Origin of the sequence: Frankia umida (assembly GCF_023242945.1) — a bacterium.
In the GTDB taxonomy this organism is placed as follows: Bacteria; Actinomycetota; Actinomycetes; order Frankiales; family Frankiaceae; genus Frankia; species Frankia umida.
In genome coordinates this window covers 173,014-230,684 of record NZ_JALKFT010000001.1, presented here as the reverse complement: position 1 = coordinate 230,684, position 57,671 = coordinate 173,014, and the positions used below count along the sequence as shown (strand labels likewise).

General features: G+C 72.5%; 46 protein-coding genes and 1 tRNA gene (2 of these 47 only partly in view). 14 read left to right on the top strand and 33 right to left on the bottom strand.

Going from position 1 to position 57,671, the window contains the following annotated elements:
* Both MXD59_RS00890 and MXD59_RS00885 read right to left on the bottom strand, forming a co-directional pair.
* On the bottom strand, positions 1 to 78 hold the beginning of the coding sequence (locus tag MXD59_RS00890) for a hypothetical protein (protein ID WP_248823024.1). 1,194 nt of this gene lie to the left of the window's left edge; only the first 78 of its 1,272 coding nucleotides appear in the window; it begins with the start codon at positions 76 to 78; the stop codon falls past the left edge of the window.
* Between the two features lie 6 nt (positions 79 to 84).
* A complete protein-coding gene (locus MXD59_RS00885) occupies positions 85 to 1,071 on the bottom strand; it encodes a SigE family RNA polymerase sigma factor (RefSeq protein ID WP_248823023.1) in 987 nt (328 codons plus the stop codon).
* A gap of 835 nt (positions 1,072 to 1,906) precedes the next feature.
* Here MXD59_RS00885 and MXD59_RS00880 point away from each other — a divergent pair.
* From MXD59_RS00880 to MXD59_RS00870, 3 genes are all read left to right on the top strand, one after another.
* Positions 1,907 to 2,548, top strand: a complete 642-nt coding sequence (locus MXD59_RS00880) for a nitroreductase family protein (RefSeq protein ID WP_248823022.1) — start codon at positions 1,907 to 1,909, stop codon at positions 2,546 to 2,548.
* 85 nt (positions 2,549 to 2,633) lie between these two features.
* A complete protein-coding gene (locus tag MXD59_RS00875) occupies positions 2,634 to 3,629 on the top strand; it encodes an NAD(P)H-quinone oxidoreductase (protein WP_248823021.1) in 996 nt (331 codons plus the stop codon).
* Positions 3,630 to 3,731: 102 nt separating this feature from the next.
* A complete protein-coding gene (locus MXD59_RS00870) occupies positions 3,732 to 4,319 on the top strand; it encodes a bacterial proteasome activator family protein (protein WP_248823020.1) in 588 nt (195 codons plus the stop codon).
* Between the two features lie 36 nt (positions 4,320 to 4,355).
* On the opposite strand, the gene MXD59_RS00865 is transcribed toward MXD59_RS00870, so the two are convergent.
* From MXD59_RS00865 to MXD59_RS00855, 3 genes are all read right to left on the bottom strand, one after another.
* Entirely contained in the window at positions 4,356 to 5,768 is a 1,413-nt protein-coding gene (locus tag MXD59_RS00865; RefSeq protein ID WP_248823019.1) for a metallopeptidase TldD-related protein, read from the bottom strand.
* Positions 5,765 to 7,339 (bottom strand): TldD/PmbA family protein, encoded by a 1,575-nt coding sequence (locus tag MXD59_RS00860; RefSeq protein WP_248823018.1) that lies wholly within the window; start codon positions 7,337 to 7,339, stop codon positions 5,765 to 5,767. Before MXD59_RS00860 ends, MXD59_RS00865 begins: the two co-directional genes overlap by 4 nt.
* Before the next feature lie 333 nt (positions 7,340 to 7,672).
* Positions 7,673 to 8,479 carry a Cof-type HAD-IIB family hydrolase gene (locus MXD59_RS00855; protein ID WP_248811296.1) on the bottom strand — a complete coding sequence of 269 codons (807 nt, stop codon included), beginning with the start codon at positions 8,477 to 8,479 and terminating at the stop codon, positions 7,673 to 7,675.
* A 77-nt stretch (positions 8,480 to 8,556) separates the two neighbouring features.
* Between MXD59_RS00855 and MXD59_RS00850 the strand changes: the two genes are divergently transcribed.
* Both MXD59_RS00850 and hisG read left to right on the top strand, forming a co-directional pair.
* A complete protein-coding gene (locus tag MXD59_RS00850) occupies positions 8,557 to 8,931 on the top strand; it encodes a phosphoribosyl-ATP diphosphatase (RefSeq protein WP_163549418.1) in 375 nt (124 codons plus the stop codon).
* Positions 8,932 to 8,971: 40 nt separating this feature from the next.
* Positions 8,972 to 9,820, top strand: a complete 849-nt coding sequence (gene hisG / locus MXD59_RS00845) for an ATP phosphoribosyltransferase (protein ID WP_248811298.1) — start codon at positions 8,972 to 8,974, stop codon at positions 9,818 to 9,820.
* A gap of 105 nt (positions 9,821 to 9,925) precedes the next feature.
* On the opposite strand, the gene folE is transcribed toward hisG, so the two are convergent.
* The 5 genes from folE to dacB all read right to left on the bottom strand — a co-directional run bounded on the left by folE (position 9,926) and on the right by dacB (position 17,748).
* Positions 9,926 to 10,660: a GTP cyclohydrolase I FolE gene (folE, locus tag MXD59_RS00840; protein ID WP_248823017.1), complete on the bottom strand. Its 735-nt coding sequence runs from the start codon at positions 10,658 to 10,660 to the stop codon at positions 9,926 to 9,928.
* Positions 10,660 to 12,846 carry an ATP-dependent zinc metalloprotease FtsH gene (ftsH, locus tag MXD59_RS00835; RefSeq protein ID WP_248823016.1) on the bottom strand — a complete coding sequence of 729 codons (2,187 nt, stop codon included), beginning with the start codon at positions 12,844 to 12,846 and terminating at the stop codon, positions 10,660 to 10,662. The genes folE and ftsH overlap by 1 nt, the downstream gene beginning before the upstream one ends.
* Positions 12,847 to 13,062: 216 nt before the next feature.
* Positions 13,063 to 14,883, bottom strand: a complete 1,821-nt coding sequence (gene hpt / locus MXD59_RS00830; RefSeq protein ID WP_248823223.1) for a hypoxanthine phosphoribosyltransferase — start codon at positions 14,881 to 14,883, stop codon at positions 13,063 to 13,065.
* Positions 14,884 to 15,103: 220 nt separating this feature from the next.
* Entirely contained in the window at positions 15,104 to 16,222 is a 1,119-nt protein-coding gene (locus MXD59_RS00825; RefSeq protein ID WP_248823015.1) for an Rv3626c family coenzyme F420 biosynthesis-associated protein, read from the bottom strand.
* Between the two features lie 104 nt (positions 16,223 to 16,326).
* Positions 16,327 to 17,748, bottom strand: coding sequence for a D-alanyl-D-alanine carboxypeptidase/D-alanyl-D-alanine endopeptidase (dacB, locus tag MXD59_RS00820; RefSeq protein WP_248823014.1), 1,422 nt, complete (start codon positions 17,746 to 17,748; stop codon positions 16,327 to 16,329).
* Positions 17,749 to 18,323: 575 nt separating this feature from the next.
* Here dacB and MXD59_RS00815 point away from each other — a divergent pair.
* Positions 18,324 to 18,857 (top strand): inorganic diphosphatase, encoded by a 534-nt coding sequence (locus tag MXD59_RS00815; protein ID WP_308222670.1) that lies wholly within the window; start codon positions 18,324 to 18,326, stop codon positions 18,855 to 18,857.
* 240 nt (positions 18,858 to 19,097) lie between these two features.
* On the opposite strand, the gene MXD59_RS00810 is transcribed toward MXD59_RS00815, so the two are convergent.
* Positions 19,098 to 19,169 (bottom strand) — tRNA-Thr (locus MXD59_RS00810).
* A gap of 300 nt (positions 19,170 to 19,469) precedes the next feature.
* Here MXD59_RS00810 and MXD59_RS00805 point away from each other — a divergent pair.
* Positions 19,470 to 20,204, top strand: coding sequence for a response regulator transcription factor (locus MXD59_RS00805; protein ID WP_163548077.1), 735 nt, complete (start codon positions 19,470 to 19,472; stop codon positions 20,202 to 20,204).
* 33 nt (positions 20,205 to 20,237) lie between these two features.
* Here MXD59_RS00805 and MXD59_RS00800 read toward each other — a convergent pair whose 3' ends face one another.
* From MXD59_RS00800 to MXD59_RS00770, 7 genes are all read right to left on the bottom strand, one after another.
* Positions 20,238 to 21,095, bottom strand: a complete 858-nt coding sequence (locus tag MXD59_RS00800; protein ID WP_372511864.1) for a PSP1 domain-containing protein — start codon at positions 21,093 to 21,095, stop codon at positions 20,238 to 20,240.
* A 175-nt stretch (positions 21,096 to 21,270) separates the two neighbouring features.
* Positions 21,271 to 22,608, bottom strand: a complete 1,338-nt coding sequence (locus tag MXD59_RS00795) for a DNA polymerase III subunit delta' (protein ID WP_248823012.1) — start codon at positions 22,606 to 22,608, stop codon at positions 21,271 to 21,273.
* 67 nt (positions 22,609 to 22,675) lie between these two features.
* Positions 22,676 to 25,042, bottom strand: coding sequence for a dTMP kinase (tmk, locus tag MXD59_RS00790; protein WP_248823011.1), 2,367 nt, complete (start codon positions 25,040 to 25,042; stop codon positions 22,676 to 22,678).
* Complete coding sequence (gene topA, locus MXD59_RS00785) at positions 25,042 to 28,233, bottom strand: type I DNA topoisomerase (RefSeq protein WP_248823010.1); 3,192 nt, start codon at positions 28,231 to 28,233, stop codon at positions 25,042 to 25,044. Before topA ends, tmk begins: the two co-directional genes overlap by 1 nt.
* Before the next feature lie 544 nt (positions 28,234 to 28,777).
* On the bottom strand, positions 28,778 to 31,102 hold the full coding sequence (locus tag MXD59_RS00780; RefSeq protein WP_248823222.1) for a sodium-translocating pyrophosphatase: 2,325 nt from the start codon (positions 31,100 to 31,102) through the stop codon (positions 28,778 to 28,780).
* Positions 31,103 to 32,373: 1,271 nt separating this feature from the next.
* Positions 32,374 to 32,901, bottom strand: coding sequence for an ATP-binding protein (locus MXD59_RS00775; protein ID WP_248823009.1), 528 nt, complete (start codon positions 32,899 to 32,901; stop codon positions 32,374 to 32,376).
* Between the two features lie 42 nt (positions 32,902 to 32,943).
* Complete coding sequence (locus MXD59_RS00770) at positions 32,944 to 33,285, bottom strand: STAS domain-containing protein (protein ID WP_163548083.1); 342 nt, start codon at positions 33,283 to 33,285, stop codon at positions 32,944 to 32,946.
* Between the two features lie 519 nt (positions 33,286 to 33,804).
* Between MXD59_RS00770 and sftH the strand changes: the two genes are divergently transcribed.
* Positions 33,805 to 36,177, top strand: a complete 2,373-nt coding sequence (sftH, locus tag MXD59_RS00765; RefSeq protein WP_248823221.1) for a DEAD/DEAH box helicase — start codon at positions 33,805 to 33,807, stop codon at positions 36,175 to 36,177.
* A gap of 924 nt (positions 36,178 to 37,101) precedes the next feature.
* On the opposite strand, the gene MXD59_RS00760 is transcribed toward sftH, so the two are convergent.
* The 7 genes from MXD59_RS00760 to MXD59_RS00730 all read right to left on the bottom strand — a co-directional run bounded on the left by MXD59_RS00760 (position 37,102) and on the right by MXD59_RS00730 (position 43,584).
* Positions 37,102 to 37,707 carry an Rv3654c family TadE-like protein gene (locus MXD59_RS00760; protein ID WP_248823008.1) on the bottom strand — a complete coding sequence of 202 codons (606 nt, stop codon included), beginning with the start codon at positions 37,705 to 37,707 and terminating at the stop codon, positions 37,102 to 37,104.
* A complete protein-coding gene (locus MXD59_RS00755; RefSeq protein WP_248823007.1) occupies positions 37,704 to 38,168 on the bottom strand; it encodes a TadE family type IV pilus minor pilin in 465 nt (154 codons plus the stop codon). The genes MXD59_RS00760 and MXD59_RS00755 overlap by 4 nt, the downstream gene beginning before the upstream one ends.
* Before the next feature lie 17 nt (positions 38,169 to 38,185).
* Positions 38,186 to 38,434, bottom strand: coding sequence for a DUF4244 domain-containing protein (locus tag MXD59_RS26220; protein ID WP_283096147.1), 249 nt, complete (start codon positions 38,432 to 38,434; stop codon positions 38,186 to 38,188).
* A gap of 158 nt (positions 38,435 to 38,592) precedes the next feature.
* Entirely contained in the window at positions 38,593 to 39,957 is a 1,365-nt protein-coding gene (locus MXD59_RS00745; protein ID WP_248823006.1) for a type II secretion system F family protein, read from the bottom strand.
* Complete coding sequence (locus MXD59_RS00740; protein WP_248823005.1) at positions 39,954 to 41,027, bottom strand: TadA family conjugal transfer-associated ATPase; 1,074 nt, start codon at positions 41,025 to 41,027, stop codon at positions 39,954 to 39,956. Before MXD59_RS00740 ends, MXD59_RS00745 begins: the two co-directional genes overlap by 4 nt.
* Before the next feature lie 227 nt (positions 41,028 to 41,254).
* Positions 41,255 to 42,472, bottom strand: a complete 1,218-nt coding sequence (ssd, locus tag MXD59_RS00735; protein ID WP_248823004.1) for a septum site-determining protein Ssd — start codon at positions 42,470 to 42,472, stop codon at positions 41,255 to 41,257.
* Between the two features lie 167 nt (positions 42,473 to 42,639).
* Positions 42,640 to 43,584 carry a Fic family protein gene (locus MXD59_RS00730; protein WP_248823003.1) on the bottom strand — a complete coding sequence of 315 codons (945 nt, stop codon included), beginning with the start codon at positions 43,582 to 43,584 and terminating at the stop codon, positions 42,640 to 42,642.
* Between the two features lie 330 nt (positions 43,585 to 43,914).
* On the opposite strand from MXD59_RS00730, the gene MXD59_RS00725 reads away from it, so the two are divergent.
* A complete protein-coding gene (locus MXD59_RS00725) occupies positions 43,915 to 44,406 on the top strand; it encodes a phage holin family protein (RefSeq protein ID WP_248823002.1) in 492 nt (163 codons plus the stop codon).
* Between the two features lie 39 nt (positions 44,407 to 44,445).
* A complete protein-coding gene (locus MXD59_RS00720; RefSeq protein WP_248823001.1) occupies positions 44,446 to 45,360 on the top strand; it encodes an alpha/beta fold hydrolase in 915 nt (304 codons plus the stop codon).
* A gap of 18 nt (positions 45,361 to 45,378) precedes the next feature.
* On the opposite strand, the gene MXD59_RS00715 is transcribed toward MXD59_RS00720, so the two are convergent.
* The 4 genes from MXD59_RS00715 to nth are packed head-to-tail and all read right to left on the bottom strand — an operon-like array spanning position 45,379 to position 48,521.
* The gene (locus MXD59_RS00715; protein WP_248823000.1) at positions 45,379 to 46,563 is read right to left on the bottom strand and encodes a MarP family serine protease; all 1,185 of its coding nucleotides are present in this window, start codon (positions 46,561 to 46,563) and stop codon (positions 45,379 to 45,381) included.
* A 19-nt stretch (positions 46,564 to 46,582) separates the two neighbouring features.
* A complete protein-coding gene (locus MXD59_RS00710; protein WP_248822999.1) occupies positions 46,583 to 46,993 on the bottom strand; it encodes a plastocyanin/azurin family copper-binding protein in 411 nt (136 codons plus the stop codon).
* On the bottom strand, positions 46,990 to 47,790 hold the full coding sequence (locus MXD59_RS00705; RefSeq protein ID WP_248822998.1) for an NUDIX hydrolase: 801 nt from the start codon (positions 47,788 to 47,790) through the stop codon (positions 46,990 to 46,992). The genes MXD59_RS00710 and MXD59_RS00705 overlap by 4 nt, the downstream gene beginning before the upstream one ends.
* Positions 47,787 to 48,521 carry an endonuclease III gene (gene nth, locus MXD59_RS00700; RefSeq protein WP_163547785.1) on the bottom strand — a complete coding sequence of 245 codons (735 nt, stop codon included), beginning with the start codon at positions 48,519 to 48,521 and terminating at the stop codon, positions 47,787 to 47,789. Before nth ends, MXD59_RS00705 begins: the two co-directional genes overlap by 4 nt.
* A 140-nt stretch (positions 48,522 to 48,661) precedes the next feature.
* Here nth and MXD59_RS00695 point away from each other — a divergent pair, with 140 nt between their 5' ends.
* Both MXD59_RS00695 and MXD59_RS00690 read left to right on the top strand, forming a co-directional pair.
* Positions 48,662 to 48,898: a hypothetical protein gene (locus MXD59_RS00695; RefSeq protein WP_163547786.1), complete on the top strand. Its 237-nt coding sequence runs from the start codon at positions 48,662 to 48,664 to the stop codon at positions 48,896 to 48,898.
* A 518-nt stretch (positions 48,899 to 49,416) separates the two neighbouring features.
* The gene (locus MXD59_RS00690; protein WP_163547787.1) at positions 49,417 to 50,106 is read left to right on the top strand and encodes a Crp/Fnr family transcriptional regulator; all 690 of its coding nucleotides are present in this window, start codon (positions 49,417 to 49,419) and stop codon (positions 50,104 to 50,106) included.
* A gap of 219 nt (positions 50,107 to 50,325) precedes the next feature.
* Here MXD59_RS00690 and MXD59_RS00685 read toward each other — a convergent pair whose 3' ends face one another.
* The 4 genes from MXD59_RS00685 to sp36 all read right to left on the bottom strand — a co-directional run bounded on the left by MXD59_RS00685 (position 50,326) and on the right by sp36 (position 56,111).
* Positions 50,326 to 54,021 (bottom strand): AAA family ATPase, encoded by a 3,696-nt coding sequence (locus MXD59_RS00685; RefSeq protein WP_248822997.1) that lies wholly within the window; start codon positions 54,019 to 54,021, stop codon positions 50,326 to 50,328.
* A 484-nt stretch (positions 54,022 to 54,505) separates the two neighbouring features.
* Positions 54,506 to 55,321 (bottom strand): MBL fold metallo-hydrolase, encoded by an 816-nt coding sequence (locus tag MXD59_RS00680; protein ID WP_248823220.1) that lies wholly within the window; start codon positions 55,319 to 55,321, stop codon positions 54,506 to 54,508.
* A gap of 161 nt (positions 55,322 to 55,482) precedes the next feature.
* A complete protein-coding gene (locus MXD59_RS00675) occupies positions 55,483 to 55,941 on the bottom strand; it encodes a RidA family protein (protein WP_248822996.1) in 459 nt (152 codons plus the stop codon).
* A gap of 2 nt (positions 55,942 to 55,943) precedes the next feature.
* Complete coding sequence (gene sp36 / locus MXD59_RS00670; RefSeq protein ID WP_163547815.1) at positions 55,944 to 56,111, bottom strand: Sp36 family protein; 168 nt, start codon at positions 56,109 to 56,111, stop codon at positions 55,944 to 55,946.
* 178 nt (positions 56,112 to 56,289) lie between these two features.
* Between sp36 and bagA the strand changes: the two genes are divergently transcribed.
* Together bagA and bagB are read left to right on the top strand one after the other, a co-directional pair.
* Positions 56,290 to 57,294 carry an ATPase BagA gene (gene bagA / locus MXD59_RS00665; RefSeq protein WP_248823219.1) on the top strand — a complete coding sequence of 335 codons (1,005 nt, stop codon included), beginning with the start codon at positions 56,290 to 56,292 and terminating at the stop codon, positions 57,292 to 57,294.
* Positions 57,295 to 57,556: 262 nt separating this feature from the next.
* A protein-coding gene (bagB, locus tag MXD59_RS00660; RefSeq protein ID WP_248811533.1) for an ArsA family ATPase crosses the window boundary here: on the top strand, positions 57,557 to 57,671 show its 5' end (the start). Its footprint extends 983 nt past the window's final position; 115 of the gene's 1,098 nt are visible here — the first part of the coding sequence; it begins with the start codon at positions 57,557 to 57,559; the stop codon falls past the right edge of the window.

Sequence of the window (57,671 nt, the reverse complement as noted above, 5' to 3'; positions counted from 1 at the left end):
CTCGGCGTTCAGCAGGGTGCCGAGATCACTCCGCCAGGGGTTGCCTGGCTCGCCGCGCGTGCCGCGCTCACCATCCATGGCCATTTACGCCTCGCCCACCCGCCAGCCGGGCCAGTTACGGGCCTCGGGGCGCAGCCGTCGACGAATGCGTTCGGTGGGGTGGTCGTCCTTGTCCGGCAGGTCGACCCGAAGGAGTTGTCCGTTCGGTGGTGGATCGTTGGTCCGTGTGGCCGCTCCGGACCGGGCGGGCGGGTGCGGCGCGGCGTGCGACACCGGCTCGAGGCGAACCGGGCGCGCGGGGCCGGCATGCCGGTCCGGCATCAGATCCCCTCGATCATCGGCGCAGGCTGACGGGCCGGAGCCGGAGCCGGAGCCGGAATGGGAACCGGACGATCCCGGGCGACGGCGACCGGGACGCAGCGACCCGCCGCGCCCGCCGCCCGCCCGCGGCGGGACGTGATCACCGGATCCGCGCGGCGTCGAGCCGCGCCCGGAGGCCCGGCTGGGCGCGTCCGCCGACCTGATCTCCAGGCCGGGCGACGGGGCCGGTCCGACGGGGCTGCCCCGAAGCAGCCGTTCCAGGTCTGCGACTCCGCGGGCGGTCTGGCTCTTCACCGTCCCGACAGAGACGCCCAGCGTCCGGGCGGTCTCGGCCTCGGACAGGTCGAAGGCATAGCGCAGCACCACGCACGCCCGCTTACCGGGCGGCAACGACATCAGAGCGCTGCGCAGGTCCACGACTGCGGGTACGTCCGGCTCGGGGGTGTAACCCTCGGTCTGTTCACCAAGAGCGAGCAGGCCTCGGCGTTCGCGCACGACCCGACGGACCCGGTCCGCCGCCAGGTTCGCGACGATCCGCCGGACGTAGGCCAGTGGAAGCTCGGCCGCGCGGACCCGGTCCCAACGGGTCCAGGCGGCGGTGAGGGCGTCGGCGGTGATGTCGTCGGCCGCGTCGTGGTCGCCGCTGAGCAGATACGCGAACCGGCTCAGTTCACGGTGGTGGCGCTCGAAGAAGGCCCGGAACTCCGCCTGATCTCCAGGGTCGTCGTCGTCGGCCGCGACCGCTTCCACTGGCACGCTCCCCGGGCTGGGCCTGGCCGGCGCATCCCAAGCCGGTCAGTCAGCCGATGCTGTGGTCGTCCGTTGCAGGTTGCAGAGGGACCTTCGTCGACGGTGATGCGGGTCTGACGCTAGCGGTCCGACCCACTCGTAGGTGTGGTGCTCCGGGATGCTTCGGCACTTCTTTCGTTAATACGGCGATACGAGCAGAACACCTCACGCGGGATGCAACCCGGATGTCGTCCGTCCCGTTGCGGGCGGTGGACGGAAAAGCGCAGGTCGGAAGGTATGTGAGCGCGGCGAAGCGGCGGTCGGCGGGGGAGGGGGGTCGGTATCGGGCCGACTTCTCGCCGAAACACCGCGAATTGTTGTGAATGCATGGTTGTCATTGTTCTGGGGTAGCCCGTTGGGTGTGTCGTACCGGTTTGTCGCTACCCGGACGGGTGGGCGGCGCGGCGCCATCCGTGGCGGGGCCGTTCGGTAAGGGTGATGAACCGGCGACGCCATGCGATGCTGGGTCGATGTTTCCGCTGCCAGGCACCCCGGGTACAGCGGGTGCTATGTCCAGCCTGCTTCTGCCGACCTGTCCGCCGGCCACGCGCCGAACGGTGGTGGCCGGTGTCCACCCCCACCGGCCGGACTCCCCGCCGCCACCGCTCGATCCGGATCTGCCGATTCCCGATGATCCGGGCCCGCTGTTGCCGGATACTCCTGACCTGCCGCCAGCGCCCCATGAGCCCTCGCCGTTCACCGAACCGGCACCGGACGCGCCCGCGGAGCCCGAGCCCGAACCCGTCTAGGAGCCGCCCGGATCGGCCGGGGCTCCGCATCCCATCGAGGACCGGTAGTGACCTCTGCACTGACCCCGGACGAGCTGCTGACGACCACGCGCAGTGTGCGCAAACGGCTGGACTTCGACCGTCCGGTGGACCCGGAGATCATCCGCGACTGCCTGCGGATCGCCCTCCAGGCACCGTCCGGCTCGAACGCCCAGGGCTGGCACTGGATCGTCGTGACCGACCCGGAGCTTCGCGCGGGGATCGGGGAGCTGTATCGGCGATCGGCCCTCCCGTATCTCGATGGGGGCGGCGCGTACGACGATGGCCACAGCCCGCAGCGCCGGGCGGTGCAGGACCGGGTCGACGACTCCGCGCGTTACCTCGCCGAGAACATGCACCGGGTGCCTGTCCTCGTACTGGGCTGCCTGGCCGGTGACGCGGCCCAGGTACCGGCGGCGTCGCAGCCGGCGTTCTGGGGGTCGCTGCTGCCGGCCGCGTGGAGCTTCGCGCTGGCTCTGCGCGCACGTGGCCTTGGCAGTGCCTGGACGACCCTGCACCTCGCCTACGCCGACGAGGTGGCGCGGCTGCTGGGCATCCCGGCGGGCATCAGCCAGGGTGTGCTGCTGCCCGTCGCCCACACCCTCGGCACCGACTTCCGGCCCGCCGCCCGCGAACCGCTCGAGTCCGTCCTGCACTGGGACCGCTGGTAGGACGGACGGGCGCCGCTGGTGGGCGGGCTGGTGCCGCGAGGTCGGGATGGGCGCGTGCGGCCGGGTGGCGTCGTAGCGTGGGTGCATGCGTGCGGTGACGATGTCCACCTTCGGCGGCCCCGAGGTCATGTCCGTCCAGACGGTGGCCGATCCGCCACCGCCGGGACCGGGCGAGGTCACCCTCGACGTCGTCGCCACCGCCGTCAACCGGGCTGATCTGCTGCAGCGGCAGGGGTTCTACGCGCCGCCGCCCGGAGCGTCGGAGATCCTCGGGCTGGAGTGCTCGGGGCGTGTCGCGGCCGTGGGACCGGAGGTGGTCGGTCTCGAGGTCGGCGACGAGGTCTGCGCGCTGCTCAGCGGTGGCGGGTACGCCACCCGGGTCACCGTGCCGGCCGGCCAGGTGCTGCCGGTGCCCGCCGGGGTGAGCCTGGTGGAGGCGGCCGGCCTGCCCGAGGTCGCCGCCACCGTGCACTCGACGGTGTTCGGCATCGCCGGGCTGCGCGATGGTGAGGTGTTCTGCGTGCACGGTGGGGCGTCCGGCATCGGCACGTTCGCCATTCAGGCCGTGCGCGCGCTGCGTCCCGCCTGCGTGGTCGCCACGACCGCCGGAAGTCCCGCGAAGCTCGAGCGGGTCCGCGCCCTCGGGGCGCACCTCGCGGTGTCCTACCGGGACGAGGACTTCGTCGAGGTCATCCGCGCGGCCACCGACGGGCATGGCGCGGACGTGATCCTCGACAACATGGGCGCCGCCTACCTGCCCCGCAACGTGGCGTTGCTGGCGACCGGCGGGCGTCTGGTCGTCATCGGCCTCCAGGGCGGGGTGAAGGGGGAGCTCAACCTGTCGGTGCTGCTCGGCAAGCGGGCCGCGGTGCACGCCGCCTCCCTGCGGGCCCGGCCGGCGGGGGAGAAGGCGGCCATCGTCGCCGCGGTGCGCGCCGAGGTCTGGCCGGCGGTGGAGAGCGGCGGGATCCGGCCGGTGATCGACCGGGTGCTGCCGCTGGCCGAGGTGGTCGAGGCCCATCAGCTCCTGGCCGACCTGGGCCACGTCGGCAAGGTCGTTCTGACGGTGCCGTCGTCCTGACGGTGCTGTCGTTCTGACGGTGCCGCCGTCACGTGGCGGGGCTGTCACCTCCGGCGTGGGACCGCTGCTCGGTGGTGCGCCGCAGCGGGCAGGATAGGTGCCATGACGGATCAACCGGAACCCCGCGTCGTGGTGGTCGGGCCCGACGGAGCCTTGCACGAGGCCGTGCCGTCGGCGGCAGGCCGCCGCGGCGAACCCGCGACCACCGCGCAGGAACTGGCCGAGGCGGGTGCGGCGGCGGACACCAACGTCGCGTCCGAGCTGGTCTCGCAGCCCGACAAGGTGATGCGCATCGGGACGATGATCAAGCAGTTGTTGGAGGAGGTGCGGGTCGCTCCGCTCGACGACGCCAGCCGGGTGCGGCTGCGCGAGATCCACCGCAGCTCGATCCGTGAGCTGTCCGAGGCACTGGCCCCGGCGCCGCGGGCCGAACTCGAACGGCTGCTGTCGCCGTTCGAGGACGACGTCGTCCCGTCCGACGCGGAGCTGCGGATCGCGCAGGCACAGCTGGTCGGCTGGTTGGAGGGCCTGTTCCACGGGATGCTCGTGGCCCAGCAGGTGGCCGACCGGGCCCAGCTGGCGGAACTGCGGCGCCGGGCGCTGCCCAGCGGGGCCGGACTCCCGGACGGAGCCCAGCCCCAGCAGGAGCAGGGCGGCGGCGAGTCGTTCGGCCGTGGCGCCTACCTCTGAGCGGCGCCGCGGCCCGCGGCGCCGCGCGGCGTCAGGTCAGTTGGCCGGGCTGACCGAGCTCATGTTGAAGTCCGGCACCCGCACCGGCGGCATCCGGGTCAGGGTGAACCAGTCCGCCCATTCCCGGGGCAGGGTGCGGGTGGTCGCACCGATCTCGGCGGCGCGACCCAGCAGGTCCACCGGTGACTCGTTGAACCGGAAGTTGTTCACCGCCCCGGTGACCTCGCCGTTCTCCACCAGGTAGACGCCGTCGCGGGTGAGACCGGTCTGCAGCAGCAGCTCGGGATCGACCTCGCGGATGTACCACAGGCTGGTCAGCAACAGGCCGCGGCGGGTCGAGGCGATCATCTCCTCGAGTGACGCGGTGCCCCCGCCGTCCAGGGTCAGGTTCTCGATCAGCGGCGTGGCCGGGCCGTCGGCGAGCCGGGCGGACGCCCGGGTCTGGACGAGCGCGGCGAGCGCGCCATCGCGAATCCAGTCGGTGGCGCCGAGGGCGAGCCCGTTGTCGAACACACTCGACATCGCCGACGACGAGGTGGCGGTCACGAACGGGGTGGTGGCAAGCTCCGGGTCCGCCGGATCGCTGGACAGCCGCAGCCCGGCCGGCCCGATCGACTCGCCGAGCCTCGTCCCGCCGCCGGCCCGGCTGAACACGGTGCGACCCTCGGCCGCGTCCCGTCCAGCCGCCGCCCAGTACAGCCCCACCATCAGGTCGCCCACCGCCGACGGCGGCAGCAACGTCTCGTAGCGTCCGGCGGGCAGCTCCACCGGACGTTCGCACCAGGCCAGCCGGGACGTGAGCTGGGCATGGGTGGCGGCGACGTCCACGTCGGTGAAGTCGCGGGTCGACTGGCCGTGCCAGACCGATCCACCGGCCACCGCGCTCTTGGCGTTCCACTCGACGCTGCCGGTCGGCTCGCTGTGACGCAGCCGCAGACCGGTGGACGTGCCGAGCCAGGTGGTCGTGATCCGGTGCTCGGCGAAACCGAACAGGCGCTGGCCGGCCGCGCGGGTGCGGCCGAACGCCTCGGCCAGGTCGCGGGCGAAGGTGGCGAACACGGCGGTGTCGGTGCGGGTGGCGGGCTCGGTGAACGTGTCCGCGGCCGGGGCCGCGGCGGTGCTCGCGGGGGAGAGCAGGTCGGCGTAGTCCTCGGCGTCGGCGGCCGCGTGGGCGGCCTGCTCGGCGGCCCGGACCAGGTCGGCGAGCCCGCCCGGATCACTGGGGGTCGAGGCGGAACGGACACCGAAGGAACGCCCGACGACGCTGATCACCGTGATCGACCGGTCGCGGCTCGCCCCGTTGGTGGTCAGCGTGTTGTTCGCCCAGCGCAGGTTCACCGCGCTCGACTCGGTGGCGATCACCACGCAGGCATCGGCCCGGGACAGCGCCAGCGCCTGTTCGACGACCTCATGGGCCGCCCGCGCCGCCAGGATGGGTGGGTGACTCATCGGCCGGCCTCCCGCCGGGTGTTGAGGACGTTGACCCCGCGAAACAGCGCGGACGGGCAGCCGTGGCTGACCGCCGCGACCTGACCCGGCTGACCCTTACCGCAGTTGAACGCCCCACCGAGCAGGTAGGTCTGCGGGCCACCGACAGCCTCGAGCGACCCCCAGAAGTCGGTCGTCGTCGCCTGGTAGGCCACATCGCGCAGCTGGCCGACGATCCGCCCGTCCCGGATCTCGTAGAAGCGCTGGCCGGTGAACTGGAAGTTGTACCGCTGCATGTCGATCGACCAGCTCTTGTCGCCGACGACGTAGATACCGCGCTGGACCTGACCGATCAGTTCCTCGGTGCTCGGCCCGCCGGGCGCCGGCAGCAGCGACACGTTCGCCATCCGCTGCAGTGGCACATGCCCGGCGGAGTCGGCGAAGGAGCAGCCGTTGGACGCCGCGGTGCCCAGCGCCGCGGTGTTACGGGCGGCCATCGCCCGGTCGAGCTGGTAGCCGACCAGCGTGCCGGCCCGGACGATGTCGAAACGCCGGGTCGCCACCCCCTCGTCGTCGTAGCCGATGGTGGCCAGAGCATGCGGGGTGGTGCGGTCACCGGTGACGGTCATCGCCGGCGAGCCGTAGCGCAGCGTCCCGAGCTGGTCGAGGGTGGCGAAGGAGGTGCCGGCGTAGGCCGCCTCGTAGCCCAGCGCCCGGTCGAGTTCGGTGGCATGGCCGACCGACTCGTGGATCGTCAGCCACAGGTTCGACGGATCGATCACCAGGTCGTAGCGCCCCGGCTCCACCGAGGACGCCTTCGCCTTCTCGGCGAGCAGCCCCGGGATGATCTCGATCTCGCCGTCCCAGTCCCAGCAGCCGGCCGCGGGCCCCGAGACCATCCACTCCCAGCCTCGACCGACCGGCGGGGCGATGGTGCGCATCGACTCGAATCCGCCCTCCGGATCGACCCGGATGGCCTCGATCTGGCACAGCACCCGCACCCGCTGCTGGGTCGTGTCGGTACCGGCGAGATCGGCGTAGTACTTGTTCTCCAGCACCGCCTCGAACTGGCCCTCGACATGGTCCACGTCGGACGCGCCGTACAGCGTGCGGCACAGCCCGCCGACCCGCTCCACCCGCTCGCCCGGGTCGATGGCGAACGGGTCCGCCGTGTAGGCCGACACCCAGCTCGCCCGCGGGTGCACCGGCTCCTCGGCGAGTTCCACCGGCTCGGAGTTCAACGGTGCCGCGACCTTCGCCATGGCGACGGCCTCGCGGGCCAGCCGCACCGCCTCGTCGGTGGTGAGGTCGACCCCGGCGGCGAAGCCCCAGGCGCCCTCGTGCACGACCCGTACGGCGAGCCCGACGGTGGCGCCCTCGTGTCGGCTTTCCAGGGAGGCGTCGCGGAAGGACAACGCCGACTCCCGCAGCCGTTCGATGCGGATGTCCGCGTGTGTGACGCCCAGATCCCGCGCGGTCTGCAGGGCCGCATCGGTGAGCGCGGCCCGCGGGAGCGCGAGGAACTCGGCGTCGATCTCGTGCGCCGGTGCTCCACCGGGCGGGTGCGGGTCGGGGTGGACGGGTGTCGCCATACGCCTATCCTGGCCCCCGCCGGAGGCCGCCGTGCCGCCACCCGCCGCCGCGGCTCCGCCGCCGTGTCGCGGTAGCTCCGCCGCCGTGACGCCGCTGTGTCGTCGCGACACCACCGTGATGTCGCGACGGTGCCGGCCGCAGGGTCGTCCGGGGTCCGCCGGCTGGTGATGGCGACATTTCCTCGTGCTTTCCGGCGGGCGTCCGGTGGGTCGGTCGTGAATTCTTTTGAAAAGCAGGATATTCCAGCTGTTCTGGCGACCTGGTTGATGCAGTGGAAACAGGCCTCGACTTCTCGTTCCCGGACTTCCGGCGGCCGGTGAGAAGGCGCGGGTTCACCCGTCGGCCGGATACAGCCGTTCCAGGACGAGCGCCACGCCGTCCTCGTCGTTGGACGCGGTGATCTCGTCGGCGGCGGCCAGGACGTCCGGATGGGCGTTGGCGACCGCCACCGCGTGCCCGGCCCAGGCGAACATCGGCAGATCGTTGGGCATGTCACCGAAAGCGATCACGTCCGCGGCGGACAGCCCATGTCGGGCTGCCAGCTCCGCCAGCGCCACCGCTTTGGACACCCCGGCTCCGGCGATCTCCAGCAGGTCCGTGCAGGACGTGGTGACCACCGCCTCCGTGCCGGCCAGGGCGAGAATCGCCTCGTAGACCTCGGTGAAGGGCAGTCCGCCGGCCCTGCGGACCAGCAACTTCGTCGCCGGTAGCGCGGTCAGCAGCTCGGGGTAGGCGCTGACCAGCTCCTCGGGATCGGGCCACATCGTCTCGAAGGCCGCCTCCCGGCCGAACCTCCCGCCGCTTTCCACCGCGAAGGACGCGTCGGGCACCGCGGCCCGGATGCCGTGCGCGAGCCGCAGCGCGGTGGCGACGGCCAGCTGGCGCTGACTGACGGTGACACCCGCATCAAGATCGAAAACCAGGGCGCCGTTGGCGCAGATCGCCAGGCCGCCGACCGCGGCCTGGGTGGCGATGTTCGCCATCACGCGGCTCGGACGCCCGGTCACGAACACGACGGTGGCGCCGTGGTGACGCACCCGCCGCAGCGCCGCGCGGGTGCGCGCCGAGACGGACCCGTCGCTGTGAATCAGGGTTCCGTCGAGGTCGGTGGCGACAAGGGCGGGCGGGGACACAGTCATCCAGTCAACAGCATTCGCGCCGGCCGCGGGCCCGACGAGACGGATTGACGCGGGCGGGCGCAGGTAGCATGCCGGTCATGGTTCCTGCCGATCGGCCCGGCTCGTCGCCGTCCGCGTCCGTCGACCGGTCCGCGGTGGGCGACAGCGCCCCCGCCGCGGCGACCGCCGGAACATCGCACGCATCACGCGGAAAAACATTTGACGAACTCTTTGTCGAGGTCGCCGGTAAATGGCAGCGACGGGAGTCCGGTTCGAGTACGGTCGCCGCGCTCGACCGAGGCGTTCACCATCTGGGTAAGAAACTGGTCGAGGAGGCCGCGGAAGCCTGGATGGCAGCCGAGCACGAAGGCCGGGAGCGAGCCGCCGAGGAGATCTCCCAGCTGCTCTACTGGAGTCAGCTGATGATGATTTCCCTGGGTCTTTCCCTCGACGACGTATACTCCCACCTGTGAACATCTCCCGGTGCATTCCTACAGACACTGAGTAGTGGCCATGCTTCGTATCGCGGTGCCCAACAAGGGGTCGCTGTCCGCGGCCTCCAGCCAGCTCCTGGCTGACGCCGGCTATGAGGCCCGGCGCGAGGCCGCGGAGCTCGTGGTCCTCGACGCCGAGAACGACATCGAGTTCTTCTTCCTGCGCCCGCGTGACATCGCTGTCTACGTCGGGTCCGGGCGGCTCGATCTCGGCATCACCGGCCGCGACCTCCTGCTGGACAGCAACGCCGCCGCGGAGGAGCTGCTCCCGCTCGGCTACGCGCACGCGACCTTCCACTACGCCGCCCCCGAGGGCGAGTATCCGGACGCGGACCATCTGCAGGGCAAGCGGATCGCCACGTCGTTCCCGGCGCTCGTACGGGCCGATCTCGCCGGCAGGGGCATCACCCCGGCGGCCATCGTCACGTTGGACGGCGCGGTGGAGACCGCTGTGCGCCTCGGGGTGGCCGACGCGGTGGCCGATGTGGTGGAGACCGGGCGCACGCTGCGGGCCGCCGGGCTGGAGCTGCTGGGCGAGCCGGTGCTGCGCTCAGAGGCGATCGTCATCGTCAAGCGCGGGTCGACGCTCTCGGCGGCCCATGAGCGGCTGCTGCGTCGGGTGCAGGGCGTTCTCGTCGCCCGCCGGTACGTGATGATGGACTACGACGTGCCGACCGCGGTGCTGGAGAAGGCCTGTGAGATCACTCCGGGCTACGAGTCGCCGACGATCTCCCCGTTGCAGCGGGAGGAGTGGGTCGCCGTCCGGGCGATGGTGCTGCGCGCCGATGTGAACCGCACGATGGACAACCTGTGGGATCTGGGCGCCCGCGGCATCCTGGTCTCCGGCATCCAGGCCTGCCGCCTGTGACACACGGCTGCCAGCCCGCGCTCCGCGGGCGGTGAGCCGGCGGCGGGGAAGGTGTTCTCCCGCCCACGCCGCCGGCTCGCCTGTTGTGCCTGGTGCCTGTTGTGCCTAGTGCCGGCCGCCACCCCGCAGGATGAGGGACATGCCCTCGCTGCGGGTGGCGGTGCTGAGGAACTGACCGCGCACGGCCGAGGTGACCGTGGTCGCGCCGGGCTTGCGTACACCGCGCATCGACATGCACAGGTGCTCCGCCTCGACGACGACCATCACCCCGCGGGGTTCGAGGACGTCGACCAGGGCGTCGGCGATCTGCGAGGTCAGCCGCTCCTGTACCTGCGGGCGCCGGGCGTAGAGATCGACCAGGCGGGCCAGCTTCGACAGGCCGGTGATCTGGCCCCGGTTGTTCGGGATGTAGGCGACGTGCGCCTTCCCGGAGAAGACGACCAGATGATGCTCACACAGCGACGAGAAGTCGATGTCGCGCACGAGCACCATCTCGTCATGGCCCTCGTCGAAGACGGTTGTGAGCACCTCGGCCGGTTCGCGACCGAGGCCCTCCACCGCCTCCCGGTAGGCCCTGGCCACGCGGTCCGGCGTCTTGCGCAGGCCCTCACGGTCCGGGTCCTCACCGATGCCGATGAGCAGCTCGCGCACCGCTCGGGCCACCCGGTCATGGTCGAAGGGGCGGACCTGGCGGGGCCGGCCCCGATCCCGCACCTGCGTGGCGGTGGGCTCGCCCGCCACGATGCTCCCGGGCGTCACCGCGCTTCCGGAGGCCGTCGGGAGCGGGTCGAGCACTTCGGCGTCGACCGAGGCCAGCCCGTTGGTGGAGTCTGACGTCATCAGCGACGTCTCCTCTCATCGTCGCTCGGCCAACTCGGCGGAGCCCAGGGGTTCGCGATCCGCGGCTGCCCCTCCGGAGCGGAACCGTCACCGGCGGGGGGCGGACCGAGGGGACCCTGAGGATAACCGTGACCCCCGGGCCCGCCATTCCCGCCATTCCCACCGTAACCCGGACCGCCGTTGCCGCCGCCGTTGCCGCCGTAACCCGGACCACCGTGCTCGGCACCACCGGGACCGGGGCCACCGGTAGCAGGGCTCGGGTCCTTGACCAGGTCCGCCACGCTGCTGGGAACGAGACCCAGCTCGGCCGGGGTCTGCACCGGCGGCCGGTCGGACGGAATTCGCCGACCGACACCGGTGTAGATGCCGCGCACGGGGCGCTTCTGCACCGTGGCGAAGATCTCTTCGACCTGGTCCTTGCTCAGGGTCTCGATGTCCATCAGGCGCAGCACCAGGTTGTCCAGAACATCCCGGTAGGTGACCAGGACCTCCCAGGCCTCGTCGTGGGCGGCCTCGATGAGCCGGCGCACCTCGACGTCGATCTCGCTGGCGACATCCTCGGAGTAGTCGCGCTGATGCCCGACCTCCTTGCCGAGGAACACCTCGCTGTTCTCGGTGCCGAACTTGATCGCCCCGAGCCGGTCACTCATCCCGTACTGGGTGATCATCGCCCGGGAGATCTGGGTGGCCTTCTCGATGTCGTCGCTGGCCCCGGTGGTCGGGTCGTGGAAGACGAGTTCCTCGGCCGTGCGCCCGCCGAGCAGGACGGCGAGCCGGTCGAGCATCTCCGACCGGGTCGAGAGGTACTTGTCCTCCAGCGGCAGCTGCATGGTGTAACCCAGTGCCCGACCGCGCGGCAGGATCGTGACCTTGTGAACCGGGTCGGAGTTCGGCAGCGCGTGCGCGACGAGGGCATGCCCGCCCTCGTGGTAGGCGATGCGCTTCTTCTCCTTGTCGCTCATCGCGCGGGTCTTGCGCTCCGGCCCGGCCATCACCCGGTCGATCGACTCCTCGAGCAGCGCCGAGGAGATGAACTTCAGGTTGGACCGGGCGGCGAGCAGCGCCGCCTCGTTCAGCACGTTGGCGAGATCCGCACCGGTGAAGCCAGGCGTGCGCCGGGCGATGACGGTCATGTCGGCGTCCGGCCCGATCGGCTTGCCCTTGGCGTGCACCCGCAGGATCGCGGTGCGCCCGAGCAGGTCCGGCCGGTCGACGACGATCTGGCGGTCGAACCGGCCAGGCCGCAGCAGCGCGGGGTCGAGGATGTCCGGGCGGTTCGTCGCCGCGATGAGGATGACCCCACCCTTGACGTCGAACCCGTCCATCTCGACGAGCAGCTGGTTGAGGGTCTGCTCGCGCTCGTCGTGCCCGCCGCCGAGACCCGCCCCGCGGTGCCGGCCGACGGCATCGATCTCGTCGACGAAGATGATCGCCGGGGCGTTGGCCTTGGCCTGTTCGAACAGGTCACGGACCCGGCTCGCACCGACGCCGACGAACATCTCGACGAAGTCGGACCCGGAGATCGAGTAGAACGGCACCCCGGCCTCACCGGCGACCGCTCGGGCGAGCAGCGTCTTACCGGTGCCGGGCGGGCCGTAGAGCAGAACACCCTTGGGGATCTTCGCGCCGATGGCCTGGAACTTGCCCGGGTTCTCCAGGAACTCCTTGATCTCCTGCAGCTCCTCGATGGCCTCGTCCGCGCCGGCGACGTCGGAGAAGGTCGTCTTCGGCGTGTCCTTGCTGACCAGCTTGGCCTTGGACTTGCCGAAGTTCATGACCCGGTTGCCGCCGCCCTGCATCTGGTTCATGAAGAAGAACAGCAGCAGGACCACGAGCAGGACAGGCAGGAGGTTGAGCAGCAGCGAGACCAAGATGTTCCCGCGGTCGACCGACACGTCGTAGGCGACCCGCTTGTTGCGCAGTTCGTTGGCGAGGTTGACGCCCTGCTCACTGACGTAGGACGACTCGTACTTCTTGCCGTCCTTCGTGGTGATCTGGATGAGCTGTTTGGAGTCCTGGAGCTTGGCCTTCGTGACCTGGCCGTCGTCGATCTGCTGCTGGACGAAGTTCAGGTCGCGCTTGCCGTACTCACTGGGGCCCGACAGGACACCGGTCGTGAGGATGATCACGAACAGGACCAGGAGCAGCAGTGGTACCCAGCCGCGGAAGATTCTTCTTGGAGTCATCTGTCTGGAGCACCGGACACGAGCGCTCCGCCCTCCTGACGTGTGTACTGCCCTCGATCGGGATTCCCTTGTGCCGAGGGTACCGCCGGTGCGCGTGTCTCACCGCGCGCACATCCGACCAACGGATCGGCGGCCGGCGCTGTTCCGAGTGACGGGATGGTCGTTGTGAGTGACGCCACGGTGGTTTCGGGGTGGCGTCGCGGTCGGGTGGTCCGGTCAGCTCGGCGCGCCGCGTTCGATGGCCGCGGGAGTCAGGGTGCCCACAAACGGCAGCGTCCGATAGTACTCGGAGTAATCGAGTCCATACCCGACGACAAAGGCGCTGGGAATGTCGAAACCGACGTAGCGCACGTCCACGTCGACGGTGATCGCCTCGGGCTTGCGGAACAACGCCAGCACCTCCAACGAGGCCGGCCCCCGCGACCGCAGGTTCTTCAGCAACCAGGACAGGGTCAGCCCGGAGTCGATGATGTCCTCGACGACGAGGACGTCCCGGCCCTCGATCGAGCGGTCCAGATCCTTGAGGATGCGCACCACGCCGGAGGACGACGTCGAGGACCCGTAGGACGAGACCGCCATGAACTCCATCGTCAACGGGACGTGCAGCGCCCGGGACAGGTCGGCCATGACCATCACGGCGCCCTTGAGCACCCCGACGAGCAGGATCTCCCGTCCGGCGTAGTCGGCGTCGACCCGCGCCGCCAGTTCCGCGATCTTCGCCGCTATCTCGGACGAGGACACCAGCACCTCGTCGATATCGGGATGTCCGCTCCCGGAACGTCCACTCCCGGGATGTCGGTTCCCGGAATGTCCGTTCTCGGGATGTCCGCCCTCGGCGGTTGTTGTCGCGACCTGACTCACAGGATCGTCCTCCTCCGGGTACGCCGGCTCCTGGTCTGCTGACAGGTCCGGGTCTCCTGACAGGTCCGGGGTGCCCGGCAGGTGCTGGTTCCCCGGCGGGTGCGGGTCCGCCGCCGAGGGCCATCCCGCCGCCGAGGGCCATCCCGCCGCCGCCGAGCTCCACCCCGTCGGCGCGGGTGCGGGAACCCGCGGGCCGGTCAGGGTGATCCGGTCGTCCCAGCGGCGGGCGAGCGCACCGGTGGGCAGCGGCACCGGCTTCTGGCCGCGCCAGCGGGTGACGAGATCCTCCACCGCCCAGACGTGTTCGGCGCGTAGCGCCGACGCCGACGTCCCGACCTCGAGCGCGGCCCGGCGCAGCAACCGACCACGGATCGCCGTGGGCAGCGCGGCCAGCGCCGCGACCGTGAAGGTGACCTGACCACGCCCGGTCCCGCCGACCTGACCGGCCTGGTCCGGATGGGGTCGGTCGTGACGGGCCTGGTTCTCGTCGGCGCCGTGGCTGGCGAGCGTGGCGTAGACCGCCGCGGCGGCGGAGTCCAACGCGTCCGCGTCGGCCCGGAGCAGGTCGGCGCCGCGGGCCAGGGATTCGGTGATGCCGGGGCCGAGTTCGGCCTCCAGCAGCGGCAGCACACTGTGGCGGACCCGGGCCCGGGCGAAAGCACGCTCGGCGTTGCTCGGATCATCCCAGAAGGCCAGGCCGAGTGCCTGACAGGCGGCTCGGGTGTCGGCCCGGCGCAGCCCGAGCAGCGGGCGCCGCAGCAGCCCCAGCCGCGGCCGCATCCCCCCGAGCGAGCGGGCACCGGCGCCCCGGGCCAGCCGCAGCAGGACAGTCTCGGCCTGGTCGTCGAGGGTGTGCCCGAGCAGGACGGCGCCGGCGCCGAGCCGGGCCGCCGCGTCGAGCAGTGCCACGCGGCGGGCGTCCCGGGCCAGCCCCTCGGAGCGCGCGGTGTGCGCGACCAGCACCTCGGCCGGACGAAGGCCCAGGTCGCGCCCGCGGGCGGCGACCTGTTCGGCCCGGGTCGCGGACCCGGCGTCCCAACCATGGTCGACGATCAGCAGACCGGCCCGCAGCGCCCGGCGTGGTGCGACGAACGCGAGTGCGGCCGCCAGCGCCCAGGAGTCGGGTCCGCCGGAGCAGGCGGCGAGCACCAGCGCGCCAGGTTCAAGATCATCCATGGCTGCCCGTACCGCGAGGCGCACCGCGGCGACCGCCGGATCGGGCCCTCGCGTGGTGCGACCGCCCGGACCCGGGTGCCGCGGGTCGGTCGTCCGCTCGCCGGGTACCGGCGCCGAGAAGGGCACCGGCCCTGGCGGGTCGCCGTCGGCGAGGGCAGCGGTCACCGACACCACCGGTTGGCACTGCCACCGGCACCCAGGTGCACGCGGACCGACCGGCTCACGCCGAGATGGACGGGCGACTGCCCAGGACGCGTTGCATCCATGCGGTCGGATCGGTGAGCTCCGCCCGGGTCGGCAGGGTCGTCGGGGACTCCCAGACGACGTTGAAGCCACCCACCCCGGCCTCCGAGACGACGGCCCGCACGAAGGCGCCACCCTGGCGGTACTGCTGCATCTTGAGGTCCAGGCCGAGCAGGCGGCGGACGAAGCGGTCGATCGGTGAACCGCCGTCACGACGGCCCTCGAACCGCGAGCGGATGTCGGCCACGGTCGGCACGACCCGCGGCCCCACCGCGTCCATCACCTGGTCGGCGTGCCCCTCGAGCAGGGTCATCAGGGCCTGGAGCCGATCGAGCACGGCGCGCTGCGCGGGGGTCTGCAACGCCTCGACGACGCTGGGGCTGTCGGGCCCACGGTCGAACACGGCGCCGCGCACGGCTGTCACGGCCGAGCGCACCCGGTCGGCCAGGACGTCCGGGTCCAGATCGGTGGCCTGGATGAACGCCGAGATCTCGGACTCCAGGTGGCCGCGCAGCCAGGGGACCGCCGTGAACTGGGTGCGATGGGTCTGTTCGTGCAGGCAGACCCACATCCGGAAGTCCCGCGGGACGACACCCATCGTCGCCTCGGCGTGCGCGATGTTCGGCGCGACCAGGCTGAGTCGACCGGTGGCCGTGGACACCCCGTCGGCACCGACGAGCCCGTCGGCCAGGTACTCCTCCGGGGGGAGGAACACCTCGAACTGCCCGAGCACCTTGCCGGCCAGGTAGGCCAGGGCCGTGCCCAGCTGGACGCCGGTGACCCGACGCCCGACGGCCGCGGAGAACCGGCCCCGCTCCTGCTCGGAGAGCTTCGCCAGCAGCGGGGTGGTGAGCACCCGCAGGCCGGCGACGTTGGATCGCACCCATTCGGGCCGGTCGACGACGTTGATCGGGGTGACCGCGCCCACCGGCGACAGATGGGTGTAGTCCTCCACATGGCGCTCGGCCTCGACGGCGAGGCGCCGCAGTTCGGCGACCACGTCGGCGGCCTGCTCCCGGGTGATCTGCGGGCCGGGGCGGACCAGCTTCTTCGCCGTCGTCACGGCGAGTTCCCAGTCGACCAGCTCGGCGTCCACGAAAACGAGCGTACCGGGCCCGCCCATGGTCTGCCGCCGCGTCGGGTCAGCCCGTCCCACGAAGCCCGCCTCATGGGCGGTTCCGGCCGCCCCGTGGGACGCGGCTAGCGCACCGGTGGGTTGCTGACGGTGGCCGGCGCCGGGCGGCAGCCGCAGCCGGCCAGGGCCGAGGTGACCCGGTCGAGCGCGGCCTTGGTCGTACTGGCCTCCTCGGCCGGCGACAGGAACGCGAACAGCAGCAGGCGACCGTCGGCGTCGACGACGTCACCGGCGATACCGGTGACATTGCGCAGAGTGCCGGTCTTGGCCCGGACCTGGCCCGCCCCGGCGGCGCTGTCGGGGGTGGCGTACCGGTCGGCCAGGGTGCCGGAGAAACCGGCGACGGGCAGCCCGGTCAGCAACGAGCGCAACGCCGGACGATCGGTGCTGCGCGCGCCCAGGCGCAGCAGGGTCACCAGGGTGGCCGGTGGAACCCGGTCGTTGGTCGACAGACCACTCACGTCCGAGATGGCGGTGCCGGTGCCGGGGATGCCCAGTTCGGCGAGGGTGGTCGTGACGGCCCGCGTCGCGCCGTCGAACGACGCCGGCAGACCCCGGTGGCGGGCGAGCAGCCGGCCGAGGCTTTCGGCCAGGTCGTTGTCCGATTCGGCGAGCATCTTCTCGACGAGCAGCCGCACCGGGGGACTGTCCACCGTGGCGATCCGACGGGCCGTCGGATCGGCGGTCCCCAGACCCATCGAGGCGACCTGGATGCCCGCCGCGGCCAGCGCTCCCGCGAACACCGTCGTCGCCGTGGCGGCGGGCTGCGGGGAACGCGGCCCGGTCGCACCGGGCGCGGCCCGGCCGGCGTCGACGGTGAGGGCGGACACCGGCTCGACGTCGCCGTCGGTCACGTAGTTGTCGCGCCAGCCGGGCGCCCGGTCCGGGCCGGTGAACAGCGACGCGTCCCCGAGGAGCCGGGCGACGGACGTGATGCCCGCCGCCCGGACCTGGGTGACCAGATCGGCGAGCCGGGCGGGCGCCGGATAGACGCCGGGACCGATCGTCGGTGCCGCCGTCAGCGTCGGATCGCCGCCGCCGACGAGCCACAACGTGCCGCCCGGGGCTGTCGGCGCGCCGCCGGTCGGCGGGCTGTAGAGCACCGTGGTGCGCAGCCGGGTGTCGGGGAAGGTCGCGAGCGCGGCGGTGGCCACCGCCGTCTTGAGGGTGGACGCCGGCATGGCCGGTTCCTGGCCGCGCACGTCCAGGAGCACCCGGCCGGTCAGCGCGTCGACGACGTAGGCGGCCGGCCCCGCCAGCAGCGGATCGCTCAGGCTCGGACCGAGCCGGGCGGCGACGGCCGCGGGATCGGCACCGGGCGCGGCCGGGTCGAGCCCGGCGAGCGCGGCGACACCGGGGCGCCCCGGCCCGGCTCCTGGTGGCGCGGCGGAGCCGGCGGTGGGGGCGCCGCCCAGCGAGCCCGCGAGCAGGGCTCCAGCGATCGCGGTGAGCCCCCCGACCCGAGCGGCGGACGCGGCTGACGTCACAGCTGAACACTACGCAATCGGCCCGGGCCCGACCCGCCGACTGCCCGGGAGGGTGAGCGATGGGTCGCCCGCCCGGACACGCCCGGGTGCACGCGGATGCGGGCTGGTGCGGGCCGGTGGGCGGGGACGCGTCCGGCTCGATCGGGGGCGTGCGGAGTGCGCCGTGACGTCCGCAGTGGCGGATGCCCGGTCGCTGTGTCACCGTATGGCGCGAGGTCACCGTATGGGGTGAGGTGGTAGTCCGCCCCCGGGAGCGGGCCGTCGGCGGGTGCCCGATGCACCGGCCTGTGGTCCGGGTCCAACCGCCGTCCTCATCGTCGTTGGTGTCGGCGTGTCGTCGCATCATGACAGTGGACCGAGGAACGACCGGTGCAGCTGTGGTGATGCTGACCGTGTGGTTCGGGTGGGCGGTGGCTTCCGGGAGACTGGGTGGGCTGCGGTCATCGCCCGCGATGCCCGACCGGTGTCGACCGGCTGCCCGGCAAGCCGCCGTGGGCCGGCGCAAGGCAGTGCACACGCGTGCGCCGTCCGGAAGGGTCCGGACGTGCCCGATCATGAAGGAGACAGGGAGCGGAGTGGACCTCGAGTTCGATGTGACCATCGAGATCCCCAAGGGGCAGCGCAACAAGTACGAGATGGATCACCACACCGGGCGCATCCGGCTGGACCGGATGTTGTTCACCTCCACCCACTACCCCTCGGACTACGGCTTCATCGAGGGGACACTCGGGCGGGACGGCGACCCGTTGGACGCGCTCGTCCTGCTGGAGGAGCCGACCTTCCCGGGGTGCCTGGTGCGGTGCCGGACCATCGGCATGTTCGAGATGACCGACGAGAAGGGCCCGGACGACAAGGTCCTGTGCGTTCCGGTCGGTGATGTCCGGCAGGAACACCTGCGCGATCTGCGTGACCTGCCGGAGTTCGACCGGCTGGAGATCCAGCACTTCTTCGAGGTCTACAAGGACCTCGAGCCCGGTAAGTCGGTCGAAGGCGCGTCCTGGGTGGACCGCGGCGACGCCGAGAAGGAGATCCTGCTCTCGATCACGCGGTTGCGTGAGTCCGAGGAGGCCGGATCGCACGACCAGGGAGCCGAACCGAAGTCCGCCTGAGCGGTCCCGGCGCGGCGGCGCCTCCTCACACGCTGGCCCTTGTCCGGTCAGCCGCCTGGGGAGGCGTCCCATCGTCGTCGGACGGGCAGCCCTGATCTGGCCTTGGCCTGGACTGTGCGGGGTGGGTCGCCTTCGTGCGCGGTCGCACCGAAGCGGCGGATCGAGAGTTGTTGGCCGTGCCAGCGGCGCGAGCGCACCATCTCGCAGGTGCCCGGCGAAACCGCTGGTAGGGCGGGTGTGAGCCGGAGGCGGGGATTGAACCCGCGACCTATCGCTTACGAGGCGATTGCTCTGCCACTGAGCTACTCCGGCGAACGGTCAGGAACTGCTGACCGTGCTCGAGTATGCCAGACGGCGCGGCCGACCGGCGCCGACGGTGCTCGACGGCCCGCGGTCGGGATGAGGGCGGCGGCGTGGTCGGTGCGGTGCGCGGGAGGTGCGAAGCTGTCGTTCACGCAACGTCATAACCGTGGCCGATGGTGGCCGGCATATTGCGAAGCGTACCAGTCTCATTAGCTTAATGTTACAAATTCGCACTCTTCGCCTGTCGAACGGTGCAAATCTCCACCCCGGTCGAAGTGGTTCCGGTGAGGATGCGTAGGGTTTCGCTCCATGACCGGGGCTGGGGACGCTGCGCCTGCAGCGACGACGCGAGGAGCTTCTCTCCTCGTCGCCGAGGATGATGAGGCATCGCGGGTGGCGCTCGCGCGCAGCCTGGAGAGATTCGGCTATCGCGTGCTGGAGGCCGCGGACGGGGAGGCCGCCCTCCGACTGTTCCAGACCACGGAGATCGATCTCGTGGTGCTGGACGTCGCAATGCCACGTATGGATGGCTTCGCGGTGCTCAGCCGCCTGCGCCAGACCAGCGAGGTTCCGGTGATCATGCTCACCGGGCGGGCCGAGGAGGTCGACCGGGTGGTCGGCCTCGAACTTGGCGCCGACGACTACGTGGTGAAGCCGTACTCGCTGCGAGAGCTGGTCGCCCGGGTGCGGGCGCGGCTGCGCCGCCGGCCGGCCGAGCCACCGCCGCAGCGGGCCGGTGATGGCAACGATCCGCTGGTCTACGGCGACGTGTCGATCGATCTGCGGGCCCGTGAGGTCGCCGTCGCCGGCGAGCGCATTGATCTCACCGCCCGCGAGTACGAACTGCTGGCCTTCCTCGCCCGCCATCCGCGGCGGGTGTTCAGCCGGGAGGAACTGCTCGAACAGGTGTGGGGAACCCGGTTCCAGGATCCGGCGACCGTCACCGAGCACGTCCGCCGGGTGCGCACCAAGGTGGAGGGACGGCCACCGCAGCGTCGACTGGTCACCACCCTGCGTGGAATGGGCTACCGCTTCGACCCGTGATCCGGGAGCTGCCGGGGCCGCGGGGATGAGCCGTCACGGGTGCCGCGGCCCGGTGGGTGGACGGGCGTCAGCCCGTCCCGTGGGCGGGTGGGCGGCGTCGTGTGCCTGCCGGGATGGGCAGACCGCGGCCCGATCGCAGGCGACCCGACCGCCCTCGTCCAGGGCGACCACCACCTGCTGACGGGGCACGTCATGCCGCACGACCTGGCCCTCACCCGTCGGGGTGCAGGCCCGCTCGCCGACGGCGGGCACCGCCCGGGTGAACTCCTCGTACAGCGGATGCTCGTAGCGCAGACAGCACATCAGCCGGCCGCACGCACCGGTGATCCGCATCGGGTTGAGCGCGAGGTTCTGCGTGCGGGCCATGCGCAGGCTGACCGGTTCGAAATCGGTCAGGAACGTCGCGCAGCACAGGTCGCGCCCGCACGAGCCGATACCACCCTGGATGCGGGCGCTGTCGCGGGCGGAGAGCTGTTCCAGGCGCACCCGGGCGGCGAGCGTCCGGTTGAGGTCACGGACCAGCGCGCGGAAGTCCACGCGGCCTTCCGCGGTGAAGTAGATCGTGTAACCGCCGGTCGCCGACACGTGATCGACACCCACGATCTTCATGTGCAGATCGTGGTCGCGGGCGAGACGCCGGGCGGCCACCCGGGCCCGCGCCCGCCGACGCCGGGACGTGTCCGCCTGGTGCAGGTCGTCCGGACCGGCGAGCCCGCGCAGCACCGGCAGTTCGCCGATGTCCTGCGATACCCACTGGGCGGCCCACACGCAGGTGGCGACCTCGTCGCCGGCCTCGGTGGGTACCAGGACCCGGTCGCCGACGCGAGGCGAGAGGCTGCCCGGGTCGGCGTAGTACAGCCTGCCCCGGGGTGAGAACGCCACCGCGCACATCATCGGCATCCGCCGTCACCTGACCTGCGATAAGGATGTTGGGCCGGCCATCCGATCACAATAGGCCGGATTCGCCGGCCCGGCGCCGGTTCGCTCCGCCCGCCCGAGGTCCGACGGTCAGCGGGTCCGACGGTCAGCGGGTCAGGCGGTCAGCGGGTCAGGCGGTCTCAGGGGGTCAGGCGTCGCGCAGGGCGAGAGTGAGGGACTCGACGGCCAGCAGCGGGACGAGCCCGGGGTTGTCGGCCAGCGCCGTGCGGGTGGCCAGGACCGCCTCGAGGCGGCGCAGGGTCTGCTCGGGTGTGGCGGCGGCGGCCAGACTCGCCGTCTCGGCGGCGTGATCGGGATGGATCGCCTCGACGGACGCGCCGAGCTGCTCCGCGAGGACGTCGCGGTAGAGCCCGGCGAGGTCGACCAGGGCCCGGTCCAGGGTGTCGAGCACGGTGCGGCGCCCGCGGCTCTTCTGGTTGCGCTCGAGCTCCTTGAGCGCCCCCGCGGCACCGCGCACGACCATCGTGCGGCTCTTCGCCCCGGCCTTCGACACCTTCGCCGAGCGGGATTTCCCGCCGACCGCCGTCGCGCCGACCCCCAGCGCCGTCTTCAGCGACTCCGTCTCCGCCTCGTCCCGCACCGAGTTGGCGGCCTCGGCGTCCGCGTTCGCGACGTCGACCAGGTCCGCGGCCGCCGCCAGACACGCCCCGACCCGGCCCAGCCGGGTGGGAATGCGCAGCACCGCCGCGCGGTGCGTCCGGGTGGCCTCGTCGCCGGCCAGCCGCCGGGCGAGGTCCAGATGCCCCTGGGAGGCCTGGGCCGCGACCTGCGCGGATCGTTCGTCGGCACCCTCGCGGATCAGCATCGCCCGGACGTCGTCGGCGGCGGGCAGCCGCAGCGAGACCGTCCGGCAGCGGGACCGGATCGTGGGCAGCACATCCTCCACCGATGGTGCGCACAGCAGGAACACCGCCCGCTCCGCCGGCTCCTCCAACGCCTTGAGCAGCGCGTTCGCCGCCGCCTCGGTGAGCCGGTCAGCATCGGTGAGCAGCAGGATGCGCCACCGCCCAGCGGTCGGCGCGCTCGCGGCGTCGCGGACCAGCGCCCGGATGTCCTTCACCCCGAGGGAAAGCCCCTCCGGGGTGACGGTTCGCAGGTCGGTGGCGGTGTCGGTGAGAACGGTGTGGCAACCGGCGCACTCGCCGCACCCGGGTGGCTCGCGCTCGCAGGTCAGGCTTGCCGCGAACGCCCGCGCGGCCTGCTCCCGCCCGACCCCGGGCGGCCCGGTGAACAACCACGAGTGCGTCATCCCCGACCGGGACGACCTACCCGCACCCGGTGGTGTGGTGTCGGTGGAGGACTCGGTGCCAGGCCCCGGACCGGTGGGGTCCGGCACCGCGTCCGCCTCGGCGGCGCTGTCGTACGGGGAAGACGCCGGACGTGGCGCGATGGTTGCGGCCCCCGCGGCCGCGCGCAGGGTGGCGACGACGGAATCCTGGCCCACCAGGGCATCCCAGACGCTCACCAGACCATCATCCCCCGTCAGCCGCCGTCGGGTGAACGCGCCATCGCCGCCGGCTGTTCCCGCCGGCTCAGACCGGGACGGACGCCGTCTCGCGGACGAACCGTCGGGATACCGCTGCCCGGATCTCGGCCTGGATCTCCTCGGCCGGTCGGTTCGCGTTCACGACCAGGTACCGCGAGGACGCCTGCTGGGCCCGTTGGCGCAGAACCGCCCGAATCCGCTGATGCTGCGCCAGGTCGACACGGTCGGCGTCGGTGCGGCCGGCCTCGGCCTCGGCGGGGGTGCCCTGGCGGGGAACGCTGGGGTGGGCAGCGGTGTGGGCGGCCGGGGTGGCGTCGCGGGCGACGGCGACGTCGGCGGGCAGGTCGAGCAGGACAGTCAGGTCGGGGATGAGGGCCCGGGTCGCCCACTGGGCGAGCAGGGCCAGTTCCGCGGCCTCGACACCGCGGTCCGGGTCGGCGAAGGCGATCGAGGCGTCGACGTACTGGTCGGTGAGGACCACCGCGCCCCGGGCCAGTGCCGGCTCGATGACCCGGGCGACCTGCTCGGCGCGGTCAGCGGCGGCCAGCAGCGCCTCGGTGCGGGCGTGCAGGCGATGGGCCGGGTCGAACAGCAGGGCGCGCAGGCCCGCGCCGGTCTCGGTCGCGCCGGTGCCGGTGGTCGCGACGACCTCGCGGCCGTGTTCGCCCAGCCATGAGCGCAGCAGCGCGATCTGGGTGGTCCGCCCGGCGCCCTCGATGCCCTCGACGGAGATGAACAGCCCACTGTGCCGGGGCCGGACGGGCACCGGTCGCCGTCCCCGTAGCGCGTCCCACAGCTCGGGCCAGACGGCGACGCCGGCTCGGTCGTCCATCTGCCGGTAGGCGAACAGGCCGACAGCCACGGCGAGCAGACCCCCGCCGAGCAGAACGACGGTGACACCATCCGCACGTACGGTGACCTTGCCGAACAGGTGGATGCCGTGCGAGCCGATCAGCCCGACCAGCCCGGGGGCGGCGGCGAGCACCAGCAGCAGGTCGATCCGTACCAGGGACTGGACCAGGGCGAACGTCCGTCCACGCAGTTCGTCGGAGACCTCGGCCTGCAACAGCGTGTAGCCGGTGACCCAGGCGACCCCGGCGAACGCGCCGACCGCGACCACCAGGATGCAGGCGATCACCAGGTTGGGAATGACCGCGACGACGATCAGGGTGATCCCGGCGCCGGTCACGCAGACGCCGAACAGCCTGGTCCGGCTGTAGTCACCGAGAAGTTTCGGACCGGCCGCCATCCCACCGGCGAGGCCGATGAACACCGCGCCGAACAGCACGCCGTACGCCGAGTCGCCGCCACCGAGGATCTCGACGTACAGGCGGCCCAGCGCGATCACACAGCCGGCGCCGGCGAAGCCGCCGAGAATGCCGACGACCAGGCCGCGGACCAGCCGGTCATGGCCGACGAAGCGCCAGCCCTCGGTGATCGAGGCGAGGAAGCCGACCTCGGTGCCGGGGGTCTCGGGGCGCTCGGCCCGGCCGATCCCGGGCAGCCCCCAGATCACGATGGCCGAACCGAGGAAGGTCGCGGCGTTGAAGTACAGCGCGAGATCGACGGACGAGTCGCGGAAGAACGACACGCTCGGGCCGAGGGTACGTGAGATCGTCGCCAGCAGCGTGAAGATCGCGGCCGCCAGCGGCGCCGTGCCATACGTCATGATCAGACTGAGCGTGTTCGCGGCGGCGAGCCGTTCACGTGGCACCAGGTGCGGCACGCTCGCGTCCTTGGCCGGCGCCCAGACCAGCGTCACCGCCTCGACCAGGAACGAGGCGATGAGCAGCCATTGGAGGGTGCCGATGATCGGGATGGACGCGAACAGGCCGAAACGGATCACATCGGTGACGACCATGGTCAGTCGCCGGTCCAGCCGGTCGGCGAGTGCGCCGGCGAGCGGACCGAGAATCATCGCCGGCATCAGCCGGACGATCAGCAGCGAGCCGACCGCGTAGGCCTGCCCGGAGAAGCTCTGCTGGAGCTGGGTGACCAGCGCCGTGGTGGCGAGCAGACCCATCCAGTCGCCGAGACTGGACAGGCTGAGCTGAATCCACATCCGACGAAACGCCGGGATGCGCAGCACCGCGCGAATGTCACTGTCGTCGCCACCCTGCAGCGGTGGTGGACTCGGCACCGTGGTGACCGGATGCCGGTTGGGTGCGCGCCCCGTCCACAGCCGCCACCGTCCCCACCGAGGGCCCCGGCCCCGGCCGCTGTCGTCGCTGTCGCCACCGTCGCCACCGTCGCCACCACCGTCGCCGCTGTCGCCACCACCACCGTCGCCGTCACGGCTGCTGTCGCTGGCGTTGCTGGCGACGGCCGGGCCGGGGTCGGCTGGCTCGGGGTCAGACGGCTCGGCGTCCGCCGTGTCGGCCGGTTCCTGGAACCGGCCGAGCGGCGGGACCATCAGCGGTCCTGGCCGGTGTCACCGGCGGCCGCCGCCGGTGCGCCACCCCCATCGTCACCGCTGGCGGAGGGCTGGGCGGCAGGTGTCGCGTCGGTGCTGGCCTTGCGGGAGCGCGACGCCGCCGTCTTCGCCGTGGTCGACTTCGCCGTGGTCGACTTCGCGGCGGTCGACTTCGTCGCGCGGGGCTTGGTGACCTTGGACGCCGACGCCGACGATGTGGCCTCGGTTTCGGCCTCGGCGCTGGCGGCCGGGTCGCTCTTCGCCGTGCTGGCCTTCGTGGTTCTGGTGGTCTTGGCCGTCGTCGACTTCGTGGTCTTCGCCTTGGCGGTCGTGCTCTTCGCCGTGGCCGTGGCCGTGGACTTGGTGGTGCGGGTGGTGCGGGTGGTGCGCTTGGGGGTGGCCGGACCGCGGGCCCGCCGGTCCGCGAGCAGTTCGGCGGCCCGGGCATCGGTGATCGTCTCGACCGCGTCGCCCTTGCGCAGGCTCGCGTTGGTCTCACCGTCGGTGACGTACGGGCCGAACCGCCCCTCGCGGACGACCATCGGCTTGCCGCTGGCCGGGTCGGCGCCCAGCTCCCGCAACGGCGGTGTGGTCGCGGCCTGACGGCGTCCACGGGCCTTGGGCTGCGCGATCAGCGCCAGCGCCTCCGCCAGCGTGACGGTGAACATCTGCTCCTCGGACTCGAGCGAGCGGCTCTCCGCGCCCTTCTTGACGTACGGCCCGTACCGGCCGTTCTGCGCGGTGACCTCCTCGCCGTCCTCGGCGTTGCCGAGACTGCGGGGCAGGGAGAGCAGCCGGATCGCGTCCTCGAGGGTCAGCGTCTCCAACGACATGGAGCGCAGCAGACTGGACGTGCGCGGCGGGTCGGTGTCGGTGGTGACGTAGGGGCCGAACCGGCCGGCCTTGGCGGTGATGGTCGCGCCGGTGGCCGCGTCGACACCGAGCACCCGGTCGCCGCTGGGCGCGGCCAGCAGTTCGAGTGCGTGCTCGACGGTGAGCTCGTCGGGAGCGAGATCCTCCGGGACGCTGGCGCGGCCCTCCCCGTGCTGCACGTAGGGGCCGTAGCGCCCGACCCGGACGACGACGGTCGCACCGTCCTCGGCCTGCCCGAGCGGGATCGAGTTCACCTCACGGGCGTCGATCTCGCCGAGTCGCTCGCTGACCAGCGTCTTGAGGCCCGCGTCCGAGACGGGGGTGGCACCCTTGGCGCTGTTGGCGCTGGGGGCGGCGCCGTTGGTGCTGGTGCCGGTGCCGAAGTAGAACCGGGTGAGCCAGTCGGTGGACGCGGCGGTGCCGGCGGCGATCTCGTCGAGGTCGTCCTCCATCGTCGCGGTGAAGCGGTAGTCGACCAGCCCGCCGAAGTGATCCTCCAGCAGGCCGACGACGGCGAACGCGACGAAGCTCGGGACGAGCGCCGAGCCCTTCTTCCACACGTAGCCGCGGTCCTGGATGGTGCCGATGATCGAGGCGTAGGTGGAGGGCCGGCCGATGCCGAGTTCCTCGAGCGTCTTGACCAGGCTCGCCTCGGTGAACCGGGCCGGCGGGCTGGTGGCGTGCCCGCGCGGGGTCAGCGACCGGACGGTGAGCGCGTCCCCCTGCCGGACGTCGGGCAGTCGCCGCTCGCGGTCCTCGAGTTCGGCGTCCGGGTCGTCCGCGCCCTCGACGTAGGCACGCAGGAAACCGGGGAAGGTGATGACCTTGCCGGACGCGGAGAACTCGGCGTTCTCCCCGGTCGACGAGGTCGCGCCGAGGCGGATCGTGGCGGAGGTGCCGCGGGCGTCGGCCATCTGGCTGGCCACCGTGCGCTGCCAGATCAGCTCGTACAACCGGTAGGAGTCGGTGTCCAGTTCACCCCGCACCTCCCCGGGTGTCCGGAAGTGATCTCCGGCGGGGCGGATCGCCTCGTGCGCCTCCTGGGCGTTCTTGACCTTCTTGGTGTAGGTCCTGGGCTGGGCCGGGACGTACTCGGCGCCGTAGAGCGACTCGGCCTGCGCGCGGGCGGCGGTCAGCGCCGTCTCCGACAGGTTCGTCGAGTCGGTACGCATGTAGGTGATGTAGCCGTTCTCGTACAGCCGCTGCGCGATCTGCATCGTGCGCTGGCTGGAGTAGCGCAGCTTGCGCCCTGCCTCCTGCTGCAGCGTCGAGGTCATGAACGGCGGGTACGGCGAGCGGCGGTACGGCTTGGTCTCCACCGAGCGGACGGCGAACGCGGCGTCCGCCAGACGCTCGGCGAGCGCCTGCGCGCCCGGCTCGTCCAGCCGGGTGACGTTGGACGTGGTCAGCTCGCCGGTGGGGGCGAAGTCGCGGCCGGTCGCGACCCGGGCGCCGTCCAGGGCGACCAGGGTCGCCGGCAGCGGCGTGCGTTCTGGTTCCGCGCCGGGGGCGCGGGCCACGCTCGCGGCGAAGACGCCCTCGATGTTCCAGTACTCGGCCGAACGGAACCGCATCCGGGCCCGCTCCCGCTCCACCAGCACCCGGGTGGCCACGCTCTGCACCCGGCCGGCCGAGAGCTTCGGCATGACCTTCTTCCACAGCACGGGGGAGACCTCGTAGCCGTAGAGCCGGTCCAGGATGCGCCGGGTCTCCTGCGCGTTGACCAGGTTCTCGTTGATCTCCCGCGGGTTGTCGACCGCGCGGCGGATCGCCTGCGGGGTGATCTCGTGGAAGACCATCCGCTTCACCGGCACCGTCGGCTTCAAGGTCTGCAGCAGGTGCCAGGCGATGGCCTCGCCCTCGCGGTCCTCGTCTGTCGCGAGGTAGAGCTCGCTCGCCTCCTTCACCAGCGCCTTGAGCTTGCTGACCTGGAGCTTCTTATCCGGGGAGACGACGTACAGCGGTTCGAAGTCGTTGTCGACGTCGACGCCGAGGCGGGCCCAGGGCTTGCCCCGGTGCGCGGCCGGGACATCGGCGGCGCTACGTGGAAGGTCCCGGATGTGCCCGATGCTCGACTCGACCTGCCAACCCGGCCCGAGGTAACCGGCGATCGTCTTCGCCTTCGCCGGCGACTCCACGATCACCAGCCGGGTGCCGGTGCCGGGCGCGGGCGCGCCAGCACCCGCGCTGCCGGCCGCGCCGCTCGTCCCGGTGTCGGAACGGTCGTTCGCTGCGGGCTCGCTGGGCTCGGGGACAGAGGCGGAGGACCGGGTGGTCGTCCGGGGCGTCCGTGTCGTCGTGTTCGTGCGCGGTGGCACTTCTCTCCTCGGTGCGGCGTACGCATGCTCATGCGGCGTGCTCGTCTGACGTGCTCGTCCGGCGAGCTGGTCGGCTGGCAACGGGCTCGGCTGGCAAACGGAGCGTAGGTCGCCCCAGTGGACTGTAGGTCCCGGATATGGCGGATGTTGCTCGTGCGGCGCGCGGTGCTGGGTCGGGCCTGGGTTGCGGGCGGGCGTCCAGCGGCTGCTGATCGAGCGCGACCCCGCCGGACTGGAAGCGGTGCCACGCTGCACCGTACGCCGCTGCCAGGGTCCACGGAGCTTCCTGTCCGGGTATGGGCCTCGTGGTTCGACGCCCTACCCATCGCAGTCACGCTCACGCCTCGACAGCCCGTCAGGGCCCGCACGACGGTGTAACACGTCGGCGCCGGAGGGCCGGCACTCGGGGCAGCTTGATTACTCCATGTAGCCACATCTGGCCAATGGTTGGAGGTCTTGGTGCGGCGTGTCGGGACGAACATCCATCAGCGCAGCGCCCCGTCACCAGGTCGGTAACCGACCCGGTGGACGGGGCGCGCGCCGCTCAGGCGTTGGCCGCGGCGGGATCGCGCGGCGTCGGGTGCTCGACCGGCGGGTCGTCGTCGTCCACCGTCCGGCCGCGTCGCCGGGACAGGACGATCGCGGCCGCGATCACGGCCACCGCGGCCAGGGCAAGGCTGACTCGTAGCGCGGTGTTGCGGTCGTCGCCCACGGAGTACTTCACCACCGCGGGTGCGATCAGCAGGCTGACCAGGTTCATGACCTTGAGCAACGGGTTGATCGACGGGCCCGCGGTGTCCTTGAAGGGATCGCCGACTGTGTCTCCGATCACAGTCGCGGCGTGGACCGGGGAACCCTTGCCGCCGTAGTTTCCGTCCTCGACCAGCTTCTTCGCGTTGTCCCAGGCGCCACCGGAGTTCGCCAGGAACACGGCCATCAGCACGCCGCTGGCGATCGCACCACCAAGGAACGCCCCCAACGGGGGGTATCCGAGGCCGAAACCGACCGCGATCGGGGCCAGTACCGCCAGAGTGCCGGGAGTGATCAGCTCCCGTAGCGAGTCGCGGGTGCAGATGTCGACGACCGCGCCGTAGTCCGGTAGCTCGGTGCCGGTCATGATCCCGGGCCTGGTCCGGAACTGGTTGCGTACCTCCAGGACGACCCGCCCCGCCGCCCGTCCGACCGCGTTGATCGCAAGACCGGAGAACAGGAAGACCACGCTCGCGCCGATGATCATCCCGACCAGGGCGTCGGGATAGGCGATGTTCAATCCGCCGACCAGGCCACGGCCGTCCTCGGCCCGCGCCCCCGCATCGACCAGGGCGGACGAGACGGTGTCGGTGAACGAGCCGAACAGGGCCGTCGCGGCCAGCACCGCCGTCGCGATCGCGATGCCCTTGGTGATGGCCTTGGTGGTGTTACCGACCGCGTCCAGCGAGGTCAGGATCGCCGCACCGGCGGCGTCCAGATCGCCGGACATCTCCGCGATGCCCTGGGCGTTGTCGCTGACCGGGCCGAACGTGTCCATCGAGATGATCACCCCGACCGTGGTGAGCAGCCCCGTACCGGCCAGCGCCACGGCGAACAGCGCCATCGTCACGCTGCCCGAACCCAGCAGATAGGCCCCGAACACGGCCGCGCTGATGAGCAGGGCCGAGTACACAGCGGACTCCAGGCCCACCCCGATGCCCGCCAGGATGTTCGTCGCCGGGCCCGTGGTGGACGCCCTGGCGATGTCGCGCACCGGCCGCCGGTTCGTCGCGGTGAAGTAACCCGTCAGTATCTGGATGGCGGCCGCGAGCGCGATACCGATCAGAACCGCGCTGGCGGCGATGACCCGGGGATCACCCGACTGGGTGCTGCCCGCCATCCCCGGCAGTTCGGCGACGCTGCCCGGCAGATAGGTCACCGCCACGACGACCGAACCGATCGCCGACACCACGGCCGACACGAAGAACCCCCGGTTGATCGCGGCCATGCCATCGCGGTCCCGTGGCCGTGGCGACACCGCGAAGATCCCGATGACCGCGGTCACCACACCGACGGCGGGAATCAGCAGCGGGAACACCAGCCCGCGCTCCCCGAAGGCGCTCACCCCGAGGATCAACGCGGCCACCAGGGTCACCGCATAGGACTCGAACAGGTCCGCCGCCATACCCGCGCAGTCACCGACGTTGTCACCGACATTGTCCGCGATCGTCGCGGCGTTACGCGGATCGTCCTCGGGGATACCCTGCTCCACCTTGCCGACCAGGTCGGCACCGACATCGGCGGCCTTCGTGAAGATTCCCCCGCCCACCCGCATGAACATCGCCAGCAGAGCCGCACCGAACCCGAAACCCTCGAGGACCTGCGGCGCGGAGTCCCGGAACACCAGTACCACCACGGCCGCGCCGAGCAGCCCCAGCCCGACCGTGAACATACCGACGACACCACCCGTGCGAAACGCTATCCGCACCGCCGCCCGTTCACCATGGGTCATCGCCGCCGCCGCCGTCCGGGTGTTGGCCCGGGTCGCCAGCGACATACCGACGAATCCCACCAGCGCCGAGAAAACCGCGCCGATCACGAAGAAGACCGAACGCCCGACACGGGCCCCGGTATCTTCGGCCGGAAGCAGAAGAAGGACGAAGGGGATGACGACGACAAAGCCGGCGAGGGTGCGAAACTGTCGGCGCAGGTAGGCCGCCGCACCCTCCTGCACCGCGCGGCCGACCTCCCTCATCCGCGGCGTGCCAGCATCGGCCTTCAACACCTCGCGGACCAGATAGCCAGCCACGACCAGAGCCAGCACCCCGATGATCGCCACACCACTGACCAGGCCGACCGATCCACCACCAAAATCTGTGCCCGTACCCTCGGCCGCCATCACCTTCGCCGCGCTCCTGGCGGCCTGACCAGGCACGGAACCGCCAGTCGTCAGCCCGTTCACGCCGCTCAGCCCGTTCACTGTCGCCTCGGTGGCCTGGCCGTGCGCCGAGACCTCGGCCGCCAGGCTGTGGATCGGGGACATGGCTCCTCCCGGTCTGCTCTGTGCGCCCTCCACCGGTTTGAAAAGCCCGCCAACGCCCGCTGTCAACGGCCTCGGTGGGACGGGATGCCGGCGGCCGGGCATCGCATCCGGCGACGTCCGGGTAAAACCGTCAGAACTACCCTGCTTCGGGAAGTTTCGGCGGGTTGATCGGGGAGCACAACGGCATCTCGCGGCGGTCCGGATCAACCGCCGTCGGATGCGGGAAGTCTAGCCACCCAGTGTGATGTGCGCTGCATTTTCGCCGATCGCGCTGCGCGTCGACTTTCGATTTCGCACGGTCCGGTATCCGATTTCGCACCGTTCGGTGTCCGCGGTCGGCGCCCGGGGTGTCGTGTCGTGGACGGACGGCCGTGCACCCCGGACAATTCACTCTTTTCGCGCAAATGATGTCCGGTCTCTACCTCCGTCCGCCGCCTTGAGCGACTGGGCGGCGAGATGCCGAGGCTTGTTCGGCGATTTCTGCCCCGATTTTCCGAACAACCCTCGGCATGCCATCGAATATCCCTCGGCATCGTGCCGATTCGCTCCCGTGTCCCCACCCCACCGCGCCCCACCGAGCCGCGACGCACCGCATCACGCCGCATCACGCCGCATCACGCCGCGACGCGCCGCTATGCCAGCGCATTGTTGCTACCTGTGTGCGAACAGGCGCGAACGTCGCGGCGATGGTGTCAGGTAGCCATAACGCCGAGGTGATCGAGGGCTCCGCCATCCGGTCGAGGTCCGAGGACGGACTCGGGCCTCGTTCTCCGGTCAGGCCTCGACGTGATTCGATCACGGACCTTCGCCTACCCGATGGATGCGGAAACAGCCGGCCGCCAGGGATGTGGGTGACCGGCAGGTGGGGCGCCGAGTGCTCCAGCCCGCCGAATTCGCGGTCACGCTCAGGGCACACCGAGGGAGGCTCGGCCCCGGCACGCCGAACCCCTCCGCATGTGACCCCAACCGCCCGACGCCCGCCGCCCGCCGGGGGCGCCGAGGCGCCGGAAGGCCGGGGCATCGGCGCCCGAGGTGATGAGCGAGCCGCCGCAGCGCCAGACGAGGCAGGGTATATGCCGCCGGCGGCGTCTGGGTGCGTGGCCGTCGCGCAGCGCGGCGGCCGGGGGCTAGAGGATGGGGTCGAACGGGGCGACGGCGGGGCCGGTATGCCAGGTCATGGCGACGATGGTGCCGACCCCGTCGGCTCCGCGGCTGATCTGTACCTCGTCGACCAGACCCTCGATCAGGGCGAGTCCGAGGCCGGGGGGAAATCCGCCGTCGGCCTCGGACTCCTCTTCGGCTGGTTCGGACCACCAGGGCGGTGCGGCCGAATCCGGTTCGAGGTCGAGCAGGGTGGAGGCGGTGACAAGGCCGCCGTCCGGACCGGGGGCCACCTCGTCCCCGCTCTGACCGCGATCGGCGACGGTGATGGTGAAGGAGTCCGGTGTCTCGGTCAGTGCGACGTGCACTGGGGACTGCGGCGCGTGCCGACGGTTGACCCGCACCGCCCGGGCGCATGCCTCCGTGACTGCCAGCTTGATCTCGTCGGCAGCGCCAGCAGGTACTCCGGCGCGCCGACTGACCGCCGTGGCGATCATTCGAGCGGTGCGGACGTGCCCGTTCAGGGCGGCGAACCGCAGCTCAACGGTGGGCATACGGTGTGCCTGCCTTTCCGAAGGCGTGATGTCCGAGTGGAGTCACTCGTGCGCGGCGAGAGCGTCCTCGACGGACGAGTGGATCGGGAACACCTTCGTCAGGCCGGTGATCCGGAAGATCTTGAGGATGCGCTCCTGGGTGCAGACCAGGTGCAGCGAACCGTCGTGCGCGCGGACTCGCTTGAGCCCGCCGACGAGAACTCCGAGACCCGTCGAGTCGAGGAACTCCACGCCCTCCATGTCCACGACGAGGTGGTATGACCCGCCGGAAACCAGGTCGATCAGCTGCTCACGTAGCTTCGGGGCGGTGTAGACGTCGATCTCGCCGCCCACCACCACGACCGTGTGGTTGCCTTCCTGGCGAGTCGTGAGGGACAGGTCCACGGATCCTCCTCGGTGCCTCGGTGTCGGTGCCTCAGTGGTTCTACCGTGATCAGTGGTTCTACCGTGATCAGCGGCTCTACTGTGATCAGTGTCTCAACGGTGGTCACCGTTTTGGTGGTGCCTCGGTGTTGCGCTGGTGTCGCGATGCTGCGCTAGCTCGGTGTGACGGTGTCTCCCGGGCGTCGGGAGACCGACATCACGGCGCCATTACCCTCCCATGAGGAGGATCAATCCGGTGGCCCACGACTCGGGTCGCAGATCTCCGCGCCGCCGTGGTCTCACCGGTGCCGTCTGCTCGAAATCTATCCCCGATCTTGGCTGTCGGGGGGGCGGTCCGCTGTCCTGGCTCCTCGCGGGGGTCGGATTGTCCCGCGGATGATGTTCTGTCGTCCATTGCCGCCGTGCCGGTGGTGGTGACGGCGCATATTCTTGGCCATCGTGGATTCTCCGGTCGCCGTGGAGGGCGGAAACGGTCGCCCGGCGGGTGGTGCGTCCGGCGGTGCGGGGGCGCTCGGTGCCGTGGTGGCGCTCGGCGAGTCGGCGGTGCTCGCCGATCTGCGGGCGGATGTGCGCCGGGCCCGGTGCGTGACCCATGTGGAGTCGGTCGCCGCCCGCGTGGGGCAGCGTTCACCCTGGCCGGACTGGGTTGATCCGGTGTTGCGTGGGCGGTGGGTGGCCGCGGGTATCGACGAGCCGTGGACGCATCAGGCCGCCGCGGCCGAGGCCGCGCACGCGGGGCACAGCGTCGTGTTGGCGACGGGTACCGCGTCGGGTAAGTCGTTGGGGTACCTGATGCCGGTGCTGTCGCGGTTGCTCGCGGAGCCGTCCGCCCGGGCGATCTATCTGGCGCCGACGAAGGCACTCGCGCATGACCAGCTGCGCGCGGTGCGGGCGCTGCGGCTGTCCGTGCGGGCGGCGACCTTCGACGGGGACACGCCGCCCGCCGAACGCGACTGGGTGCGCGCGCACGCCGGTCTCGTCCTGACGAACCCCGACATGCTGCACCGCGGGATTCTGCCGAGGCACCGGCAGTGGGCCCAGTTCCTGCGCGGCCTACGATTCGTGGTCATCGATGAGTGCCACGGGTACCGAGGGGTCTTCGGCGCGCATGTGGCAGCCGTGATCCGGCGGTTGCGGCGGATCTGTGCTCGTTACGGTGCGAAGCCGGTGTTCCTGCTCGCGTCGGCGACCGTGTCGGACCCGGGTACCTCGGCCGGTCGGCTCACCGGGCTCGACGTCCAGGTCGTGGATGTCGACGGTGCCCCACGCGGCCCCATGGACTTCGTGCTCTACGAACCTCCGCTGCTGTGGACGGGACCACCTCGAACGAACACCCCCACCTCGGACACCCCCACCTCGGACGACGACACCCACCGCGGTGATGGCGGTACCCAGGGGGAGGGGGAGAACGGTGCGCCGGTGCGGCGATCGGCCACTGCGGAGGCGGCCGATCTGCTGGCGGATCTTGTCGCCCAGGGCGTGCGCACGCTGGTGTTCGTGCGCTCGCGCCGGTCGGCCGAGGTGGTGGCGGTGGGGGCTCGCCGGGCGCTCGGCCTGGTCGAGGCCGATCTCGCCGATCGGATCGCCGCCTACCGGGCCGGTTACCTGCCGGAGGAGCGCCGAGAGCTGGAGCGGGCGCTGCGCGCGGGGGAGCTGCTGGGGGTCGCTGCCACGTCGGCTCTCGAGCTCGGGGTGGACATCAGCGGCCTGGACGCGACGGTCACCGCGGGGTTCCCCGGGACACTCGCCTCGCTGTGGCAGCAGGCGGGCCGCGCGGGCCGCGATGGACGGCGATCGCTGGCGGTGCTCGTCGCCCGGGATGATCCGCTGGACACCTACCTCGTCCACCATCCGGAGGCCGTGTTCGGTCGGCCGGTGGAGGCCAGCGTGTTCGACCCGGACAATCCCTACGTCCTGGGTCCGCACCTGGAGTGTGCGGCTGCTGAGCTGCCGTTGGCCGATGGCGATCTTGAACTTTTCGGCCCGGCGGCGCCGCGGGTCGTGGACGACCTGGTCCGCCGCGGCCGGCTGCGACGGCGTCCCACCGGCTGGTACTGGACGCAGCGCACCCGCCCGGACGTCGACATCCGCGGCACCGGCGGCCCACCGGTACGGATCGTGGAGGCGTCCACGGGCCGGCTGCTTGGCACCGTGGACGCCGCCGCCTCGCACAGCTCCGTGCATCACGGCGCGGTCTACCTGCATCAGGGGTCGAGCTACGTGGTGGACGAGCTCGACCTCGACGAGTCGGTCGCGTTCGTGCACGAGGAGTCGCCGGCGTGGACGACGATCGCCCGCGAGCACACCGACATCCGCGTCGTGGCGTCCACCCGGGAGCGGATTCTGCCGGCGGTGGCCGTGCACCTGGGTGTGGTCGAGGTGACCAGCCAGGTCGTCGGCTTCCAGCGGCGGATCGTCGCGACCGGCGAGGTCCTCGGCCAGGAGCCGTTGGACCTGCCGCCGCGCCAGCTGCGGACCCGCGGTGTCTGGTACACCGTCACGGACGAACTGCTCGCCGACGCCGCGGTGACCCCCACCGAGGTGCCGGGGGCGGTGCACGCCGCCGAACACGCGGCGATCGGGCTGCTGCCGTTGTTCGCGACCTGCGACCGCTGGGACATCGGCGGTGTCTCGACCGACCTGCATCCCGACACCGGACGCACCAGCGTGTTCGTGTACGACGGCCATGCCGGCGGCGCGGGATTCGCCGAACGGGGATTCCTGCGTTTCGGGGAGTGGCTGGCCGCGACCCGGGACGCGGTGCGTGCGTGTGAATGCCCGGCGGGCTGCCCGTCCTGCGTGCAGTCGCCCAAATGCGGTAACGGAAACGAGCCATTGGACAAGGCGGCGGCGGGCCGGCTGCTCACGGCGATCACCGCCCTGATCAGCTGAAACGCGGATCACCCTGAGCCTTCGGCGGTTGCCGTGGCTCTTCGTGGTTGCGCGGTGGGGTGACCGGGGTACGCCGAGATCGTCGGCTTGGCGCAGCGGGACCCCTCCCGCGGACGGTCCGGAGGTCTCGGTGGTAACCATCGGTGTTGTGGTGTTGCTGGTGGCAGGCGTCTTCACCGCGGATCTCGTGTTGGAGAACAGCGGCCACACCGAAGTCATGATCATGGGTCAGACGTTGTCGTTCGATATCTGGGGGCTGTTCGTGCTCGGCCTCTGCGCCGGCGTACTCGTGATCTCCGGCGTGCAGTTGCTGCTGCACGGCATGGCCCGCGACCGCGACCGTCGGCGGGTCCAGCGCCAGCGGGAGCGCGACCTCGCCGCGCTGACTCGCGCGGTACCTCCCCCCGCCGCCACCACCCCGCGCCCGGCTCCCACCACCCCGCGCCCGGCTCCCACCACCCCGCGTCCGGCTCCCACCGCGCCGCGCCCGGCTCCCACCACCCCGCGTCCGGCTCCCACCACCCCGCGCTCGACGGCCCCTGCCGAGCCGCGCCCGGCTGCCACCGCGCCGCGTCCGGCCCCTGCCGAGCCGCGTCCGGCCACCGCTGTCGTGTCGCGGCCCGCGACGGCCGCCGCGTCCCGACCCGACCCGGTGGCCGCGTCCAGCAGCGGTCCCGTCCCCTCCTCCCCGCGTCCGGCTGGACGTACCGAGCCGCGTCCCGCTGGACGTACCGAGCCGCGTCCCGCTGGACGTACCGAACAGGCTGTGGCCAGGGGTGCGGCGTCGGCCGCCGGTGGTCGTCGCGACGGCGCGTCGGTGGACGGCCAGCCAGCCGCCAGCCGGGCCGCGGAGCGGATGCCCACCCCGTCGCGGTCCACGGCCTCGCCGGCGCCCAAGGACTCGGGCGACGCGGCCCCGGCGGCTCAGCCGCAGCCGGTCACGCCTGCGCGTCGTGGTGACCGCATCGTCGCCCGGGTCGCCGACCTGGCTCGCGGCAATCGCACGTCGTCCGCTGAGTCCACCGCACGCGACACGGCCACCCCTGCCAACGTCCGGTCCTGAGCAGGCCGTCCGTCGCCGGGACGGCTCACCGGCTGGTACACCCCGGGGGCACGGGCCCATGGTCCGGCGCGGGCTGTGCTGGTGACGCTGGCCCGAAGGCCGAACATCAGGGGCAGCGGCACGCGGACGGTGACCTCCACCGCGTCGGCGACGATGCGACATCCGACCAGGTGGGCCCCGTCCAGCTCGCTGACTCGCCCGGCCTGGGCACAGGCGGTCTCGGCGCCGGCCGGTGGCAGACCGGCCGCGGCCAGCGCCGCGAGATCGGCCGCGGTGGCCGCCCGGGCGCGCACCGCACCGATCGTGGTCAGCGTGAAGGCGACCCCGGCCAGCCACATCAGAAGGAAGAGCACCGCGAGCAGCCAGACCGTCGCCGAGCCGTCATCGGAACGGCCGGAGGTGCCGCGGCCCGCGCCTGGACCGTGCGCGGGAAACCCGGCCCGGGTGGGCGACGGAAATCCGCTCATGTGCCGCCGCCGTCGCCGCGGTGGATCTCCTCGCCGTCATGGCTGTCGCCATCGGGGTCGGCCACCGGGGGCAGGTTCGGCTCGGCTGGGATGACGGCGTGGGCGGACACGACCTGCCGCAGCCCGTTCCGCCCCAGGGCCGCCATCCCGATGCTCGCCGACACCTCGACGTCGATGAGACCGTTGTGGCGGGACAGCCGCACGGTGGCGTGCGGGGGCGCCGCCGCGGCGGCCGCGGCGGTGACGATCGCGTCCGATTCGCCGCGGGCGGCGAGCCGGGCACCGATACCGGCCGCGTTGCCGCAGCGTCCCTGGCCGAACAGGACGGCGAGCATCCATACGGCGAGCAGGAACACCGCTACCAGGGATGGGAGCCCGACCGCGAGCTCCGCGGTGGCCTGACCACGATCGTCGTCGTCATCGCGGCCGGCGGGCCGTGGCTGTCGGCCGAGTTCGCCCACGCCACGGTCACCGCCGCTCAGAACGTACCCGCCAGGGCGCGCTGCACCAGACCGGCGACCGCGGCCTTGGCCGCCGAGCTGGTCACGGCCGCGTAGAGCACGCCGGCGAACGCGACGGCGGCGAGGGTTCCCACCGCGTATTCGGCCGTGGACATGCCCCGGTCGCGCCAGTCGCGAGGACGGCGGCACCAGGCGACCAGCGCACGCCCGAGCACCCGGCCAGCGGAGCTGGAACGGCCAACCGGAACAGGACGACCAGCTTGCATGCGCCGGCCAGCTTGCATGCGCCGGCCAGCTGGGGCGCGGCGGCGGGCCGGGGCCGAGCGCCGCCCCAAGAAGGTGATGCGGCGGGACGTTCTTGGCGAAGGCGACGACATGGGAGTCCTCCGGGCGGGGGCAGGGCGGGACGACGAGTGGATGGAGGTCAGGTGCCAGCCAGGGCCTGGGCCGGTAGCAGCGCCGGCAGGGTGCCGAGCACCAGGGGAACGACGCTGATCAGAAGAAAGGCGGGGAGAAAGCACAGCCCAAGAGGCGCCACGGCGAGCACACCGGCTCGCCGGGCCGCGGCGATGGTCTCCGCGTGGCTCTCGGCGCGGGCTCGTTCGGCCAGGCGGGTCAGGGCCGCCGCCGGCCGAGCCCCGGAACGGTGGGCCCGGTCGAAGGCGGTGACCGCCGTCTGGGCCAGCGTCGGCCATCGGGAGCTCGGCGAGCCCCGGGGGCCACGCCACTTCCACCGGCCGAACAGGTCGAGCCTGTGCCGCGGCTGGGTGGCGGCGACCAGGTCGGCGCAGGCCGAGGGCACGTCCGCGCCCGCGGCCAACGCACGCGCCGCGGCCCGCAGCTGTTCCCCCAGCTCCCCGCCGGTGGCGGAACCGACCGCCACGAAGGCCGCGCCGAGTGTCGCGCCGCTGCGCAGCGCCGCCGCGATCAGGTCGAGGGCAAGCGGAAGATCAGCGAGCAGGCGCGCGCGCCGAGCCCCGGCGTCGGGCCGTGCCCTGGCCCGACGCTGATCGTCACCGCCCGTGACATCCAGGCGGTGGGCATCGACGGCCACCGGGCCGGCGCGCCGTTGCACCCCGTCCGCGAAGGCCCGTAACCAGCGCAGGCCGACGAGATCGGCGAGCCCGCCGATCAGCAGGCAGGCGACACCGGCCGGGGTGGCCAGCAGGGTGTGCAGTACCGCGGTGCCGGTGAGCGAGCCCAAGGCGATCCCGGCGATCGGCAGGGCGGCAACCAGCCGGCCGGAGGCCCGCGGCCCGGCCAGCGCCGCGGACAGTTCCGCGGCGCGCACGGCATCGGAGCGGGCGAGCGCGGCGAGCATCTCGGCGACGGGTGCCAGCCGGGCGCCGGCCCGGGTGCAGACCCGGTAGGCGATGCCGAGCTGACGGACCGACCCCGCCTCGGACGCGCACAGCACATCGCCCGGGTCGTCCGCCGCCGCGAGCGCGGCCGCCAGCCGGTCGAGCGGAATCCACCCTGATCCGGGTCGTCCGCCGCCGCCCGGGATGGCCACGGCGCGCCGCGTGGTCGCCAGCACACCGCTCGCCGCGGCGTGGAGTGCGACCGCGGGTGGTCCGCCGGCGTCGAGCTCGGCGGCGACGGCGGCGAGGAGATCCTCAGCCCGTGCCCGCACCCGCGCCTGATGGTGGCGGCGCCGGGCGTGGCCGCCGGCGCGATACAGACAGCCGGCGGTGACGGCCACCACCACCGCCGCCACCGGGCCGGCGAACAGCCAGGCCAGAAGGCCGCTGGCCACCAGCGCGACGGCGGCCGGCGCCCGGCCGGTCACGCTGGCCCCCGGATCAGACCGGGGAGCTCGGCCAGCGCCGGCAGAGCGACCCCTCGGGCACTCAGCAGGCCACGCAGCAGCGGCAGGCCGGGCGCGGCCACCGGACCGGCGCCCCGCCGCTCGCCCGCCGCGGGCGGGGTGGCCAGCGCCGGCACGACCCGGACCAGGCCGTCCGCGGTGCGGTGGAACACCCCGATCGCGTGGACCCGCCGGTGCCCCTGGGCATCACGGCGCAGGTGCACGGCGGCGTGCAGGGCCGCCGCGATGTGACTGTGCACGGCCGCTCGCGACAGCCCGGCGAGGGCGGCGAGCGCCTCCAGTCGGGTGGGCAGCGAGGCGGTGTCGTTCGCGTGCACCGTGCTCAACCCGCCCTCGTGCCCGGTGTTCAGGGCGACCAGCAGGTCAAGGACCTCCGGCCCGCGAACCTCACCGACGACAAGCCGGTCCGGGCGCATCCGCAGCGCCTGCCGGACCAGATCACGCTGGGTGATCTCACCGGCGCCCTCGATGTTGGGTGGTCGCGCCTCCAACCGCACCAGGCCGGGTCTTTGCACGACGAGTTCGGCCGTGTCCTCCACCAGGACGATGCGTTCGCCCGGGCGCACCGCGCCCAGCAGCGTGGCGAGCAGGGTGCTCTTGCCGGTACCGGTGCCGCCGGTCACGACGATCGCGAGCCGGGCGGTCAGGACCGCGTGCAGGACGGCGGCCACCGCCGGGCTGATCGTCCCGGCGAGCAGCAGCTCGTCAAAGGTGAACGGATGCCGCCGCGGCCGCCGCAGCGACAGGCAGGTGCCGCGCAGGGCGGTCGGCGCGAGCACGGCGTGCATGCGGGTGCCGTCCCGAAGCAGGACATCGGCGAAGGGCATGGCCAGGTCCAGCCGCCGGCCCGCCGCGGCCGCCAGCCGGATGGCCAGGCGCCGCACGGCTTCCTCGTCGGTGAATCTGACCGACGTTCGGGTCAGCCGGCCGCGCCGCTCCACCCAGACCTCATCGGGGCTGTTGACCAGGACATCGGTGACGTGCGGGTCGGTGAGGAACTCCTCGAGCGGACCGGCCCCGACCCCACCCACGCCCCCGTCCCCACCGCGAAGCCTGTCCCCATCCCGCGGGCCGTCCCCGAGACCGTCCCCGAGCCTTCGCCGGTTTCCAAGTCCCGCCACGCCGCCGAACCCGGCGCTGGCGATGCGCACCTCGTCGGTGCCGCGGGCCGTCGTCCTGTGGGCCGCGGCGGTGGGTGCGGGCCGGCCGGCCGGCCCGGATGGCCGGCGAGGCTGCGATGTTCGGGCCGACTGGAGCGTCATGGCCGGGCTCCCGAGCCGCTGCCACCGGCGGACCGGACGTCGAGCAGCCCCAGAGCGTTCAGCAACTGGTCGTCGAACGCGGACGGCACGCCGGCCAGCACTCCGGCGACGGGCACGCCCAGGGCGCGGCCGACCTGCTCCGGGGTCTGCGGCTGCGCGGGTGGACGGCCCGACGCCGAAGCGTGCGACCCGGCATCCGACGACCCGGCATCCGACGACCCGGCATCCGACGGCGCGGCGCCGGGTGGTGGGGTGCCGTCCAGACGGATCACCGCGCGCACGTCGGCGCAGTGCTGGGAGATGGCCGTGGCGACCCGTCGCGCCGTCATCACCGACTGCGGGTTCGCCCGCACCAGAAGCAGGACAGTGCGGCAGGCGGCGGCGGCGACGGCGGCCGCGTCATCCGGCTGCCACGGCAGGTCCACCACGGCCAGGTCGGATGTGGCGTGGGCGGTGGCCAGCAGGTCGGTCATGGCCAGGGACGAGAGTTCGGGACCGGCCTGCTCGTCCCAGGTGATCACCGAGAGTTCGCCCCGGTGCTCCCCGCCCGCGGGGAGCCCGACCCCGGGACCGATGCCGAGCTTCCCACCGCCATCCCTGACCGCGGGAATCAGACAGGTGAAACCGGGCTCGAGCCCACCGCCCCGCGGATCGGCATCGATGAGCATGGTGCGCAGGTCGTTGCGCAGCGCGGCGAGGGCGAGCGCCACGGACAGCGTCGAGGAGCCGCTGCCCCGCCGGCCGGCGACCACCCCGATCGTGGCGCAGGGGGTTCGGTCGGCATCGCAGAACTCGGCGAAGGCCGCCGTGAGCCAGCCCGCCGCCGCCGGCAGGAAAAGCACATGGTCGGCGCCAAGGTCGGCGCCGTACTCCCACACCCGCTTGTTGGCGGTTCTGTCACCGATGAGCACGAGCCGCGGTCGCGGTGGCAGGCCGGCGGAAAGGCACGCCGCGGCCCGGTCCATGCCCACGACCACGAGGGGCGCGGACACCCAGCCCTGGCGCACGGTGGACGGATCGAGCGCGACGGTCGGCTCCACCGCGGCGGCGTCGGTCAGCCGGAGCAGCCTTTCCAGCAGTTCTGGCTGGCCGGTCACCAGCAGCGGCCGGTGCGGCTGCCCGCCTGTGCCGTGATCGGAGGGCGCGGGGCCTGTCGGCGGGGGAGTTCTGGCCGGCGGCGGCGTGGCGGTCGGCGGGGGCAGCGCGGGGGACATGGCGCCTCGATTCCCGGTCGGATACGAGCGGACCGGACCACCATGCGCCATCGAAGGCCCTGTGGATGACGGTCATCCACAGGGCGTCAAACCGGTACCCTGATCGGTTGCCTGTAAGGCGGCAAGCCTGCGTGACCAGGGACTCCGCCAGGCCGCCGGCCAGCCGCTCAGGCGCGGGAGAGGGCCTCGCAGATGGCCAGGGAATCCCGGGCGGCCAGCTCCAGCGCCCGGGCGCTGTGACGCAGCCAGGCGATCACACCGGCGGCGCCACCATGCACATAGGCGTCGGCCGCGGCGCGGTAGTCGAGCACGGGCGCGGCTGGCGATTCGTCCGTCGGCTGGTCCGATTCGGGGCCGCCGGCCTCGAGATGCCCGACGTCCGTCGCGGTGAGGGCCTTCGGGTCGAGCCCACGGCTGACCAGTACCAGCCGGGCGGCCGCGCGGGCGATCACGCCGTCCAGGACGCCGAAGGGGCGTAGCGCCAGCAGCTCGCCGTGCACGACCCCGGCGACGACGATCGCCGGCGCGGTGGTCGGGGCGACGAGGAGCCTGGTCAGGCCGTCGAGACGGACCGAGGCCTCCATGGTGCTCGGCGGCGGTCCCAACCGCAGCGGGTCCATCAGGTCCGGTCCGCCGGCGTCCGGCCGGGGGCGGCCGAGGAGCTCGTCGGGCAGGACTCCGCGTCCGAGCAGGACGTGCATGCGGGCCAGTGCCTGCCGGGGCGCGCGTTCCCAGGCCGGGGCGAGGATGCCGAGTTCGCCGTAGAGGCGGACCGTCCCCAGCACGACCGGCAGCGCCGGGTCGATGCCGCTGGTGGACACCGGGTCGCTGGTGGACGCCGGGTCGCCGGGGATGTCGCTGTTGGCGTCCTGGAGATGCTGGCGGAGCAGGTCCAGGCTGACGTCGTGGCCCTCAAGGCTGGCCGAGGCGCGCGCGGCACGCAGCGACGCCTCGGTGGTGACCTCGGCGCTCTGGCGGCGCAGGACACGGTGGCGCAGCAGCGTGTCCACCGCCGCGCGGGCGGAGTCCGCCGCTTCGCGGACGCCGGGCAGGGCAGCGACGCGGGCCAGCGGATCGTCGGTGAGCACTGGTCCGGACGGGCGGGAGTTCACAGTGAGCACGCTACCGGTATGGGCCACCCGCAGGAGGCGAGCACCGTTCGGTGCGACCGGGCCGGCGGGCCTGTCACAGCCACCGCGGACCCTCGGTTCGACCTGCCCGTGGATGCGCCGCGGGGCGGTCGGGTCGGCGGGGTCACAGGACCACAGCCGCGTCGTTTGGCCCCGACCACCGGTCAGGCGGGGCAGACTGCGCTAGAGGGGCCGGTCGGCCGTGGCATCCGGGCCGTTCGGGTGGCGCGGTGGCAGGTCGCACCGAGGTGAGGGAGGACAGGGGTGTCGTCGACTAGTGCCGGCAGGACCAGGGAGGGTCGGGAGCCTTCGTTGGGTGAGCTGGTGGCCCTGGCCACCCGGGACGTCTCACTGCTCGTCCGGCAGGAGATCGACCTGGCCAAGGCCGAACTCACCCGGCAGGCCACCTCGGCCGCGCTGGGGATCGGCGCCCTGGCGGTGGCCGGCGGGCTCGGACTGTGCGCGCTGATCGCCGTCACGATCTTCCTCGGTGAGCTGTTCACCTGGGCCGGTCTGGAACGGTACTGGTCCTACCTGATCACCGCCCTGCTGTACCTGGTCGTGGCGGGCATCCTCGCGTTGTTCGCGGTGACCAGATTCCGCCGGCTGTCCCCGCCCGAACGGACCATCCAGACCGTCAAGGACGACATCGCGTTTCTGCGTCGGCCCACCGGCGCACCGAAGCCCGCGGGCCCCGCGCCCGCCACGGCCTCGTGGTCGCACGACCCGGCGACCCATCAGGCGTCCCCGACACACGGCCAGCGTCCCGTCCCCAGCCAGCCCGCCGTACTGGACGGCCGGTAGCCGTCCGGCCCGGCCACCGATCTGCCATCCTGGCAGGCGATGGAGGACAGCGTTCCAGAGCCAGCCAGTGTCCTGATCGACGGGCCGTGGCAGCACCGTGACGTGTCCGCCAACGGGACCCGCCTGCACGTCGCCGAGCAGGGCCGTGGCCCGCTGGTCCTGCTCCTGCACGGATATCCGCAGTTCTGGTGGTCGTGGCGGCATCAGCTGGTGGCACTGGCCGACGCGGGGTACCGGGTCGTCGCCCCCGATCTGCGCGGTTATGGCGCAAGCGACAAACCGCCCCGCGGCTATGACGCGTTCACCCTGGCCGACGACGTGGCCGGGCTGATCCGCGCCCTCGGGGAGCGCGACGCGGCCGTCGTCGGTCACGACTGGGGCGGTCTGCTCGGCTGGACGCTGGCGGCCCGCCATCCCGCCGCGGTGCGTCGCCTGGCGGTGCTGGCGATGGCCCATCCGTTGCGGCTGCGGCACGAGATCGCCGCCGATCCACGTGGGCAGGGCGCGGCCAGCCGGCACCTGTTCGGCTACCAGCTGCCCTGGCGCCCGGAGCGGATGCTCGTCGCCGACGACGCCGCCCACGTGGCGACGCTGCTGCGGACCTGGGGCGGCCCGGGCTACCCGGACGCCGAGGCCGAACGGCGCTACCGCTCGGCGATGCGCATCCCCGGGGTCGCCCACAGCGCGCTGGAGTACCACCGCTGGGTGTTCCGCTCCCTGTTCCGCCCGGACGGCGTCCGGTTCACGGCCGCGCTGCGCCACTCGTCGCGGATCGACACCCTGCAGATCCACGGCGCGCTGGACCGCGCCCAGCTACCGACGACCGCCCAGGGCTCCGGGCGCTACGTCAGCGGCACCTACACCTGGCGGCTGTACGACGACGTGGGGCACTTTCCGCACGAGGAGGCGCCGGCGGCGGTCAACGCCGAGCTGCTGCGCTGGCTGGACGCCTGAGCGCCGCTGAGGTGACGCTCAGGCACAGCCCTGGGTGCTGACGGGGGTGGTGGCCACACCGCCCGCGGTCGCGGCGGAGGCGACCTCGGTGGCGCTGAGCACGTAGCCGGTGTCGGAGTCGCCGATGGCGGCGGCGAACACCACGCCGAGCACCGAGCCGTCCAACGCCAGCAGCGGACCGCCGGAGTTACCGGGCAGGACCTGTCCGCGCACCGAGTAGATGTCGCGTACCACCGAGCCGTGCTCGTAGATGTTCGCCGCCCGGGCCCGCTGGTGTACCCGGACCCGCGCGGCGACCGTGGTGTACGGGCCGTCCTCGGGGTAGCCGGCGATCACCGCCGGCTCCTCCGCGCCGGCCGCCGGTGAGGTGCGCAACCGCAACGGTGGACGGGTCAGGTCGGGCACGCTCAGGACGGCGATGTCACGGTCGGGATCGAACAGGACGACCTGGGCGGGAAGCACACCGCCGGCGAGCACGATCGTCGGTTGGCGCACACCGGCGACCACATGGGCGTTGGTCATCACCCGTTGCGGGGCGAACACGAAACCGGACCCCTCGACCCGCTCGTTGCAGGACCGGGCCACCCCGCGGATCTTCACGATGCTGCCCGCCGCGTCGCGCACACCGGTCGCGGCGGTCGTCGCCGGGTCCGGCGGGGAGGCGGAGATGATCCGTTCGCCGCTCAGGCCGGAGAAGACCTCCGGGAAGCCCTTGCTGTCGGCGATCTGGCGCAGGTCCGCGAACGTCTGACGGACCCCGCCGGGCATCTCGCCGTCCACGGCGGCAAGGACACGGGAGTCCTGCACCGAGCGGGCGAGCGAGGTGAACGGCGAGCGCTGGACGGCGGTGGCGAGCAGCCAGGCGACCAGCAGCACCGACAGGCCGGACAGGACCGCCCCGGCGGCCGCGTCCACGGTTCGACCGGGACGCCAGGTCAGCCTGTCCCGCGCGGCGGCGCCCAGGGCGGTGCCGGCGACCTGCCCGACCATGGCGAGCCCGAGCACCACGAGCAGGCCGATGAGCGCGCCGTGCTCGCGCTGGCCGATCGCCTCGGTGAACGGTTTCGCGATCTTCGCGCCCAGCACGCCGCCGCCGAGGAAGCCGACGAACGACAGCAGACCGACCAGAAAGCCCTGCCGGTAGCCGGAGATCGCGAACAGGACGATGAGCAGCAGCAGGGCAAGGTCGAGCAGGTTGGGCACGCGGCTCCCCCGACCCGACTCAGGTGATCTTCAGTGTTGCCGTCATGTTGGCATGGATGGTACAGACGATCTGATAACTGCCCGGCTCCGTCACCGTGAAGGTGACGCTCTGTGAGTTTCCGGCCGACACGATCCGGGTGAACGCGCCGTTGACGCGCGGGATGACGAAGTTGTGCGGCGCCGATCCCGCGGGCACCGAGAAGTCCACCCTGATCTTCCCGGGCTTCGCCACCAGTTCGCTGGCCGAGAAGGTCATCGACGGCAGGCCGGACACCGCGAACACCTGGACGCCGCCCGGCCCCGGCTGGGCGGCGAGGGTCGGCCCCTCCGACGCGCTCGGCCCGCCCCTGCCACCGCAGCCGGCCAGGCCGAGCGCCGCTACCAGCAGCAGCGCCAGCAGTGCCGGCGCCGTGCGCCAGACCTTCGTCACGTCGGGTCTCTCTCCGGTCGGACCCCGTCGGCGTCCACCGCGGTGGTGGCCTCCGCCGTGGCGATGGCATCCGCGGGGTCAGGGCCGCGGGGCGGGAAAGGAAGATCGACGGCCTCGGCGGGCGTCCAGGGACGCTCGAAGCCGCCGAGCCTGAGCAGAACGTCGAGGATGCCCGCGGTGAATCCCCAGACCAGCAGGCCGTGCACCCGAAACGCGGGGGTGGTCCGCCCGCTGGGGGTGCGCACGTGCAGCCGGTTCGCCGGATCGGTGAGTTCGGCCAGCGGCACCCGGGAGACGAAGGACGTCTCGGCCAGATCGACCGGTGCCACCTCGCACGGCGTACGCCACCAGGCGATGGTGATCGACACCAGGTAGTGGCTGGCCCACAGGTAGTGCGGCGAGGTCGTGGTGAGCACCTGCACACCCGCCGGTTCGACCCCGACCTCCTCGGCGGCCTCACGAAGCGCCGTCTCGGCGCGGCTGGTGTCGGTCTCGTCCGCCGCACCGCCGGGGAAGGCCGGCTGGCTGGCGTGACGACGCAGGCCGGCGGAACGCTCGATCAGCAGCACGTCGGGCCCCTGCGGGCCCTCGCCGAACAGGACCAGCACAGCCGCCGGGCGAGCCCCGGCCGACTCCTGCTCGCGCCAACTGAGCTCACCGCGGCGCAGCGCCTCGTCCGCCCCGGCGGCGAGCGCACGCAGCCAGCCCGGAACCTCGGCCCCGCCGGCCCCGTCCCGCCCCTCGGCCCGCTCCTGGCCCTCAGTCCTGGTCCCGCTCCCGTCGGCCTCCGCGGTCATCGCAGGGCCTCGACATCACCGCGGGTGCCGCGTACCAGCCGGGCGGCGAGCTCCGGCTCGATCGGACCGGTCCCGTACGACGGGCACAGCCGGGCGAGCCCGCACACCCCACAGGCCGGCCGGCGGGCGTGGCAGTAGCGCCGGCCGTGAAAGATCATGCGGTCGGAGGCGATCGTGTGGTCCCGCCGCTCGAACAGCGGCGCGAGATCGGCCTCGACCCGGACGGGATCGTCCTGCTCGGTCAGACCGAACCGGCGTGCGAGCCGCCCGACATGCGTGTCGACGGTGATGCCCGGGATGTCGAAGGCGTGCCCGAGCACCACATGGGCCGTCTTGCGGCCGACTCCGGGCAGGGTGACCAGCTCCGCGAGTGAGCGGGGAACCTCGCCGCCGAAGCGCTCGGTGAGCGCCGAGCCGATACCGATCAGCGAGTTCGTCTTGGCCCGGAAGAACCCGGTCGGGCGCAGCAGTTCCTCGAGCTCGGCCCGGTCGGCGCCGGCGTAGTCCGCCGCGCCGCGGTAGCGCGCGAACACCGCCGGTGTGACCTCGTTGACCTTCTTGTCCGTGCACTGGGCGGACAGGACGGTGGCGACCAGGAGCTCGAGCGGGTTGTCGAAATCCAGCGCGATCCGTGCGTCCGGATGGATCTCGCCCAGCAGTCGCACGATCCGTCGTGCCCGCCGAGTGCGCGCGAGCGGCGTCTCGGTCGCGGCGTCGACGGTGGCGAGCATGCCTGGCAGCGTATCCGGCGCGTCGATCCGCCGGACGATCGCCGGGTTCCCACCAGTCCGTCACGCCATCGGCACGCCACGCGCGACACGTCCACCCCCTTGCTGGCCCGGGCACGTCCGTCAGCCACCATGGGGGAGTCATGTTTGTCATTGCTGCGGTCTGCTTTCCACTCCTGCTGCTCGCGCTGCTGCTGGCGATGGAACGGGTGGAACGCCCGTTGAACGCCGCCGACACCGGCAAAGGGCTCGAGGGCTTCCTCGACAACGCCCGACCGGAGGAGGTCGACACCCTCATGAACCAGGGTCTGCCCGCCGCACTCGAGCGGTATCGCGGCCGGCTGCGCCGGCCACCCCCCGGCAAGCACCGCGCGCTCTGACGGTCGCCCTTATCACAGATTGTTCCGTTTTGTCGGGGGTGCCAGATCGGGTGTGGGCTAGCTGACGCATGAGATGTGCGCCGCTGTCCGTCCCCGAACCGGTCCGCACCTGCCTGGTGTCGACGACCGGAGGTCCGCGCAGGTGGCGGGTTCGCCCGGGCGACCGTGGGTCCGACGGCCGGGCGACCCGCCTGACACCGATGGGCCGTGCCCGCCGAACTGGGGGTCGCCGACCGGGCGGCCCAACGGCGACAGGGGGTCCATGGGCCCTGGCCGGGCCGGGACGATGGGCCCGGACGGGACCGGCCCGTTCGGGCGCTGACCGGCGCGGACCTGCTCGTGACGGTCCGCTCGGGCAGTCGATCGGCCCGGACGTGTCATCCAACAGTGCCTGATGAGGTGCGGATTCTCGCCATCAGCACACGAGTGGTCGCAGTACGTTCACCCTCGCCGGTTAATTTTGGTCGCGGGGGTCCCTGCCCGTGCCCTCCAACCTCAGTCCTGGCATGCTCAGATCCGTGGAGGATCTGCTAGCCCGCGTGCCGCTGTTCGTGGGGCTGTCCGAGCAGGATCGACTAGCCCTGTCAGACCATCTTGATCGGCAGGACGTCACCCGTGGGGATGTCCTGTTCCGTGAGGGAGACGTGGGTGACCGGGTCTTTGTCGTTCTGTCCGGAAAAGTGAAGATAGGGCGCCAGTCCGCGGACGGCAGGGAGAACCTGCTGTCCGTGATGGGTCCAGGAGACCTGTTTGGCGAGCTTTCCCTGTTCGATCCAGGCCCCCGAACGGCCACTGCTACCGCTGTCACTGATGCGTCGCTACTGTCGTTGGAACACACCGCGCTACGGCCCTGGTTGCGATCGCGCCCGGAGGCCGGCGCCATGCTGTTGCGGGTCCTGGCCCGCCGGCTGCGGCGGACCAACGACAGCGTGGCCGACATGGTGTTCACCGACGTGCCCGGCCGAGTCGCCAAAGCGCTGCTCGACCTGGCCGAACGGTTCGGTGAACCGGCCCAGCCCGGGAACGAGGCGGCTGGTGTCCGCGTCGAGCACGGGTTGACCCAGGAGGAGCTCGCGCAGCTGGTCGGGGCGTCCCGGGAGACCGTGAACAAGGCACTCGCCGACTTCGCGACCCGTGGCTGGCTCCGGCTGGACTCACGTGCCGTCGTCCTGCTCGACCGTGAACGGTTGTCCCGCCGCGCCCGCTGACCGCTGTCGCGGACGTGCCCGGTCATCGTCCCGACATGCTCGCCGGAGTTGACGTGAGCATGCCGGGACGGACGACGTGCCACCCTGCCCGGGGGCGGGTCGCCAGCCTGGCCGGGGCCTGTGGCCTGGCCGCCTGGGGTGCCTGGGGTGCCGAGGACGGGTAGCCGCCTGCGGCCCCGGAGCGTGGGCCCGCGCCCACCGCACCACAGCCGGAAACGTTCATGGACAGCGCGCCTGGCCCGGGGTGCCGGCGAACGCGTCGCCGGAGGCGTTGCCGGCGGGTGCCGGGGCGCCGGCGGCGGAGCCGTCGTCGCCATCCGCCGGGTTCGTCGACGGTGGCGTATCCGTGCCGCCACCACTCGGGGGTAGGCCGGCGAGCAACCGCCGGGTCTGCGGTGCCTCGCTGACCGCGTCGGTCGCGGTGGCCGCGGCCAGGGCGCGCAGGTAGGCGGCTCGTCCACCCTCCAGGTCGCCGCTTGCGACCAGCGCGGTCCCCAGCGCCCGGTAGCCCAGCACCTGGGCGCGGACGTCCTCGGCGTCGACCGCGACCGCGCGCCGGGCGACCTGAAGGCCCGCCTCGGGCTGCCCCGCGTCCAGCAGGATGCCGGCCAGGTGGGCGTAGGCCTGGCGACGGGGGAACAGCAACGTCCCCGGTTCGCTGGCGGCCAGTGCCTCCTGGAGCAGGTCCCGGGCCGAGTCGAGGCGACCCCGTGCCCGCGCGATCTGGGCGACGAGCACCTTGGCGCCCAGTTGTGCGTGCGGTCGAAGGTCGAGATGTTCCAGGTCGCGCAGCGCCGCCTCGGCAGCCTCCGCCGCCCGGTCGATCTCTCCGGCGTCGAGCAGCGTGAGCCCGAGCAGCACCCGCGCCAGCGCCCCGACAACCACATGGCCGCGTTCCGCGGCCTGGTCACAGGCCTGCTCCAGGTAGCGCGCCCCACGGGCCGGTTCGCCCGCGCCACGGGCGGCCAGGCCCCGGGCCACGAGCACCAGCATCGAGCCCCAGGTGTCCGCGCAGGACTCGAACAGTTCGGCGGCGCGGGTCGCGTCCGCCTCGGCGACGGCGAGGTCACCCAGTTCGGCGGCGGCGATGCCGTCGATCGTCAGGCAGACCGCCATCCCCCACTGCTCGCCGACCGAACCGGCGAGTTCGATGAGCTCCCGAGCGAGGTCGCGGGCCCGGGTGAGCTGGCCCGAGAGCAGCAGCACGAGTGCCTCGGTGCCGCGGCACCAGCCCAGACCGCCGGTGTCCTCGAGGCGCTCGAAGACGGTGGAGGCGTCCCGCAGTGTCCGTTCGGCCCGCGGGTAGTCGCCGCGGGTGGTGGCGCTCCAGGCCAGATGCTGTAACGCCCAGCCGACTCCGCGCGGGTCGTCGACCCGCTGGGCGATCGCGAGCGCCTCGCGGTAACGCTCCTCGGCGGCCCCGATCCGTCCGGCGTTGTACTCCAGCATGCCCAGCCGACGCAGGACGGCGGCGATGGCCCGCTCGTCCCCGGCCTCGTGGGCCGACTCCAACGCGGTGAGCAGACACTGGGCGGCCTCGTCCGCCCGCCCCTGTTTCTGGCGTAGTTCACCGAGCACGGAGAAAGCGGCGGCGCGGCGGGCCGGGGCGACCGCACGCAGCGCCGGGCGCAACGTCCGCTCGGCCTCGTCGAGCTGACGCAGCGCGACGAGCGCCTCGGCGTGCAGCACCCGGACGGTGTTGTCCTCGCGCTGATCGACCAGGTCACGGCCCAGTCGGCGGGCGTTGGCGAGCAGTTCGGCCGCGGTCCGGTGGTCGTCGCGGGCGAGCGCCGCACGGGCGAGCCGGACATGCGCGTGGAAACCGGACATCCGCGCGGCCCAGGCCGGATCGCTCGGCGGCAGACTCATGGACGCGGCCAGGTCGAACGCCCGCAACGAGTGGTTGGCCACGAACGTCGACACCGACCGGGAGGTACCGATCATCGCGGTCACCCCCCAGCGGGCCGCTGTCGCGTGCCGGCGGGCTCGTTCGACCTTCGGGAGCCCCGCGTAGGCGACGTCGCGGGCCATCGGGTGGACGAACCGCCACCGGGCCTCGTGCGCCCGCGGCGGCCGGACGAGCTGACGCTCGGTCAGCACCGCCAGCGCCCGGGTCACCTCGTCGGCGGGCCGTTCCTCGACCATCGGCAGCGCCTCGGCGGGGAACCGCCGCCCGAGCACCGCCGCCGCCCGCAGCACCGCCTTGGCGCTCGGGTCGAGATCGTCGATGCGAGCCGCGAGCACGGACTGGACCCCGGCGGGCAGCGGGCTGTCGGCCAGCGCCCCGTCCAGGACGAGTTCGGCGTGCACATGATCGTCGGTGCGTTCGGACGGGTGCAGCAGACGCCGGTCGATCAGCAGGTTGAGCAGCTCCACCAGGAAGAACGGATTGCCGTGGACCCGGGCGAGCAGATCGTCTCGGGTGCGCGGCTCCAGCGTGCGGCCACCCAGATGGTTGGTGAGCAACTGCCCGGACGCCTCGGCCCCCAACGGGGCGAGATCGATGCGGTGCACGTGCGGCAGGGTGGCCAGCCGCGGCCCCGCCCGGTCGACCAGGACCAGCAGCACCGGCCCGGCGAGCCGGGACGCGAGCCGGCTGATCGCGTCGGAGAGCTGGCTGGTCGCCCACTCCAGGTCGTCGATCACGACCAGGACCGGACCCGTGCGCGCCTGGGCGCTGAGCAGCAGCGCGACGGCCTGCACCGTCGCCTCCACGGTGCGCTCCTCGGCCTCCTCGACGTGCGAGGCGCGGGCCGCCGGGTCACCGGGAGTGGCCACGGGCCCGCCGGTGGAGCGGCGGTCCAGCGGAACCCCGAGCAGCAGCAGCAACCGATCGGCGATGCCGGCGGGCAGCCGGGCGCCGGTCAGGGGATGGGCGAGCCCGGCCACCATCGCACGCACCCGGTCGGCCACCCGGTCGAGGGAGTCACCGTCGGTGATGCGGCAGGCGTTGCGCACGACGTCAACCAGCGGCGCCAGCCCGCGTCCGTCCCCGTGGCGCACCGTGCGCCCCCACAGCACCATCGTGCGCGGGGTCGCCGCCGCCCGGTCGGACAGTTCGCTGGCCAGCCGGGTCTTGCCGATGCCGGCCTCGCCGACCAGCAGCGCCACCTGCGGCGACTGTCGCGCGACGACCTCGTCGAACAGGGCCTGCAGATGGCCGAGCTCGGCGTCGCGGCCAAGGAACGGCGCGTCGTCGGCGAGACCCGGACGTTCGACGTTGGACGGGCGCAGGCTGATCAGCTCGTAGGCGGGCACCGGCTCCCGTTTGCCCTTGAGCGCGAGATCGGGCAGCTCACGCCAGCTGGCCACGGTACGGGTCGCGCTGGCCGTCTCCCGCCCGGCGTACACCGTGCCGATCGAGGCCGCGGCGGACAGCCGGGCGGCGGTGTTCACCGTGTCCCCGATGACCGTGTAGGACAGCGCCGCCTGCACCCCGGCGAGCACCTCCCCGGTGTTGATGCCCACCCGCAGACCGAGGCGGCCCTCGGCGCTGTCACCGGCGGTGTCCTGCACCAGTCGGCGGACGGTCTCCTGCATCGCCGCCGCGGCCCGCACAGCCCGCTCCGGATCATCCTCGTGGGCGGTCGGCGCGCCGAAGACGGCCATGATCCCGTCCCCGGTCAGGTTGTCGACCCGACCGCCGACCTCGTCGATCTCGTGGGCGAGCGCGGCGAGGACCCGATCGGTCATCTCACCGACCCGCTCGGGGTCGCGGTCCTCCGCCCAGCTGGTGAAATCGGAGAGATCACCGAAGAGCACCGTGACCACGCGGCGTTCGGGGACATCCAGCGTCGCCGCCTCTGCCGAGGCGAACTCGAGCCCGCAGTGGTAGCAGAACCGCCCGCCCGGGACGGCGGCCGACCCGCAGCGTGGGCACTGCGACGGTCCGGTCAGCGGCGCGGAGATCACCATATCGCCGTCCCGGTGGGTGGGAACACGGGCTTCTGCGGCTGTGCTGGCACCTTCATCATCGGACCTTCCGCGGTGTCGGACCGCACCGGAGCCGGGCGGGTACGGCCAGGTGGGCGATACCCGCCGCGCTCCGGGAGCGGGCCCCGGGCTGGTCGCGTGACGCCGTCATCCTGCGCACGAGCGGCTCCCTCCAGCGTCAAGTTTAGTGGCCTGCGTCTCGTTTACCCGTCAGCGCGGGGTCGGATGCCCGACCGTGGTCGCATATGTCCGGGCCGGTCGGGCGGTTGGCCGGGGGGTGCGGGGGCGCCCGGGGGTGCCGCAGGGAGGCCCGAACGGGCCAGGCACGCGCAGGCGATCTCCGCCCCGTCGGCACCGGATCGTCGGGCCCGAACCGGACGGTCGGCCAACCCGGCGCACATCGCGAGGTCAGCCGGTAGGCTGCCCGGTCGCGGACCCAGGCGCCGCTTCGATCCCGATGGCCCGTTCAGGGGAGAGTGGGATGGTCCCGAAGGTAGGCGAGCTGCGCCCGCACGGATAACTCGGCGGCCAGCCACAACGCCCGGTCGGTGTCGGCGTAGACCCGACGGACCACCTCGGCGGCGTCCGCCCGCGCCGGCTCGACCCCCATCGCGGCCAGCGCCGCCCGGACCTGCTCGAGGCGTGTGTGCCGATGGGCCAGGTAGTGCCGCGCGGCGGCGCCGGCGGCGGGCAGTTCCGGGCCGTGCCCGGGCAACACCGTCGTCTCGCCGAGCTCCCGCAGCAGCCGCAGGCTGTCGAGGTAGTCGCCAAGCCGGCCGTCCGGATGGGCCACGACCGTGCTGCCCCGGCCGAGAATCGTGTCTCCGGTGAGTACCGCCGCGTCGGTGTCCGCACCGGTCAGCAGGAACGACAGCGAGTCGGCGGTGTGCCCGGGGGTGGGCAGGACGCGCAGCTCGAGGCCGGGCCGGGCCACCACGTCCCCGGCGGCGAGGCCCTCGTCGCCGAGCCGGTGCGCGGGATCAAGCGCCCGCACCGGTGCGCCCGTGCGCTGGTGCAGCGCGGCCGCACCAGCACTGTGATCAGAGTGACCGTGAGTGAGCAGAATCAGCGCGATGGGCCCGGCGGCGGCGATCGCGTCAAGATGTTCGGGCAGGTCCGGCCCCGGGTCGACCACGACGGCGCTGGTGTGCCCGGGCGCCCGCAGCAACCAGGTGTTGGTCCCGTCCAGGGTCATCGGACCCGGATTGGGCGCCAGCAGGACGGCCGCCAGCGGTGTCACCTGCCGTGGCACCCCGGCGACCGACCCCTGATCACCGGACATCCCGCCGTCGGACGTCCCCCCGCCGGGGGCGCCCACCGCCGACGAGACGCGATCGGAGGCCGGGCCATCGCAGGGCCCACCCGCACGCGACGATCGGTTGATCGGCACACCATTGGACGGCACACCAGCGGACACAGCGCTGATGTTAGTGCGATCAGCCCTCAGACGCGGGCGATGATCTCGATCTCCACCGGAGCGCCGAGCGGCAACGCGGCGACGCCGACGGCCGAGCGGGCATGCCGACCGGCATCCCCGAAGACCTCGACGAACAACTCGCTGGCGCCGTTGACCACCCCCGGTTGGGCGGTGAACCCGGCGGCGCTGGCCACGAAGCCGACGACCTTGACGATCCGGCGGATGGCATCCAGCCCGCCGGCCTCGGCCGCGACGGCGGCCAGTGCGAGCAGAGCCGCGATCCGGGCGAGCTCGGCGGCGCGCGGCGCGGTGACCTCGGCACCCACCAGACCGGCCTCGACCAGCCGGCCGTCGACCAGGGGCAGCTGCCCGGCGCTCCAGATGAGATCACCGTCGCGCACCGCCGGGACGTACGCGCCGGCCGGGGTCGCCACCGCGGGCAGGCTGAGGCCGAGGCTGGCCAGGCGCTCGCTCGGGGTCGTCACCGCTAGCCCTGGGACCTGGGCCGCTTGAAGTAGGCGACGAGCCCCTCGGGGTTGGTGGGAGCGGGAATCACCTGGACCAGCTCCCAGCCGTCCTCACCGAACGTGTCGAGGATCTGCTTGGTGTTGTGGATCAACAACGGGGCTGTGAAGTACTCCCACTTCGTCTGCATGCCACCGGACCCTAGAGCATGCGCCATCCGGCTCTCGGCTGGCTCGGCCCACGCGTACGGACGGTCACACCGACATGGGTGATACGGCCCGGCTGGCGTGGCGGTGGCCGTCGGCCCGGGTACGGTCGAGCGTGTGAGCGGCAGGCGTGGCGCGGGCGACGACGACCCAGGCGACGAGGTGTTCGTGGACGACGAGGGCGGTCCGTGGGAGCGCCGGCTGCACATCGTCACCGGCAAGGGCGGGACGGGCAAGACGACGGTCGCCGGCGCGCTCGCCGTCGCCCTGGCCACCGGCGGGCGGCGGGTCCTGCTCACCGAGGTGGAGGGCCGCCAGCAGATCGCGCAGCTGTTCGACACCCCACCGTTGCCGTACAAGGAACGCAAGGTGGCCAGCGCCCCCGGCGGCGGCGAGGTGTTCGCCCTCGCGATCGACGCGGACGAGGCGCTGCTGGAGTACCTGGAGATGTTCTACAACCTGCGCAGCGCCGGACGGGTGCTCGGCCGGCTCGGCGCGGTCGACTTCGCCACCACGGTCGCCCCCGGCGTGCGCGACGTCCTGCTCACCGGCAAGGTCAAGGAGGCGGTGAACCGCCCCGACGGCACCCGTGCCGGGGGCTTGGCCTACGACGCGGTCGTGCTCGACGCCCCGCCGACCGGCCGGATCGCCCGGTTCCTCGGGGTCACCGCGGAGGTCGCGGGCCTGGCCAAGGTGGGGCCGATCCGCGCCCAGGCGGACAGTGTGATGGCGGTGCTGCGGCCCGACCGGGCAGCCGTGCACCTGGTGACCCTGCTCGAGGAGATGCCCGTCCAGGAGACCGTGGATGGCGTCACCGAACTCACCGCGGCCGGGCTGCCGATCGGCGGGATCATCATCAACATGGCGCGTTCGCCGTTGTTGAAGGCCCGGGAGTCCCGGCAGGCCCGCCGCGGCGAACTCGACCGGGAGGAGATCGTGGCCGCCGTCAAGGAAGCTGGTCTGGAACCGACCCGCGAGCTGGTCGAGTCGCTGGTCTGGGAGACCACCCAGCACGCCGACAGGGTGGCGCTGGAGGCGGCCCAACGGGCGGAGATCCTTGCGCTGGGTCGCCCCGTGTACGAAATGCCCCTGGAGGCGGACGGGGTCGACCTCGGCACCGTCTACCGGTTCGCCGAGCTCCTGCGTGCCCAGCAGATGGTGGGCTGAGCCGGTGAGCGACAACGCAGGATCGTCCGCGGCGGAGGAACCGCCGCCCCGTCGCCCCAGCCGGCCACGAACCGCCAAACCCAGTCCCGCCGCCGCCAAGCCCGGCCCCGCCGCCAAGCCCAGCGCAGCCAGGCCCACCGCGGCAAGGACCGCCACCGAGGCGGCGGAGACCGAGGCGGCGGAGACCGAGGCGGCGCTCACCGAGCGGGCGCGACGAATCCGTCCACAACCGGTCGGGGTGCCGCTGTTCGAGGTGGACGAGATGCTCGACACCGAGCGGATCGTCGTGTGCTGCGGCTCCGGCGGGGTGGGCAAGACCACCACGGCGGCGGCGCTCGCGTTGCGGGCGGCCGAACGTGGGCGCAGTGTGGTCGTGC

What these genes read in the sequence shown, in the direction of transcription:
- MXD59_RS00875 (WP_248823021.1), top strand. Translation starts at nt 2,634, where the DNA reads ATGCGTGCGGTGACGATGTCCACCTTCGGCGGCCCCGAGGTCATGTCC.
- MXD59_RS00870 (WP_248823020.1), top strand. Translation starts at nt 3,732, where the DNA reads ATGACGGATCAACCGGAACCCCGCGTCGTGGTGGTCGGGCCCGACGGA.
- MXD59_RS00865 (WP_248823019.1), bottom strand. Translation starts at nt 5,768, where the DNA reads ATGAGTCACCCACCCATCCTGGCGGCGCGGGCGGCCCATGAGGTCGTC.
- MXD59_RS00860 (WP_248823018.1), bottom strand. Translation starts at nt 7,339, where the DNA reads ATGGCGACACCCGTCCACCCCGACCCGCACCCGCCCGGTGGAGCACCG.
- MXD59_RS00855 (WP_248811296.1), bottom strand. Translation starts at nt 8,479, where the DNA reads ATGACTGTGTCCCCGCCCGCCCTTGTCGCCACCGACCTCGACGGAACC.
- MXD59_RS00850 (WP_163549418.1), top strand. Translation starts at nt 8,557, where the DNA reads ATGGTTCCTGCCGATCGGCCCGGCTCGTCGCCGTCCGCGTCCGTCGAC.
- hisG (WP_248811298.1), top strand. Translation starts at nt 8,972, where the DNA reads ATGCTTCGTATCGCGGTGCCCAACAAGGGGTCGCTGTCCGCGGCCTCC.
- folE (WP_248823017.1), bottom strand. Translation starts at nt 10,660, where the DNA reads ATGACGTCAGACTCCACCAACGGGCTGGCCTCGGTCGACGCCGAAGTG.
- ftsH (WP_248823016.1), bottom strand. Translation starts at nt 12,846, where the DNA reads ATGACTCCAAGAAGAATCTTCCGCGGCTGGGTACCACTGCTGCTCCTG.
- hpt (WP_248823223.1), bottom strand. Translation starts at nt 14,883, where the DNA reads ATGGATGATCTTGAACCTGGCGCGCTGGTGCTCGCCGCCTGCTCCGGC.
- MXD59_RS00805 (WP_163548077.1), top strand. Translation starts at nt 19,470, where the DNA reads ATGACCGGGGCTGGGGACGCTGCGCCTGCAGCGACGACGCGAGGAGCT.
- MXD59_RS00800 (WP_372511864.1), bottom strand. Translation starts at nt 21,095, where the DNA reads ATGTGCGCGGTGGCGTTCTCACCCCGGGGCAGGCTGTACTACGCCGAC.
- tmk (WP_248823011.1), bottom strand. Translation starts at nt 25,042, where the DNA reads ATGGTCCCGCCGCTCGGCCGGTTCCAGGAACCGGCCGACACGGCGGAC.
- MXD59_RS00780 (WP_248823222.1), bottom strand. Translation starts at nt 31,102, where the DNA reads ATGGCGGCCGAGGGTACGGGCACAGATTTTGGTGGTGGATCGGTCGGC.
- MXD59_RS00775 (WP_248823009.1), bottom strand. Translation starts at nt 32,901, where the DNA reads ATGCCCACCGTTGAGCTGCGGTTCGCCGCCCTGAACGGGCACGTCCGC.
- MXD59_RS00760 (WP_248823008.1), bottom strand. Translation starts at nt 37,707, where the DNA reads ATGAGCGGATTTCCGTCGCCCACCCGGGCCGGGTTTCCCGCGCACGGT.
- MXD59_RS26220 (WP_283096147.1), bottom strand. Translation starts at nt 38,434, where the DNA reads ATGCAAGCTGGTCGTCCTGTTCCGGTTGGCCGTTCCAGCTCCGCTGGC.
- ssd (WP_248823004.1), bottom strand. Translation starts at nt 42,472, where the DNA reads ATGTCCCCCGCGCTGCCCCCGCCGACCGCCACGCCGCCGCCGGCCAGA.
- MXD59_RS00720 (WP_248823001.1), top strand. Translation starts at nt 44,446, where the DNA reads ATGGAGGACAGCGTTCCAGAGCCAGCCAGTGTCCTGATCGACGGGCCG.
- MXD59_RS00705 (WP_248822998.1), bottom strand. Translation starts at nt 47,790, where the DNA reads ATGACCGCGGAGGCCGACGGGAGCGGGACCAGGACTGAGGGCCAGGAG.
- nth (WP_163547785.1), bottom strand. Translation starts at nt 48,521, where the DNA reads ATGCTCGCCACCGTCGACGCCGCGACCGAGACGCCGCTCGCGCGCACT.
- MXD59_RS00695 (WP_163547786.1), top strand. Translation starts at nt 48,662, where the DNA reads ATGTTTGTCATTGCTGCGGTCTGCTTTCCACTCCTGCTGCTCGCGCTG.
- MXD59_RS00685 (WP_248822997.1), bottom strand. Translation starts at nt 54,021, where the DNA reads ATGGTGATCTCCGCGCCGCTGACCGGACCGTCGCAGTGCCCACGCTGC.
- MXD59_RS00680 (WP_248823220.1), bottom strand. Translation starts at nt 55,321, where the DNA reads ATGTCCGGTGATCAGGGGTCGGTCGCCGGGGTGCCACGGCAGGTGACA.
- sp36 (WP_163547815.1), bottom strand. Translation starts at nt 56,111, where the DNA reads ATGCAGACGAAGTGGGAGTACTTCACAGCCCCGTTGTTGATCCACAAC.